We start from the raw sequence: 57671 nt of genomic DNA on the forward strand, positions 1-57671 counted from the left end.
CGGAGCCGCAAATCGATACAGCCCCGCGCCCCTTAGGGGGTGCTGCTGGACCGGAGTTGATTGTTTCTGGTCGGCTGCGAACCCTGTCGCGGGCCTTCGTTCTTGGCGCGACCCGGGCTCGTCCCCCGAACGGGTTAATGCCCCGGTTTCTTACTCGGCGCCCCTTAAATGGGGCGGGTGACCACGACCGATCGCCGTACGGCGTTGCGTGCGGGTGCCGGGCTCGTCGCCGGGGGCGCTCTTGCCGCCGGATGTGCCACGACCGGCTCCACCGCAGCCCCCGTCGCTACCCACGCCTCCGCCGGCGGACCCGCGCCCGCCGCCAGGGCGACGCCGCCCACCGCCCCCGCTCCCCGCGCCTTCCCCCACCAGCCCGCGCAGATCACCCACGGACCCCGCGACCGCCCCCGGATCGCGCTCACCTTCCACGGCCAGGGCGACCCCGAGATCGCCACCGCCCTCCTCACCGAGGCCGAGAAACACGGCGCCCATGTCACCGTCCTCGCGGTCGGGACCTGGCTCGACACCCACCCCGGGATGGCCCGCCGCATCCTCGACGGCGGCCACGACCTCGGCAACCACACCCAGCGGCACATCGCCGTCAACACCCTGTCCGAGGCCGACGCCCGCGCCGAGATCACCGGCTGCGCCGAGCGCCTCAAGCGGCTCACCGGCTCGATCGGCACCTGGTTCAGGCCCTCGCGCGCCCCGGCCGCGTCCCCGCTCGTCCAGCGCCTGACCCACCGCGTGGGCTACCCGCACGTGCTGTCCTACGACGTCGACTCCCTCGACTTCACCGAGCCGGGCGCCCCCGCCGTCACCCGCAAGGTGCTCGCCGAGGTCCGCAACGGGTCGGTCGTGAGCATGCACTTCGGATACGCCGACACGGTCGCCGCGCTCCCCGCCGTACTGCAAGAACTCGACCGCCGCGGACTGCGCGCGGTGACGACCACGGAGCTGCTGAGCTGATGCGACACATCCCCCTTGCCCGCGCCCTCATCGCCGGGATCACCCTCGCCGCCCTCGCCGGCTGCGGCTCGCAGGACCACGCCGACGAGGCCCTCGGCACCCAGGCCGCGCTCCAGCCGCAGCAGGAGAAGAAGCCGCAGGTCGCGCGGGCGCTGCCCGGTATGCCACCGGTGCTCGACCCGGCCGACGTGTACGCGGCCGACCGCCCCAACCAACTCTCCCCGGTCGTACGGGACTTCCCGTCGCGGGTCTATGTCCCCAACACCAACTCCAACACGGTCTCGGTGATCGACCCGAAGACGTACAGGGTCATCGAGACCATCCCGGTCGGCGCCCAGCCCCAACACGTCGTCCCCTCCTGGGACTTGAAGACCCTGTGGGTCAACAACGACCGGGGCAACACCCTCACCCCGATCGACCCGCGAACGGGCAAGGCGGGCAAGCCCGTTGACGTGCACGACCCGTACAACCTGTACTTCACGCCCAACGGCAAGTACGCGATCGTCATGGCCTCGCTGGACCGGCAGTTGGTGTTCCGGGACGCGCACACGATGAAGACGGTGAAGGCGGTCCACGTCGGCTGCTACGGCGTCAACCACGCCGACTTCTCCCCGGACGGGCGGTACTTCATCGTCTCCTGCGAGTTCAGCGGTGAGCTGCTCAAGGTCGACACCGAGAAGATGAAGGTCATCGGGCAGCAGAAACTGCCGTTCCACGGCTCGATGCCGCAGGACGTCAAGATCTCGCCCGACGGCAAGAAGTTCTACATCGCCGACATGATGGCCAACGGCATGTGGGTCCTGGACGGCGACACCTTCGCCAAGCCGGACTTCCTGCCCACCGGCAAGGGCTGCCACGGCCTGTACATCAGCCGGGACTCGCGCGAGATGTACATCTCCAACCGCGGCGAAGGCACCATCTCCCTCTTCGACTTCACGAAGAACAAGCTCACCAAGAAGTGGCATCTCCCGAACGGCGGCAGCCCCGACATGGGCGGCGTCTCGGCCGACGGAAAGGTCCTCTGGCTCTCCGGCCGCTACAACTCCGAGGTCTACGCCATCGACACCCGCACCGGCACCCAGCTCGCCCGCATCAAAGTCGGCGGGGGTCCCCATGGGCTCGCGGTGTACCCGCAGCCGGGCCGGTACTCACTGGGCCACACGGGCATCTTCCGCTGACCGGATCCCAAAGCAGACTGAAATCCGGTCAGTTGGACACGCCCCCATACGGGTGATGATCCGCGATTCGTCGCCGCGGAACCGGGATCGTGCCCCGCATGATCACGATTCACCTGCGGCGACGAGTCGCTGCCGCCGCCCTGTCCCTCGCGGCCGTCTTCGCCACCACCGCCGCCACCGTCCCCACCCACACCCCGGCCAGGGTCGCCGCCGCCCCGGCCTGTCCCGTGGTCGCCGACCCCGCGATGGCCGCCGTCGACCAGCGCGTGGACATCAGCCGCATCACCCCGGACCCGGTCTGGCGCACCACCTGCGGCACCCTCTACCGCAGCGACAGCCGCGGCCCGGCGATCGTCTTCGACCAGGGCTTCGCCCCCAAGGACGTCGTCAACGGCCAGTACGACATCGAGAAGTACGTCCTCGTCAACCAGCCCTCGCCGTACGTCTCGACGACCTACGACCACGACCTGTACAAGACCTGGTACAAGTCGGGCTACAACTACTACATCGACGCCCCGGCAGGCGTGGACGTCAACAAGACCATCGGCGATACCCACAAGTGGGCCGACCAGGTCGAGGTCGCCTTCCCCGGCGGTATCCAGCGGCAGTACATCATCGGTGTCTGCCCGGTCGACAAGAAGACCAAGGTCGAGATCATGAGCGACTGCGAGAGCAACCCGAACTACCGCCCGTGGCACTGACGCCCAGGGCGCGCTGTGACGCCTATGTGGCGCTGAGCAGCACCGCCTCCGCACCCACCGGACGGTAGCCCGCCGCCAGGAACGCCCGCATGGAGCGGGCGTTCCCCGGCGCGACCTGCGCCCACAGCGGCTCGTCGGTGAGGTGACGGGCGGCGGCCACCAGGGCCCGCCCCAGCCCCCGGTGCCGTACGTCCTCGTCGATCTCGACGGAGACCTCGAGCCGGCCCCCGACCCCGCGGCCCAGCACCACCACACCGCCCTCCGTCGTCCACGCGCGCACGTCGTCGCGCCGGCCGCGGGCGTACACGATGCGCGGATGGTCGCCGTCCGTGATCTCCCGCAGGGGGAGCGGGGGTTCGCCCGGCAGCGGGGTACCCACGAGCATCGCGTCGATCGTCTCCGCACGACGGCCCGTCCGCTCCAGCAGGGCCATCAGGAACCACGGGTTCATCGGCGCCGCGAGCGCGTCGCACGGCACGGCGGCCAGGGTGTCGTGGACCCACTGCGGATCCTCGTCGATGAAGACGACCGCGTGCGCGGTGAAGGCGAGGACCCCCGCGTCCCGCTCGGACATCTGCGGTACGACGGTCACGCGGCCGTCCGCCGGGGGGAGGTCGTCCCGGGCCACCGCATCGAGAATGTCCCGAAGAGTCTCCATCACCAAACTCCTTGCGCCGCTTGAGTCTCCACCCACTGGAAGGCCCACACTCACAGACATGATCGACGACGGCACCGGACTCCTCACCATCGGGGAGCTGGCCAGATCCACCGGACTGACCGTGCGCACCATCCGCTACTGGTCGGACGAGGGCGTGCTCACCCCGGTGACCCGCTCCGCGGGCGGCTATCGGCTCTACGACGCCGAGTGCGCGGCCCGTCTCGAACTGATCCGCACCCTGCGCGAGTTGGGCCTCGGCCTGGACGACGTACGCAAGGTGCTGGCCGGTGAGACGACGGTCGCGGAGGTGGCCGCCGCGCATGTGGTGGCGCTGGACGCGCAGATCAGGTCGCTGAGGGTGACCCGTGCGGTGCTGTCGACCGTCGCGAGACGCGGTTCGACCGCGGAGGAGATGACGTTGATGAACAAGCTGGCACGGCTGTCGGCGGCCGAACGCAGGCGAATCATGGAGGAGTTCGTGGAGGAGCTGTTCCACGGGCTCGACACCGTCGATCCGGCCATCGAGGAGCGGATGCGCTCCATCGCGGTGGACCTGCCGGACGATCCGACCCCCGAACAGGTCGACGCCTGGGTGGAGTTGGCGGAGATGGTGCAGGACCCGGAGTTCCGGGCGCAGATGCGCAAGGCCGTCGAGTTCAACGCCTCGGACCAGGAGCGCGCCGCCGTCCGCGGCCGGTCCACCTGGTTCCCCATGCGGCTGGTGCAGCTGGGCGCGGAGGCCAGGGAGCGGGGGATCGCCCCCGAGTCGCCGGAGGCGGACGCGATCCTGGGGGAGGTGCTCGGCGACGGCGGCGACCCGGCCGTCGTACTCGAACGGATGGAGTCGGCGTCCAACGAACGGCTCGCCCGCTACCGGGAGTTGCTGGCCACGGTCAAGGGCGGCGGGCCCGCGGCGGCGCACCGGCCGGAGTTCGCCTGGGTGGTCGCCGCGCTGCGGGCTCGTGCGGCCGGTTAGTCTGGCCTCCGTCAACAGGCAGTAAAGCGTTACGAAGGGGCGGATCCGGTGGCGGACATCGAGGAAGCACGCAAGCATTTCCAGCGGATCGACACGGACGGTGACGGCTTCATCACCGCGGCCGAGTTCAAGACCGCCCTGGCCCAGGGAGGCGACTGGAACGTCACCGAGACGGTCGCCGAGGCCATCATCAAGAGCCGGGACCTCAACGGGGACAAGGTCCTGTCGTTCGACGAGTTCTGGGCCCACCTGAACAAGTGACCCGAGAGTGACCTCCGTCTGAGCGGAAGGGGCGCCCGTCCTACGGTGGACGGGCGCCCCTTCCGTCATGCCCGGGCGACGGGACTTCGCGGACACGGCCTAGGAGCGGCCTAGGAGGCTCGCTTCCGGTATGTCCCCGGTGCCACCCCGTACTCCCGCATGAACGCTTTGGCGAACGCGAACTCCGAGGTGTAGCCGGTTCGTTGGGCCACCAGCCGGAGCGGTATGTCCTCCTCGCGCAGCAGCCGCCCCGCGGTGATCATCCGCCACCACGTCACATACGTCAGCGGTGGTCTGCCCACCAGGGTCGCGAACCGGCGGGCGAAGGCGGCGCGGGACAGGCCGGCCCGGGTGCCGAGTTCCTCGACCGTCCACGGGCGGGCCGGGTCGGCGTGCACCGCGTGGAGGGCCGCCGCGATCGCCGGGTCCGCGAGCGCCGCCGCCCAGCCCGTGGGGTGCCCGCAGCCGTGCCGCCCGTCCAGCCACCAGGCGCGCAGGATGTACAGCAGCAGGGTGTCGAGGAGCGAGCCGACGATGGTGTCCGAGCCCGGCTGAGGTTCCTCCAGTTCCGTGCCGAGCAGCTCCACCGCCGCCCGCAGCGACCGGTGGGCGCCGACCCGGGCGGGCAGGTGGACCACCTCGGGCAGCTCGGTGAGCAGGGGGTGGGCGCGGGCCCGGTCCAGCAGATAGGCGCCGCACAGCAGGACCGCGTCCGGGGGTGCCGACTCCCGTGCGGGGGAGGGCGGTTGGGGCCAGCTGCCGTCCGCGCGCAGCCGCATCTCCGCCACCGGTACATCGAGCCCACTGGCCAGCGTGTGCCCGCGCCCGTGCGCCAGGAACACCACGTCACCGGGCCCGAGCGCCACCGGCTCGCCCTCGGCCGGGATCACCCAGCCCGAGCCCCGCAGCACCACATGGAACCCGGCTCCGTCCGAGGCCTCGAAACGCATCCCCCAGGGCGCGTACCTGTCCCGGCGCGAGGAGTGCGGCCGTCCGGTGCGCATCGCGGCGACGGCGTCACTGAGTACGTCCATCTCCGCACCGTAGCCCGTGTGTTGGAGGCGAAGACGGGCGGACATGAATCGGAGACCGAAGGACATGGATCGTCTCGTGACCGACGCCTAGCGTCGACGTCATGCCAACCACCGCACGCACCGTGCTCTTTCACGAGATCGGCGGCCCCGCGGTCCTGCGCGTCGAGGACACCGCCGTCCCGGACCCCGCTCCCGGCCAAGTCGCCCTGCGCGTGGAGGCGTTGGGGCTGAATCGCGCCGAAGCCCTGTTCCGCGCGGGCACTTACTACTACCAGCCGTCACTGCCCGCCTCCCGGCTCGGCTACGAGGCCGCGGGCCTCGTCACCGCTGTCGGCGAGGGCGTGACCGAACTCGCCGTAGGAGACCCGGTGTTGACGGGCCCGGGCATCGAGATGAGCAGCCAGGGCGTGTACGCGGAGCAGATCGTCCTGCCCGCGACCGCCGTGCTACGGCGCCCCGCCACCGTCGACGCCGTCACCGGGGCCGCGGCCTGGCTGACGTACACCACGGCGTACGGAGCGCTGCTGGAGACGGCCGGCCTCAGGCCGGGTGACCGGGTCCTGATCACCGGTGCGTCCAGTGGCGTCGGTACCGCGGCGATCCAGGTCGCCCGTCGTATCGGCGCGATCCCGCTCGCCACCACCCGCACCGAGGCGAAGCGGCAGCGGCTCCTGGCGCTGGGCGCGGAGGACGTGATCGTCTCCGGCGAGTCCGGAGCGGAGGGCGTGGCGAAGGAGGTCGGACGGCTCACCGGGGGCCGGGGCGTCGAGGTGATCTTCGACGCGATCGGCGGCCCCGGCTTCCGCCCGCTCGCCGGCGCGCTCGCGCCGGGCGGTTCGTTGGTCGTCTACGGCTGGCTGGACCCCGGCCCCGCCGAGCTGCCCTGGAACTGGCCGCTCACGATCCACGCCTACGCCAACATGGCCCTGACCGGGACGGCCGACGGGCGCCGCCGTGCCGCCGCGTTCCTCGACGCGGGCCTGACGGACGGCGGTTTCCGGCCGGTCGTGGGAGAGGTCTTCGAGGGCCTGGACTCTATCCGGGACGCTCACCGGCTGATGGAGTCGAACGCCCATACGGGCAAGATCGTCGTACGGATCTGAGGATCTGCCGAACGGTCGAGGAACCGGAATAGCCGACGACCGACCCGGGTTGAGGCCACCAGAAGCATGCGCATGCATGAATTCTGGATCGGCGAAGGGTCTGTCATGAAGATCGGCATCATCGGTGCGGGCAACATCGGCGGCAACCTCACCCGGCGGCTCACCGCGCTCGGGCACGACGTCTCCGTCGCCAACTCGCGCGGCCCGCAGACGCTCACCGCGCTGGCCGAGGAGACGGGTGCGACCCCAATACCGGTCGAGGAGGCGGCGAACGGGGCCGAGGTCGTCGTGGTCACCATCCCGCTGAAGGCGGTCGCGAACCTGCCCAAGGGCTTCCTCGACGGCGCGGCGGCGAACGTCGCGGTCATCGACACCAACAACTACTACCCCGGGCGGGACGGCCGGATCGCCGCGATCCTCGACGAGGGCCTCACCGAGAGCCGTTGGGTCGCGCAGCGGATCGGCCACACCGTCATCAAGGCCTTCAACGGCACCTACGCCCAGGACATCCTCGACGCTCACCGCCCGGCCGGCGCCCCCGACCGCCTCGCCCTCCCAGTGGCCGGCGACGACGAGGCGGCGAAGCGTGTCGTCAGGGCCCTGATCGACGACCTCGGCTTCGACACCGTCGACTCGGGCACGCTCGACGAGTCCTGGCGGCAGCAGCCGGGGACGCCGGTGTACGGGCTGCGGGAGGGCGTGGACGCGATCGTGAAGGGGCTGGCGGAGGCTTCGCCGGAGCGGACCGGGGACTTCAAGGGCTGAGAAACATGGAGTGGGGCCGCGACCGCCCGTGACTCAGGCGCTCGCGGCCCACGTCTTCAACGCCGCCTTGCTCGCGAAGTCCGCCACGTCCTTGTCGTGCGGGTCCGACGTGTACTGGTGGAACTTCCAGTCCGCCTTGATGCGGGGCTTGCCGGCCGTCGTGTAATCGGCGATCCACAGGCCGTCGCCCGCGTAGGACGTCTTGTCGAGGTTCAGCCAGAAGCTGCGGTTGCAGTAGAGGATCACCCGGTTGTTCGGGCGGAGGGACTTCACCTTGCGGATGAAGCTGTCCTTCTCCGCGTTCGTGGCGTGGGTGCCGTCGCCTGTCGTCTCCCAGTCGACGGCCAGCAAGTCGCCTGCTTTTTCAGGGGCCTTGCTCACGAAGTAATCCGCCTGGGCCGTGATGTCGCCCGGCCAGAGGAAGTGGTAGAAACCGACGACCAGTCCCGCGTCACGGCCCGTTTTCGTCTGGGCGGTGAGTCTGGGGTTGACGTACGAATGGCCCTCCGTCGCCTTGATGAAGACGAAGGAGGAGCCGTCCGTGTCGTACGCGGTGGACTGGAACGCGCTTACGTCGATGCCATGCAACATGGGGGACTTGTGCCCCGTCCCCCGGATCCGGAACCTCAGGTTCTGGTGGCCACCGACGACAGTACTGACGCCGATTTCGCCGACCAGTCAGAAGTGATCACACTTGCGTGATCCGCTGCCAATAGTGCCAATTTGGCGGCGACTTCCGCGTCTGTCGGGGCGGTTGAGGAGATCGCCGGGGCCACCGCGTACGCGTCCGTCATGATCAGGATGTAGTGGTTCGTGGAGTAGAACGAGGTGTCGTATCCGTTGTTGACGTACGTCGCCGCGTCACCGTCGAAGAAGATGAACCACGGGCGGATCGACGTGTCCGAGGTCCAACGGGTCGCCCTGGGATCGCCGTTGGCCGCGCCCAGCACCGCCGGGAAGGCCTGCGCCTGGGCGATCGTGCCGGCCGCGTACAGGTCGCGCAGATGGTCGCCGTACTCCTGGTCCGTCCAGTAGCTGTCGAACGGGTTGGCCTGCTCGACCGTGCCCGGGATCAGTTCGAAGATGAACTTGCCCTTGAGGTCGTCACGGGAGGGCCACGCGTTCGCCTTGGCCGCCGCGTCGAGCGTGGAGTAGGAGGAGCCGAGGAGGTCGGACGGCTTGTAGACGCTGCTGCCGAGCTTCTGCGAGACCAGGGTGTCGAAGGCGGTCGGGCCCAGGCCGATGGTCTGGTTGAAGCCCACCTTCATCTCCACCTTGATGATGACGGGAGCGTGGTCCGGGTGCAGGGTGTTCCAGGCGGCCATGTTGTCCAGGCAGCTGCCGAGGTCCTGGTTGCGGTCCTTGCTGTACAGGTCGGCGGGGGTGCTCGCGTACTCGCAGTTGTTGTCGTTGGCGAACAGGTCGCTGTGGCTGACCCGCCAGCGCTTGCTCAAGCTGTCGACGTAGACGTCCAGTTCGAGCAGTGAGGCCCCGGAGTCCAACGCCTGCGCCCAGTACGTGTACTTGTCCTTCTCGTACGCGTTGTGCGTCCCGATCGTCGTCGTCTCGGAGAACTTCGCCGCCGCCGCGTGGGCGTTGCCCGCGGCCCCCGTCAGCAGCAGGGCCGTCGTGCCCAGCAGTGCCGCCAGCCGTCTTATCGCCTTCATGAGTCTCTCAAGTCCCCTTCGCCGTGGCCTAGTTGGAGCCTTGTTGGCGGCAGCAGCGTAGAGGGGAGCGGTTACTGTCCGGTAGCCCCTGGAGGAACATCAGCTTCCGCACGGCCCGTTTCCGGTGCGGCCGTGATCCGGTCGGCCAGTTCGGAGACCGCGGTGAGCAGTTCGGCGGGTGGCCTGTCGAGGTCCAGGGCGTGGGCCGTGACGGTGATGCCCACGCGCCGGACGACGTGCTCCGTCGGTCCGTCCCGGGTCGTCGCCGCGTAGACGAGGTGGCCGTCCGTGAGGCCCAACGCCGTGCAGTAGCCGAGGAGTTGGTAGAGGTGCTCGGTGGGTGGCGCGGGGAAGTGCCGGGCGGCGTACTTGGCGTCCACGACCGACACCGTGCGGCCCGCGCGGTACAGGACGAGGTCCGGGCGCAGCCGGACGTGCCCTGCCTGGTCGAGGCGATGGTGCTGTTCCTGGGCGGCGCAGCGGACCCCTCGGCGGGCCAGGGTGTCGGTGAGCGCCAGGGTGAGGAAGCGTTCGAAGACGGCCGGCATGTCGAGCACGAACCCGTCGGCCGAGGTGGGGAGTTGGCCCGTGGGGCGCACCGAGCGGCCGGACAGCAGCAGTTCCGCGAGCCGAAGCGCGGGCGCGTAGCGGGAGTTGAGGCGGTTCGGGGTCCAGCGGGGGAGCGGTGTGCCGGGCGGCAGCAGGTGGACGCCGGTGAGGTGCTGGGCGAGGTGGCGCAGGGCGAGGCCGGTGTGCGGGGGGAGTTGGGGCAGGTGGGCGGCGCGGTGCAGGGCCGCGAGCAGGATGCGGTTCTCGGCGATGTCCGGGGTGTGGTCGTCGTAGCGGACGGCGATGGGGAGCGGGAGGCCGACGCGGCGCAGTTGGTCCGCCGTGCGGATCCGGCCCCGGATCAGGGGGAGTTCCTCCTCGACCGTGCGGTAGCCGTGCAGCACACCCGCGTCCAGGGTGCGGCGGGTGACGCGGGCGAGGAGGTCGGCGAGGGCGGGCAGCAGGTCGTCGGCCTCGGCCGCCTCGACCGTGTCGCGGAGCCAGGGGTCGGCGGGCGCGTAGCAGAGCAGGAACAGCAGGTTGCGGACCGGGAGTTTGGGGCGCAGATGGAGCTGGATCGCGCCGCCGGAGGGGGTGCGGAGACGGACCAGGCCGGCCTTCTGGTTTCCGGTCAGCCGCCATCGGCCGCCGGTGGCGGGGCTCAGCCGCACCAGTCCGGGCACGCCGAGCAGCGCGGCGAGCTGATCGCCGGTCAGCTCGCGCACCACACCGGGGCCGGTCTCGTCGACGGTGAGGTGCAGTGGGTCGGTGGCGCTGTTCACTGTTCTTCCGGGGGCGGCGCTCAACGCTCCTCCGCCGTGGCGGCGTTCAGCGCGGCGAGCCCGTACTCCTCCTCGACGTCGATGCCGGTGCCGTAGAGCTGGTCCTCCAGGAGGGGCAGGATCTGGGTGCGCCAGATGAGGTCGCGGCCCTCAGGGCGGGCCGCCGCCGGTTTCATCAGGTACGACGGCCCGATGGCGCGATCGGCGTCGCCCAGCCGGGAGTTGAGCGCGTCCAGCAGCCGGGCCGCCGTGTCGGGCAGCTCGCGGGCGCGCAGCCAGCGCGCCAACAGGCCCTGCACAGGCGGCAGCTCGGGCGACAGGCGGCGGAACGCGAAGCGGCGGCGCATCGCCGCGTCCACCAGCGCGATCGAACGGTCCGCCGTGTTCATCGTCCCGATGACGAAGAGATTCCCCGGCAGATGGAACGGGTTGTCCGGGCTGTACTGCGTGGTCACCGGCTCCTCGCGGTACTCCAGCAGGAAGTACAGCTCGCCGAAGACCTTCGCCAGGTTGGCCCGGTTGATCTCGTCGATGATCAGGATGTACGGGTTCGACGGGTCCGTGCGGGCCCGCTCCGCCAGCAGCTTCAGCGGGCCCGGCACCACGTCGAACACCACCGAGCTGTTCTCGCCCCGGACCGGCCGGAACCCCTCGAAGAAGTCCTCGTAGGTGTACGAGGGGTGGAACTGCACGAGTTCCACCCGGTCGGGACCGGCCAGATGGCGGGCCAGCGCGCGGGCGAGATACGTCTTCCCGGTGCCGGGCGGCCCGTGGAAGACCAACTGCCGCTGTTCCTGGAGCTGTTCGGCGGTCTCCCGCAGCCAGTCCTGCGGCATCAGCAGCTGTGCCGCCAACTCCTCGGTGACGGAGGGCAGTTCGAGCTGCTTGGTGACATCGACCTTGATCAGCTCCTCGGCCACCACGTTCTCAAGACCGGCCTGCTCGGCCAGTTCGGCGGCCACGCTGCTGATGTCGTAGACCGTCGGTGGCCGGGTCAGTTGGGCCTGCACCGCCTCGGGCAGCTGGGTGCGCCGCAGCGGCCGGTCGGCCGTGGCCCAACGCACCGTACGGCGGCGGGAGTTGTCGGGTCCGTCGGAGAGGTCGTACGTCGGCGGACCCTGGAGGGTGCCGACGTGGACGTCGTTCGGAGTGACGGTGACGATCACGTCGCCGGGCTTCATCACCGAGAGGAACGCGTGCAGTTGGTAGGTCGCCTGGCCGCGGAGCTGGGCGCTGGCGTCGGGCATCGCCTCCGCGACCGCGCGCTGGACCTGCGGCTTGGAGGAGTCGGCGGGGATGTCCGGCATCTCCCGCCAGGACAGGGAGCAGTAGCCGTGCGCGAGCCAGGACGGTATGAAGTTGGTGCCGTCGACGTTGTATCCGCGCACCAGCCAGCCGCGTTGCGCGTGCTCGGCCGCGCGCCGCCGCCAACGGCCCTGCCAGGGCTCGGCGTAGAAGTCGACCGGTTCTCCGGACCGCGCCTCCAGGGCTTGGTGGAGCGCGAGCAGATCGCGGTCCTGGTCGCCGGTCGGTTCGGGCAGGTCGTCGGTGAAGGCGCCGAGAATCTCCTGCTTGTGATAAATGCTGGCGATGGGCTCGAACACGTCTGGGAAGAGCAGATGCAGCAGGACGTGGATCTGCGCGCGCCCCTTCTTGTGCCCCTCCGACTCCTGGACCGCGAAGCACTCGGCGCGGAACGTCCACGGGTTGTCCAGGACCAACTCCCGTTCCGCCGGGCGCAGTCCGGCGAGCCGCTCCACCAGCAGGACCAGGATCTGGAACTGCGCCCAGCGGTAGTTCAGGAAGCCCTGGCCGCCGTGGATGAACCCGCCCAGACCACTCTCCAGATCGGCAGGGATCGTCACCGGCCGGTCGGCCCAGGACAGCACCTCGCCGATGATCTCGCGCTTCTTGGCCAGCCCTATCTGCTCCGGCACCAGCGGCGCCATGTTCACGAACAGCAGCTCGGCCGCCAGCGCGATCGTCTCGTCCGGCGCGCCGTCGAGCTGGCGGCGCAGCTTGACCAGGAACGTGTCCGAGGACTCGTCCGGGTGGTCCACGAAGCGGACGCGCAGATCGGCCGCCGTCCGCTCGGTCCACGCCTCCCACTCCGGCATGAACGCGGACCGCCCGCTCAGCAGCCCGTCCCGGAACACGCGCTGCACCGCCGCCACGACCTCGGCGCCCTCGGACCGTTCTGCCACGACGTCCACCCCCTGGTGCTTGAAGTGCCCACAGTAGAAGGGGTCCTGGTGGCGCGGTCGCACGGTCGACGATAAGTCTGTTCTTGTTTCCAGTACATTGTGTTCTGTTAAGTGAGAACAATATTCTCCTTCAATGAATCGTCCTGGTATGGGGTTGGCTCTTCGCTTCGACTTCCGCAACCCGGAGTCGGCCGGTACGGCCATGGCCGACCGGTACGCGGCCGCCCTCGACATGGCCGAGTGGGCCGACGGGCTCGGGTGTGCGCGGATCACCGTGTCCGAGCACCACGGCTCCGCGGACGGCTATCTGCCCAGCCCGGTCCAGATGCTCGCGGCGATGGCCGCCCGCACCAAGCAAGTCCGCTTCCTGATCGCCGCGTTGATCGCGCCCTTCCACGATCCGCTGCGCCTGGCCGAGGAGTTGACGGTTCTCGACTCAGCTATCGGGGCCGCACGGTGCGCGTCACGCCCGCGCCGTACCGGCCCGGCGGCCCTGCCGTCCTGCTCGGCGGCAGCAGCGAACCGGCCGCGCGCCGGGCCGCCCGGATCGCCGACGGGTTCGTCCCCTCCGTGCCCGAGGTGTGGGAGTACTACCGCGACGAGGTCGGCAAGTTGGGCCGCCCCGACCCCGGTCCCAGCCCGATCGGGCCGAACCAAGTGGTGGCCCTCGCCGAGGACCCCGACGAGGGCTGGGAGCGGATGGCGCCGTTCTTCCTGCACGAGACCAACGCCTACGGCGAATGGCAGGCCCAGGACGACGTGGCCGCGCCCTTCCGTACGGCCGAGGGGCTGGCCGAGCTGCGGTGCGGCGACCAGTACCGGGTCCTCGCACCCGAGCGGTTCCTGACCGAACTCAAGGCCGTGCCAACGCCGTTCAGGCAATTCCATCCGCTGTGCGGGGGCATGCCGATGGATCTCGCGTGGTCGAGCCTGCGGCTGTTCGAGCGGGAGGTGCTGCCCGCGTTCGGATAGCGGGCCGCGCGCGGCACGTCTGGGAACTTCCTGGGAACCCGCGCCGGATGCGGGCCGCCCCGCGCCCGTGACCTGCGCCCGGTCCGCGCCGACTCTCAGAAACCTCCCAGAACCTCTCCGGAACCCGGCAAACGCGTACGCCACCTTGTGCGGACGACGTCCCCGAACCGCTCCGGAGGGTCCCCGCGATGCCTGCCTCTAGTACCTCTCCTACCTCTACGACCGCAAGGTCCCGTCCCGTTTCCCGTCCGGTGTCCGTCCCCAGGCCGGACGGTCCGGGAGCGAGCGCCCTCGAAGGAGCGGCGGCCGCGCTGTGCGGACTCGTCGCGATGGCCGCCGTGGCGTGGCTCGCGCTGTGGCTGCTGGGGGCGGGCTCGGTCGGATCGCCGGTCGCGATGGCAATGGCCTTGGCCGCCATGGCAGTTGGTGGGTCGATGAGCGCCGGTTCGGTCAACACGGCGAACAGCACGGGCAGTTCGGGGTCGATGGGTTCGATACTGTCCGGCCTCTTCGGCGGTGGCGGGGGCGGCATGAGCCCGTCGATGGGCGGGGCGGCCTCGGTCATGCCGCTCGGGGTGACGCTGGTCGGGTCCCTGGTGCTGTGGCTGGCGTTCTCCCGGCGGCTGCGCCAACGGCAGGTCACCGCACGTGAGTTGGGCGCCCGGGCGGCCGGTGCCGGGGCGGCCGCGCTGCTCGCGTTCCTGCTGGTCGCCACCCTCGCGCACGGGACGATCACCATGCCCGCCTCCGCGATGAGCAAGGGGCTCGGCGGTGGACAGAGCGCCGGGGCGGGCGCCGGTGGCGGTGCGCTGGGCGGGATGTTCGGCGGCGGCAGCGCTTCCTCGCAGGACACGACGATGTCGTACGACGTCCATGTCGGCTCGACCGTGTTCGGCGCGCTGGTGTGGGTGACCGTGGTGCTCGCGCTCGGGTGCCTGGTCAGCCGGCGGGTGCGGGTGCGGGTGCCGCTGGGCGGTGCCGTGGACCGGGTGCGGCCCGGGTGGGCGCCGAGTCTCTCCGCCGTCGTACGCACCCTCCTGGTCCTGGCCGTCGTACCGATGGTGTTGGTCACGTTCGTCGGAGTGGTGGTCGGTGGGCGGGTCGGGACCGCGGCCGGTGGGGCGCTGCTGCTGGCGCCGAACGCGCTCGCGGTGCTGCTCACGCTGGGCGTGGGCACGCCGTGGACGGCCGCGACGCACCCCGTGCAGAGCCAGGGCGGCAACCCGCTCGCCTCGATCATGGGCGCCCTGGGCGGCGGACAGCAGACCACCGCGCAGCAGCAGCCCCGCACCGAGCACCTCAGGAGCCTGTCGGCGGGCGGCTGGCCGCTGTGGCTCGCGGCCCTCGCGGTGACCGCTGTCATTCTTCTGACCTGCGCCTTCGTGGCCGTCCGGAACACGGCCCCGGCGCACACCCGCCCGCTGCACCGCTACGACGGCCCGCTCGCCCGGCACCTCGGGGCGGCCGAGCGGTTCGGGCTCGTCACGGCGGTCGTTCTGGGCTCGGCGGTCTGGCTGGCCGGGGCGTCCGGGAACCTCGGGGTGAGCATGTTCGGCAGTGAGATGGGCGGTACGCGGGCCGAGCTGACCGGCAGCGTGCTGTGGACGGTGCTGTTCGGGCTGCTGGCCGGCGGTGTGGCGGGCTTCCTGGGGAGCCTGGCGCACACAGCGGACCTTTACGGAGGAATGACATCCCCCCGCCGTATCCTCGCGCGCAAGTCCCCGTCGGCCGCGTCCCCGCACTCCCCGGCGCCGGGAACCGATCCCGGCACCCTGGAGGCACCCCTCGGCAACCGTTGAACGGGCCGGACCGCAGGTGTCCCGGCCCACCACCACCGACGTGAACCTGCTGGTCGTGGACGACGAGCCGACCGTACGGGAGCTGCTGTGCGCGGCGCTGCGGCACGCGGGTTTCACGGTTGCGTCGGCCGCCACGGGGCAGGAGGCCCTCGACGGGGCCCGTGCCGTGTCGCCGGACCTGGTGCTGCTGGACATCATGCTGCCCGACATGGACGGCTTCGAGGTGATCCGGCGGCTGCGCGAGCAGCGCGGAGCGGCCTCCCGCTCGGGGCACATCCCGGTCGTGTTCCTCACCGCCCGTGACGCCACCCAGGACAAGATCGAGGGGCTCGTCCTCGGCGGCGACGACTACGTCACCAAGCCCTTCGACCTCCAGGAGCTGATCGCCCGGATCGGCGCGGTGCTGCGCCGCACCAGCGGCGCCCCCTCCGCGCTGCTGCGGGTGGCCGACCTCGAACTCGACCCGGAGGGCGTCCAGACGACCCGCGCGGGCGAGCCGATACGCCTCTCGCCCACCGAATTCCGGCTGCTGCACTACCTGATGACCAACGCCGGGCGCACGGTCGGCAAGGCGCAGATCCTCGGGCGGGTGTGGGAGTACGACTTCGGCGGCGACACCGGGATCGTCGACACGTACATCAGCTATCTGCGCCGGAAGCTGGACAACGGCGGGCCGAAGCTGATCCACACTGTGCACGGTGTCGGGTACGTGCTGCGCGGGCCGCGGGCATGAGCGCCCGCAACTGGCTCCGGCCGCGCGTCATTTGGGCGCGGGCCTCGCTGCGGAGCCGGGTGCTGCTGATCGCCGTGGTGCTGCTGACGGCCGGGTTCACCGCGTTCAGCCTGGTCACCGGCAACGCGCTGCGCTCGTACATGGCGGACCGTGTCGACGCCCAACTCCGGGCCTCCGCCCAGGTGTTCGCCCTGCTCCCGTCGACCGTGGCCAAGACCGGGACCGGGACCGGCACCGGCGGGAAACCGCCGCCCGGCCTCACCGACTTCAGCACCGAGGTGCTGGGCAACCCCGTCATCACGTACGTCACCAAGAACGGCACCGTCGAGAGCAGCATCGACTCGCTCGCCGGTGCCAAACGCACCGAGGACGCGTCGGGACCCGACCTGCCCCGGCTGGACGCGTCCGCCGTCGCCGCCCGCGCGGGCAAGCCGTTCACCGTGGCCGGCACCTCGGGCGACACCCGGTGGCGATCGATCGCCGTACCCCGGGTCGTCGGCCGCACACTGCTGGGCGGCCGCGCGGCGGGCAGCGTGATCGTGTCGGCGCCGATGAGCCAGGTGGACGGCACGGTGGACCGGATGTGGCACATCTACGAGACCACCGGGCTCGGCCTGCTCGTGGTGCTGGGCCTGGCCGGCTGGTTCGCGGTGCGTTCCGGGCTGCGCCCGCTGACCCGGATCGAGCAGACGGCCGCCGAGATCGCGGCCGGTGACCTGTCCCGCCGGGTGCCCGAACTCGCGGGCCCGCACACGGAGATGGGCCGGCTCGCCACCGCCCTGAACGGCATGCTCGCCCAGCTGGAGACCGCGTTCGCCGCCCGCGCGGAGTCCGAGGCGCGGATGACCCGCTTCGTCGCCGACGCCAGCCACGAGCTGCGCACCCCGCTGGCCGGCATCAAGGGCCTCACGGACCTGCATCGCATGGGCGCCCTCGCGGACCGGGAGGACATCGACGCCACGATGGCCCGTATCGCCCGGGAGTCGGACCGCCTCGCCCGGCTGGTGGCGGACATGCTGCTGCTCGCCCGCTTCGACGAGCACAGCCTGGGAACCACCGGCGAGCCGGGCCCCGCCCTCGAACTGGCCCCCACCGACCTGCGCACCCTCGCCGCCGACGCCCTGCACGACGTACGGGCCCTGGACGCGACCCGCCCGGTCGCGCTCACCGGCCCGGACGGCGTCGGCGCCCCCGTCTCGGCGCCCGCTCTGGCCGACGAGGCCCGGCTGCGCCAGGTCGTGACCAACCTCGTCGGCAACGCGGTCGCCCACACCCCGCCCGGCACCGCGATCCGCATCGGGGTGGGCACGGTCGGCGAGGACGCGGTCCTGGAGGTGGCGGACGAGGGGCCGGGGCTCACCCCGGCCCAGACCGCCCACGTCTTCGAACGCTTCTACCGCGCCGACACGTCCCGTACGCGCGCCACCGGTGGCGCCGGACTGGGGCTGGCCATCGTCGACTCCCTGGTCACCGCGCACGCGGGGCGGGTGGAGATCGACTCGGCGCCCGGGCGGGGGGCGACCTTCAGAGTCCGGCTCCCGCTTCATGCCGATCGTTCCGAACTGCGGGCGCCGGCCGGTGTGTTGGGGTGAGCTCCGAGTGCTGAGCGCTGCGTGGTGCGTGCCGCGTGCTCGGTGAGGACCTCGGTGAGCTGGCGGGTGGTCTGCCGGGCGACGCGGGGTTCGGTGGCCGCTTGACTCGTGTACGCGTTCAGCCCGGTGGTCAGGCCCCAGCCCATGCCGCGCGTCCAGGTGGCGTCGTCCACGTCGAGCGCGGCGCGGAAGAGCGGGCGGGTGGTGGCCGACAGCAAGGTGTACGCGACGACCAGATCGCAGGCGGGATCACCCATGCCCAGGCCGCCGAAGTCGATGACGGCGGAGATACGGCCGTCGGCCGTGAGCAGATTGCCGGTGTGGAAGTCCCCGTGGCACCAGACCGGTTCGCGGTCCCAGGCGGGGGCGTCGAGCGCGTTGTCCCAGACCTCGGTCAGGGCGGCCGTGTCGAAGACTCCGGCCACGGCCTCGATCGCCGCCCGGGTCGACTGGTCGCGATCGGCCAACGGGGCGCGGTCCAGCTCGGGATGGGGTCCGGGGAGCAGGGTCCCGGCGGCGGGGATCGCCTGCAACGCCCGTAGAAAGTCGGCCAGTTGACCGGCGGCCAGGTCGGGATCGGCGAGGCTGTCCACGCTCGCCGTCGTGCCGTCGAGCCAGCGGGTGACGGACCAGTGCCACGCGTAGCCGCGGCCGGGTGCGCCGAGTGCGAGCGGTTCCGGTACGGCGAGCGGCAGTTGGGGTGCGAGGAGGGGGAGCCAGGTGTGTTCCTTGGCGGCCTCGCCGTCCGCCCAGTCGCTCCGGGGCAGCCGTACGGACATGGTCTCGCCGAGCCGGTAGATGGCGTGGTCCGAGCCGGCGGGTTCCAGGCGGCTCAGGGGGAGTTGGGTCCAGTCGGGAAACTGCTCGGCGAGCAGGCTGCGGACGAGGGTGGGGTCGACGGTCATTATTCCCTTTCCCGAGAGGCAGGTACCCGGTCAAGGTTGGCAGCAAGTGGTGCGCCGGTCCTGCCAATTACCGGCTGACCGGCTGACCGGCTGACCGGTTGGACCAGGTGTCCACCCCTCCCCGTGATCCACCGACCCGGCCCGCGAGACACCTCGCGGCGAGGAGCCGTACATGACGCACACGATCAGCGACGGTGTTCACCCGCGGCTCGTCGCCAGCGACCTCGACGGCACCGTCGTGCGGGAGGACGGGACCGTCTCCGCCCGCACCGTGGAGGCCTTCGCCCGAGTCCGGGACGCCGGCGCCGAGTTCGTGTTCGCCACCGGCCGCCCGCCCCGCCTGATGGGCCCGATCGCCGACGCCTTCGGCGGGTCCGGGACGGCCATCTGCTCCAACGGGGCGTACCTCTACGGCATGGCCACCCGCAGTGTCGTGGCGGAGCACGCCATCGACCCGCACACCCTCGCCGAGACCGTCCGGCGGCTCCGCGCGGCGATCCCGGGCATCGGCCTCGCCGTGGAGTACGCCACCGAACTCCACGGCGACGACCGCTACGAGGCCGGGGCGTGGGACGACGACATCACCGTCCGGCGCCCCGGCGAGGCCGGCCTGTGGCACCGTCCGGCGCCCAAACTGGTCGGCCGGCACCCGCACTTGACCGCCGACGAGCTGCTCGCCCTCGCCGCCCCGGCCCTGGGCGACCTGGTCACCGTCTACCACTCCAACGGCGAGCGCCTGGTCGAGGCGATCGCCGTGGGCGTGAGCAAGGCGCATGCGCTACGGCAGTTCGCGGCCGACCGTGGCATCACCGCCGCGGAGACGATGGCGTTCGGCGACATGCCCAACGACCTCCCGATGCTGGCCTGGGCGGGCCTGTCGTACGCCGTCGCGGGCGCCCACCCGAGTGTTCTCGACGCGGTCGCCCACGTCACGCTCTCCCTCGACGAGGACGGGGTGGCACGGGTGATCGAGCGTCACTTTCCGGGCGGGCGTCGGGTGAGTGCGGGGGGAACGGAGCGTCGGTACTGAGGAGTTGGGGGAGCGGAGTTTCGACAGGGGCCGGTGTCGGCAGCAGGTGGTCCTCCCACCAGGACAGGCCCAGGACGGTGGCGAGCAGGACGAAGGGGGTCGAAGCCGGAACGATCAGCGCGTACATGTGTCCGCCTGTCGTGAAACGCGTACGGGGCGGCGGGCGGCAGAAGGGCGCCCGCACGGAGCGCGTCGCTGCCGCGTCACGAACCGGCACCGGTGCGCGAGAGAAAGTCGACGCTGCCGGGGACTGTGGCCGTGCGGCACACGCCAGCCCCCGCAACTCCCCCCGGACAGACGCCCGATGGCCATCCACTTCCGGCCGCTTACGGAAGGTGGCGTTGCGCTCAGGTCGTCTCCGTCGGATGCCCTTCCGCGAGGGTCGTCTCCGCGGGATGGCCTTGGGCGTGGGTCGCCTCCGCCGGATGCTCTCCCGCTCGGGTCGCCCCCGCTGGACGGTCCTGCGCTCCGGTATCCCTCGCCGGACGGCCTTGCGCTCCGGTTGCCCCCGCCGGATGGCCCTGTGCTTGGGCTGCCCTCGCCGGATGCTCGTCCGCTCGGGTCGACCCTGCCGGACGGCCTTCCGTTTGGGCCGTCTTCAACGGATGCCGTTCCGGTTGGGTCGCCCTCGCCGGGATGCTCTTCCGCTCCGGTCGCCCCGTCGGACGGCCTTGCGCTCCGGTTGCCGCCGCCGGATGGCCCTGCGTTCCGGTCGTCCCCGGCCTGTGCCAACCGGCGACGGCACCGGACGCCGAGAGGTTTCAACTCGGCGTTCCGGGCCACCCGTTGAACATGTCCAGACGCTACGGCGGAAGCCCCGCGGGGACGGTCATCTCCGTCATCGCGGACATCGCGGCACTGATCCTGATCCTGTGGATCGCTCTCTATCTGTTCGACGCCAACACCGCGAACAACTCGGTCGACTGGGTCCACAACGCGGCCGACTGGCTATCTGGCTGGTCGCACAACCTGTTCACCATCCACTCGGCGGACTGGCGCACTGTCGTCAACTACGGCCTGCCCGCCCTCGTCTATCTCTTCATCGGCCACGCGGTGGCCACCGGTGTCAACCGGAGCTAGACCGCTACTGGGCCTTCAACCGCCTTGCCGTCAGGCCGCCTTACCTCATGACCTTCGGGCCGCTGGGCCTCAAGGTTGTGCGGGTAGGCGGCCGACCGGTGCTGGAAGGAGAGGATCTTCGGGTTCTGGACGACACCGTCCCGGATCTCGATGGCCTTCCGCACCGTGACGTCGCCGTCCCAGCCGGCGGGCCCGCTCATGACCGTACGCAGATACGGCAGGAGCGCCTCGCTGATCTCCCACGTCGCGGAGTTCCACAGGTGGGACGGGCTGTGGTCCACGGCGTAGTAGTGGCAGCCCGGTCCGACCGTGGCCATCGGGTCGCCGAAGCCGCTCGGCCGGGCCCAGGCGAAGCCCATGCCCTCGTCGCAGGCCACGTCGATGAAGAAGGTCCCCGGCTGGAACAGCGCGAGTTCCTCGTTGTTGACGAACATCAGTGGCGCGTCGGTGTCCTGGAGCACGCAGTTGACGACAATGTCGAACCCGGCCAGGTACTGCGCGAGCGGCACGGGCCCGAGGCCGGTGACCGCCTGGAGGCGCGTCGGGTCGTCCTCCTGCTCCTCGAAGTGACCCATCACGACCGACGGCATCGGCGATGCCACGGCCGCCGCCGCGCGCTGCGTGAGCACGGTGACGTCGGAGACGCCCATCGCGCCCAGGCCCGTGACCGCGCCGCGTGCGGTGGCGCCGAAGCTTATGACCACGGCCCGCAGCCGACGGCCGTAGCTCCCGGTCAGCCCGCCGAGCTGCAGGGCGTGCAGCACCGAGCAGTAACCGGCCAGCTCGTTGTTCTTGTGGAAGACGTGGACGCTGAAGGCGCCCGTGGAGGTCCAGTGGTTCATGGCCTCCCAGGCGATCAGGGTCAGCCGTCGGTCGATGCCGAGCTGCGTCGTCTTCTCGTCCTGCACACAGTGCGGCCAGCCCCACAGCACCTGGCCCTCGCGCAGCTCGGCGAGGTCCTCGTGCATGGGCTTGGGCAGCAGCATGATGTCGCACTCCGCGACCAGGTGTTCACGGGAACGGAGGCCGCCGACGAGGGGGCGCAGCGCGTCGTCGGCGATGCCGAACCGTTCGCCGTAGCCCTGTTCGAGGAAGATCCGCTTTCGGATGTCCGGGGCGATCCGGTCGAGGTGGCGGGGGTGCAGCGGCAGACGGAACTCGTTCTCCTTGCGGGAGGAGTGCAGTACTCCGAGACTCATGAGGCTCATGTGGGGCGGCTCATTTCCGGCCGGACGCGATGCGCTCCGGCGTTGCCGTTCCCCGAGGGCGACGCCGAAACGGCTGACGGCGTGCGAGGTGCGCTCGGTAATCTCACGTTACTCCAGTCCGGAAAGGGCCGGATTCCGCCGTCGTCGCAGCGTGGGGGTTCCGTAACACGGAGTGATGCCCCTCGGTGCGGTCCTCGGCTTCGTCGCCACCAGCATCGGCTTCACGATGTTCCGCACGAAGGACCTCCACTCCAGCGCGCCGCCGACGATCTTCCCGGACATCGACGAGGACGGCGACGTGCGCCCCGGCGACGCCTCGGCCCTCCCGGTCGACGCCCCGGCCTGATCACACCGCGCGGCGCGGGACCAAATGCCGCCCCCCGAACGGGAGTTCGTGCTCGCCCCCGGCGGCGCCCCGCCCGCCGTCTTGATAGGAAGAACCCCGTGACCGACGCATGGGACGCGCACTACGCCGACGGCAACACCTTCAGCCCGCTCCGCGACGCCGAACGCGCGCTGCTCGCCGAGCACGCCCCGGCGCCCGACGGTGGCGGACACGCCCTGGACGTCGGCTGCGGACTGGGTGAACTCGCCCGCCACCTCGCCGAGTCGGGCTACGAGGTCGACGCCGTCGACTTCGCCCCCGCCGCCCTGACCCACGCCCGAGCCCAGAACGCGGCCACCGCGGCCACCGCAGCGGTGAATTACCACCTGCTCGACATCGAACGCGACAGCCTCGACGCCCTGCCCCACCCCGCCTACGACCTGATCACCTTCCGCCTCAGCTGGGCCTTCGTCCACGACCGCACCCGGGTGATGAACCGGCTGCGCGAGCGGCTGCGGCCGGGCGGTGTCGTCTGCGTGATCACGCCCGTCGCGGCGGACGTACCGGACGGCAAGCGGTCCATCGCCCTGGACGACGAGGAGTTCGGCGCGCTGTGCGCGGGTTGGGCGAGGGCCGAACGGTACGACGCGGACGGGCTCGCGTTCGTCGTCCTGCGTGAACCCGCCCCCGCCGCCTCCACCTTCACGGGCAAGAAGCGCCCCTCACCGCACGCCCTCACCGGCGCCGGTGTCGTCGTCACCGACGAGGCGGGGCGCATCCTGCTGGGCTGGTCGGTGCGCGGGGTCTGGGAGTTGCCCGGCGGCAAGAACGACGCCGATGAGGGCTTTCTGGCGGCGGGCGTACGGGAGTTGGCGGAGGAGACCGGTCTGAAGGCCGACCCGGGTGGGGCGCGGCTGCTCGCCCTGTTGATGGACTCCACGCACGGCATCCCCCGGTTGACGGGCGCCGTCCGCGTCACCGCCTGGACCGGCCAACCCACCGTCACGGAACCGCAGTTGATCCACCGCTGGGAGTGGCACGAGGTCGCCGACCTGCCCGCCCTGTCGCAGCCGCTGTTCACGCCGAGCGCGCACGTCATCGACACGGTCTGGCCCGGCCTGCTGCCCGACCTGCCGCCCGTCCACCGTTACCCGATCACCCCGGCCGCGACTCCCGAACCCGCCCAACAGGCCGCCGAGGCCGCCGAGTTGAGGGAGGCGATGACGGACCGGCTCGTCGCGGACGGCTGGGTGGACGCGGGCGGCGCGATCGACGCCGCGTTCCGCCGCGTCCCGCGCCACCGCTTCCTGCCCGGCACCGCCCTGCCGGACGCCTACGACACCCATCAGGCCCCGGTCACCAAACGCACCCCCGGCGCGACGGCCACGAGCAGCGTCTCCGCGCCCTGGGTGCAGGCCGCCATGCTCCGCGACGCCGCGCTCCGCCCCGGCGACACCGTGCTCGAGATCGGCTCCGGCGGCTACAACGCGGCCCTCGTCCAGGAGGTCGTAGGCCCGCACGGCAGCGTGACGAGCATCGACATCGACCCCTACGTCACCGACCGCGCCCGCCGCTTCCTCGACGACACCGGCCACCACCGGGTCCGCGTCCACCTCGGCGACGGCGAACACGCCCCGGCTCAACTCGCCGCCCCCGACAGCGTGGACGCCGTCCTCGTCACCGTCGAGGCCCGCGACCTCCCACCCTCCTGGACCGCTCAACTGGCCGACGGCGGACGGCTGGTGGCGCCGCTGCGCGTGCACGGCTACACCTGGTCCATCCCCTTCACCAAGCGCGCCGGACTGCTCACCGCGGACACCTACACGGTGTGCGGGTTCGTCCCCCTCCAAGGCCCCGGCCACCGCGAGGACGCCATCACCCGACTCCGCGGCGGCGAGGTGACCGTACGGTTCGCCGACAGCACCCCCGCCGACACCAGTCGGCTCGACGACGCCCTCGCCATGCCCCGCGTCGAACACTGGACCGGCATCACCATCCCCGGCGAGACGCCCTTCGACATGCTCCTGCTGTGGCTGGCGACCCACCTCGACGGCTTCGCCCGGCTCGCCGTCCCCGCCGACCACGACCCCAACATCCGTACGACGCCTGGCGGTTGGGACGCCGCAGCCGTCGTACGGAACGACTCCCTGGCCCGCCTCCTGACCCGGAAGCTTTCTGAAGACGGCACGCCACTCTGGGAGTTCGGCATCCACGCCTACGGCCCGCACGCCGACGACCTCGCCCAGACCATGGCCCACCAGGTCATCGCCTGGGACCGCGAGGCACGCGGCACCATCACCCCACGCCTGACGGTGAGTTCGGCCCAGGAGGCAGCACCGACAGCACCGACAGCACCGGACGAGGACCCGTCCGTCATCACGAAACAGCACGCACGGCTGACCTTCGACTGGTCCGCGGCCTCTCCTCCTCGCGACCACGGCGGACGAGCGGGCCAGGACTCCTGAGCCGTCGGTCAGGACCCCAGACCGGGCAGCGGCTCGGAGCCGTCCACGAAAGCGCGCGCCACGTCGGACAGCCGCCGGTTGTGCGCGCGGGCGTAGCCGCGCAGGGTGGTGAAGGCGCGTTCCATGTCGATGCCGAGGCGTTCGGCGAGTTTGCCCTTGACCTGCTCGATCAGGACGCGGCTGTTCAGAGCGGTCTGGAGCTGCTCGTTGAGGATCGTGCTGCGGTGGCTGGAGCGCTGCTGGAGGAGACTGATGGTCGCCACGTCGGCCAGCGCCTGGGCGACCAGGGTGCCCGCCGGGTCGAACGGACCGGGGGCGGCCCGGAACAGGTTGAGGGCGCCGACCACCTCGTCCCGCAGCCGCATCGGCAGCGCCTGTACGGCGGTGAAGCCGCTGCGGTGGGCCGTCGTGACGAACCGCGGCCAGCGCTCGGCCTCCCGGCTCAGGTCCGGGACGATCACGGGTGAGCCGGAGCGGAAGCACTCCAGGCAAGGGCCCTCGTCGTTCTGGAGCTGGAAGAGCTCCAGGAGCCGTACCTGTTCGTCGGAGGCCGCCATCACCCGCAGTTCGCCGTCGCGGTCCGCGAGCAGCACGCCCGCCGCGTCGGCTCCGAGCACGCCCACACAGCGGTCGGTGAGCAGACGCAGGAAGTCGATCAGATCGAAGTCGGCGACCAGGTTGTCCGCCAGTTCGACGAAGGTCTTGGCCAGGAGCTGCTGATTCATCGGGTCACCTTCGTTGGGACTGGTTCCGCCGGGAGGGGGGCGGGAAGTGCGGTGGGTGCGCTGACCGGTGACGGGGCGTCAGGTGTCGTCGCCGGCCCGGTCCGGCTCCGCGTGCGGGGAGAAACGGAGCCGGTGGGCGACGACGTCGGCGGCCACGTCGGCGAGCCGCCGCCCCCGCATATAGGCGTGCGCCCGCAGTCGTACGAAGGCCTCGTCGATGCCGATGCCGAGCTGGACGGTGAGGATGCCGGTGGCCTGGTCGATCTCCGCGCGGTGGCCGTCCAGGTCCTCGAAGCCCCGGTCCGCCGGGGCCGGCCCGCCCGTCCCGTCGATCCGCGCGTCGAGCAGGAGCAGCGTCGCGAGATCGGCGAACGCGAGAGCGTCGGCCAGTTGTTCCGGGTCCAGTACGGTCGGCACCTCGGCGTACAGGTCCAGGACGCCCGGGCTGATCGCCCCCACCTGGAGGGGGAGCGCGAAGACCGCGCGGGCCCCGGCTTCCAGCGCCGCGTCCGCGAACACGGCCCAGCGGTCCTGGAGTCGACCGGTGAGCAGGTCCGGCGTCAGGACGGCCGAACCGTCCAGGAACGCGTCCACGCACGGGCCCTCGCCCAACGTCAGTTGCAGTTCCTCCAGTTGCTCGCTGATGTCGTCGGTGCTGCACAGCGGATGGCTCGCCGCGGTGCGGGACATGGCGGACAGCCCGGCCCCGCCGACCGGGAGCGCGGCCACGGCCGCGGTGCACACGTCCAGCACACCGGCCCGCCCACCGCGCCGCGCCGCCTGCTCGGCGACCAGCACCTGGATCCGGGCCGACCGGCCGCCGGGCCTCATTCGAGGCACCGCGTCCAGAGGCTGTCCCGAAGTCCCGTGAGCAGTACGGCAGTTGGTCCGAGGGCGGGAGGCTGGGGGACCCGCCCCGTTCGGTCACGGCGGTGGACGGTGAGGTGAGTGAGGGGCATGACGCCTCGGTTCGGAGGAGCATCCGGCAACGGGCGTGGTGGCACCGGGAGTTACGGTGCCCAGGGCGCGCTGCCGACAAGGGGGCGTACAGGAATGCGCCGGGTGACGGACGAAGAAGCCGCTCCCCGCGACCATCTGTGTCGAGCATCTGTGCCGAGCTACGACGAGCCGCCGGGGTCTGGGACGTCCTGACCGCAGCATAGTCCTCGTGACGGTGCGCGGGCGGTCTCGCAGGGAAGTGGAGAAGTTCCGGACGCCGCCGAGTCGATGCTCAGCGGGCGGTGGTCGGCAGTAGGCGATCGGTGCCGCTCACGGTGTTCCGTCGAACGCCTCGCGGAGGTCGGGCAGGAACGAGACGAGGTGGTTCATCTCGGCCGCGCAGTGGTGCGGCAGCGCGACGCCGAGCGCCTGGAGGTCGGGCGGACCGGCGTCGGCCAAGGGCGCGAACCAGCGCAGGCCGAGACGCTGGGAGCCGGCGAACTCCTCCGCCGCTCGGTGCAGGGTGTGCGCGCCGCCGGTCTCGGGGGCGACGCGGTGGAGATTCCACCAGCCCGTACGTTCGCAGGCGGCCAACAGCGTTCCGTCCGGGGCCCATTCAGCCTGCGCCACGGGGTCACCGGGCCCGCCGACGAGTGTGCGGGCCCGCTGGAAACGTCCGTCGCCGCCGACGTCGGCGATCCTCAACTCGGCCGCGTCCCACGGCATATGGGGGTGATCCCAGGCGAGCCACACGGCCCGTGAACCGTCGGGGGAGACCCGGGCACCGGATGGGAAAGCGGATCTGTTGCGTCCGTGGCAGGTCAGACCAGCCCCGCGTAGTGCACGGTCAGGGCGATCTGGACCCGGTTGGTGTGTTCCAGCTTGGTGAGGATGTGGGAGACGTGAGCCTTGACGGTGGCCACGCTCATGTACAGCTCGGCCGCGATCTCCGCGTTGGTCCTGCCCCGGCCGACGGCCACGGCGACCTCGCGTTCCCGGTCGCCCAGCCGGTCGAGGCGGATACGGGCCTCGGCGGTCTCCGGCCGGCGCGGGACTGTCGTATCGCCGCCCTGGGTGACCCGGGCGATGAGCTGCTCGGTCACCGCGGGGGAGAGCACCGGCTCACCCGCCTTCACCCGGCGTACCGCCGCGACGATCTCGGCGGGCGGGGTGTGCTTGAGCAGGAAACCGGCCGCGCCCGCGCGCAGTGCGCCGAGGACCTGCTCGTCGTCCTTGAAGGTCGTCAGCATCACGACGGCCGGTGCGCCGGGCCGGGCCCGCAGCAGCCCGGTCGCCTCCAGGCCGTCCACGCCGGGCATCCGGATGTCCATCAGCACCAGGTCGGGGGCGTGCTCGTCGACCAGGGCGAGCACCTCGCCGCCGTCCGCCGCCTCGGCCACGACCTCGATGTCGTCGGCGCCGCCGAGCATCAGCCGGAGTCCTGAGCGGACCAGCGGGTCGTCGTCGACGAGCAGCACACGGATCATGCGGGCCAGGGTAGCCAGGCCCGCAGCGCGTACTCCGCTCCGTCCTCGCCGTGACTGAACCGGCCGCCCGCCAGCGCGACGCGCTCCGCGAGGCCGATCAACCCCTGCCCGGAACCCGGGACGTCGTCGCGCGGGCCACCCGGTCCGGTCGGATGGACGGGATCGGCCGGGTTGGTCAGCTCCAGGGTGAGCCCGTCGCCGGGGCCGCCCGCCACCGTGATCCTGACCGGCGTACCGGGGGCGTGCTTCCTGGCGTTCGTCAGCCCTTCCTGCACGAACCGGTAGGCGGCGAGCCCGGCGATCCCCGTAGGACCGCCACCGTTGCCCGACCCGGTGCCGCCCATGTCGAGGTCGACCTTCATACCGGCGTCCCGCGACTCCCTGACCAGGTCGGGCACCTCGGCGAGCCCGGTCCGCGCGGGCCGGGTCGCGGTGCTGCAGTCCGCGACGGGAGCCCCGGCCGGTGACCGCAGCACCCGCAGCACCACCTGGAGATCCTCCAGCGCCTGGTGCGAACTCTCCCGGATCACGGCGGCGGCCCGGGCGGTCTCCCGCACGGACGCGCCGGCGTTGAACTCCAGCGCCCCCGCGTGGACGCTCAGCAGCGACAGCCGGTGGGCCAGCACATCGTGCATCTCCCGCGCGATGTCCTCCCGCGCCTCCCGCTGAGCGCGCTGGGCACGCAACACCGCCTCCGCCTCGGCCCGTTCGGTGCGCTCGCTCAGCGAACGGACGAACAGGCCCCAGCCGACCGCCGCGGCGATCAGGACACCCAGGATCACCGCGTTGGCGAGCGGCACCCCGGAGACGTAGGGACTGCTCAGAAAGTGGACGGGGATCGGCAGCAGTGCCAGCAGGGCGACGGTCAGGATCGTGCGCGGCGGCCGGAGGACGGCGACGGTGAAGAGCGCGACGATCAGGGGCACCACGGCCGGGGTGACGGTCGCGGCGGCGATCGCCACGACGGCGACCGCGGTCGGCCACCGCCTGCGCCACCACAGCGCCCCGACGGCGAGCAGGGAGACCGGATTCACCGCCCAGTTGAAGCCGAGCAGCAACGGCGACGAGAACACCAGCCGGTCGAACGGCCAGGTAGCGGAACCCAGTCCCGGGCTCAGCGCCAGATCGCCCCTGACCTGGATCAGCGAGAGGGCGGCCGAGAGCACCAGGGCCAGCACCACAATGCCCAGGTCGATGGTCTTCTCACGCCGGTAACCGCTCACAAGCGACAAATGTAGAGGGGCCGTCGACGGGGGCCGTACAGACTTTGGTCTAGAGACTTTGGTCGTACGACGAGGTCAGAGCACCGACTTTGCGCCGAAGCCGCCCATGGACCGCCGCTCCTAGCGTTCCGGGAGTCACATCGGATCCCTCATGGAAGGCCCGGCCTTGAAGAAGAACCTCCTCCTGCTGTCCGGAGCGCTGCTGGCGCTCTGCGGCGGGGTACCGCTCGCCCAGCGGCTCTACGACCGCCTCACGCTCTGGGGTTTCGGCGTACCCGGCTACGGCCCGTCGCTGATCAAGCTTGCGCTGCTGCTCGCCGGGGTCGCGATACTCGTCCTCGCCGTACGTGTGCGGCAGCACAATGACTGATCCGGCAGAGCGCCCGGCGCTGGAGGCCGTCGGGCTCGGCAGGCGCTACCGGCGTGGGTGGGCGCTGCGGGACTGCTCGTTCCGGCTGCCGGCCGGCCGGATCTGCGCGCTGGTCGGCCCGAACGGAGCCGGCAAGACGACCCTGCTGTCGCTGGCCGCCGGTCTGCTGGAACCGAGCACCGGCACCGTCCGGCTGGGCGGACACCCGGCCCGGTCCGCCGAGGCCCGGCAGCACACCGCGTTCCTCAGCCAGGAGAAGGCGCTCTATCCGCGCTTCCGGGTCTCCGACACGCTGCGCATCGGCCGCGAACTGAACCCGACCTGGCACCAGGAGACCGCTGAACGCATCGTCGCCGCCGGCAACATCCCGATGGACGCGCGGGTCGGCACCCTGTCCGGCGGCCAGCGCACCCGGGTCGCCTTCGCGCTGGCGCTGGGCAAGCGGCCCCGGCTGCTCCTGCTCGACGAACCGATGGCCGACCTGGACCCGCTGGTCCGGCGCCAGATGATGGACCTGCTCATGTCCGAGGCCGCCCAGCACGGTTCGACCGTGGTGATGTCCTCCCACCTGGTCTCCGAACTGGAGGGCGCCTGCGACTTCCTGGTCCTGATCGACAACGGCACGGTCAGGCTCGCCGGCGACGTGGCCGAACTCATCGGCGCCCACCGGACGGTCTCCGCCCCCGACGCACAGGCGGCCCGCCTGGCGAAGCTCCCCGGCCAGGTGACCGTCGAGACCCGCAGCACGGGCGGTCGTACGACGGCACTGATCCGCCCGAGGGGCCCACTCCCGGCGGACCACACCCCGGCCCTGCCGAGCCTGGAGGAACTGCTCCTGGCCCACCTGCGCACAGCCGACGCACCCCCGCTGATCACGTCCACGGCACGCGCCGGCACGCATCGCGAGGTGACGGTGTGAGCGGCTCCGTGACCATCAACTCCCCTTCGCCCCAGCCAAGTTCGGCACTCCGAATGCGACGCCTACGACGACTGCCACGGCTCCGCGGACTGACCTGGCTGGTCTGGCGGCAGAACCGGCTGGCGTTCTGGATCGGCATCGGCGCCGCGCTCGCCGTAGCGGCGTACGCGATCGTGCGCCACCAGGAGATGACGACCGCCATCGCCGAGGGCCACCTCGACGCCTGCCGGGGCACCACCGTCCCGGCCGGCGACTGCTCCCACAAGCTCAACTCCTTCGGGCAGACGTACCAGTTCCCGATGCGCCGCCCCCTCCAGGCCATGCTCGCGCTGCCGTTGGTCTTCGGCGTCTTCCTCGGCGGCCCGCAACTGGCCCAGGAGTTGGAGTCCGGCACCTACCGGACCGTGTGCACGCAGTCGGTCACGCAACTGCGCTGGTTCGCGGCCAAGTTGCTCGTCCCCGTCGTCCTCACGACGCTGATCAGCGGGACCATCGCCGCCGCGATGACCTGGTGGTGGCGGCCGGCGGGTTCGCTGCTGGGCGGCTGGTTCCCCTGGTGGCAGTGGTATCCGTACGACGGCATCGGCCCCGTCGTGGTCGGCCTGTCCGTCCTCTCCCTGCTCATCGGCGTGACCGCGGGCCTGATCCTGCGCCGCACGGTCCTGGCGATGGGCGCGACGGTGGTCGTGAGCGCGGCGGCGATGTACGTGCTCGAGTCCGTCCGCGGCCACCTCCTGCCCACCGCCCTGGCCACGGTCCAGCACCCGACCGGCACGGCGGCCCCGTCGAACGCGTGGGTCCTCTCCGAGGGCGCGGCCGACGCGACCGGTCGCCGCGTACCGGATCTGCCGAGCTGCTACACGGCCGACGACTACACCAAGTGCCTTGTCCAGCACGGCAGTACGGGCCGCTGGGCGGAGTTCCATCCGTCGTCCCAGCTGTGGCCGTTGCAGTGGGCGGAGACGGGCCTGTGCGCGTTGCTGGCGGCGGCGCTCGCGGGGTTGTGCGTGTGGTGGATCCGCCACCGCCCGGCCTGACCCGCCCCGAAAAGGCCGAACCATGCAGACGTCAATTCCCCAATTCCCCGCCGATGAACAGGCGGAGACTCGTGAGTGGGCGGCAGCGTAAGGCGGACACCGGCGAGCACGCCGATCAGGATTACGCCTACTCCGTGCGAAGCGCCGTCGCCGTCCGGGCCTTGGCCGCCCAGCCGGCCGGGAGCAGCGCCCCCAGCACGGCTATCGCGACGCCGGCCAGCCCCAGCAGCACCAGTTGGGGAGCGTCGTACACATCGAGGATCGACGGCGGCAGATTCGTGCCCGCCGCATGCCCCATCACCGGCAGCACGAAGCCGTGCAGCGCGAACCCGAGAGGTACCCCGATCAGTCCGCCGAGCACGCCGATCCCGGCCACCGAGGCGAGTACGAGGCTCACGGTCTGCCGCGGCGACATACCGAGTGCCTTGCAGACGCCCAGGTCGTGGACTCGTTCGCGGGTGTCGAGGACGACGGAGTTGAGCACGCCGAGGCCCGCCACGGAGACCAGCATGAGGGTGAGCAGCACCGCGATCGCATCCAGGACGATGATCATGCCCTCCTGCTGCGAGGGGGAGTTGGCGATGACGTCGCCGCCCATCGGCTCCACCACCGCGTGCAGCTTCTCGGCGTACGCGGCGGGGGAGACACCCGGCTTCACCTCGATCTGGAAGACCTGGGGCTTGGCCCCGGCGAAGTCGGCGAGGTCCGCGTGGATCGACAGGCCGTCGTTCGAGGTGTCGAAGGCCTCGCCGACGATCTTCAGGGTCTGCGTGTCCTTCCCGAGGGTCACCCGGACCTTGTCGCCGATCTTGGTGGCGGTCCGGTCCAGGAAACCGGTGGGGACGACGACCTGCCCCGCGCCGGTGATCCAGTGCCCGGAGATCATCTCGTAGCTGCCGGGACGGGAATCGCCCTGGTAGAGGGTGGCCTGGACCGAGCCGGAGATCCCCGCCACGGTGACATCGTCCTTGGCCATGCCGTAGTACGAGGCGGTGCCGGCCTGCGCTTCGATGGCGGCGCGGACCTTCGCCGGGTCGGCGGACGGAGGACTGTCGCTTCCCGCCGCGGGGTTCATGTGGCGAACTCCGCCTCCGGCGCCACCCGGGACGGTCGGCCCGCCGACGACGGCGGTGACCGCCGCGCGGTCCTCGGGATCCGACGCGCTGCCGACCGCGTTCAGGGACGAGGTCAGTCCCACCGCGAAGGTCGCCGCGACCGTGCCGAAGGCCACCGCGAGCAACATCGCGGCCGTACGGACCGGATGGGCGAAGGGGCTGGCGAGGCCGTAGGTCACCGCCCGCGGCAGCGGCAGCCGCCCGGCCGCCCGGTGCGCCCACTGGCCGCGCCCCGTGCGGGGGGCCCGGCCGATCGCGATGGCCTCGACCGTGCGCAGCCGCCCGGCCCGCAGCGCGGGGACCAGCGCCGCGAGCCCGACGACCAGCAGCGCGACGGCAGGCACGACGACGTCCACCCACCAGGCCACCGTCAGCGAGGCGGTGCCGTACACCTGCTCGGTGTCCTCCAGCAGTGGAACGGCCAGCACATTGCCCAGTACGACCCCGAGCGCGATACCGGCGCCGGCCGGGATCAGCGCCTGGGCCACATAGGCCCGCACGACCTCGCGCGGGGTGAAGCCGATGGCCTTGAGGATGCCGATCCTGCGCAGACTGGTGCCGACCGCGCCGCTGATCAGGCTGCTGATGATGATCACGGACATCACGATGCCGAGCACGCCGAAGGCCACCATGAACGGGATGGTCGCCGCCGCGCCCGTGTCGGCGGCACGCTTGGTGTCCAGGTAGGACTGGGTGCCCAGCAGGGCCCCGGACGATACGGCGGCGATGAGCTTCTCGCGGTCGGCGGAGATCTGCGCCTTGGTTCCCGCGGAGTCGAAGCGGTAGAGCATCTGACGTGTGACCGGTGTGTCCTTGGAGGCCAGCGCGCCGACCTGCCCCGGGGTCGCCCAGGCATCGGCGGTCTGGCCGGCCGACACCGCGAAGCCGACGACTTTCAGGGTCGGGCTGTCGGTGGCATCCGAGGTCTTCAGGGTGGAACCGACCTCGAGGAGGGGGCTTTTGAACGACGCGGAGAGAACGACCTCGCCAGGCTTCGTGGCCCACCGGCCGGACTGCAGGTCCAGATCGTCCACGTCGCCGTGCGGACCGGACCGCCCGACCAGACTCAAGGCCGGCGGGTGCCCGCCCTCCGAATCGACCGGGCTGATGGTCGTCGACGGATACGGCCCCGCGCTCGCGGTGACGCCGGCCAGCCGCTTCGTCGCCTCCAGTTGCGCCGCACTCACCTTGGCCGGATCGAACTGCGCGGTGACATGGGGACCGTGCTGCTTCGCGAAGGCGTGGTCGAAGGGGGCGTTCGAGACGACGATGAGCGACCCGGCGATCACGGCCGCGGCGACCGCCATCATGGTGGCCACGGCGATCACCACCGTCTGCACCCGGCGCCGTCCCACCCCGGAGCGCACGACCCGGCCGAGCGCGCCGGTACCGAAGGGGCTCATCGGACGGCCTCCACATGCGTGTTGAAGGGGTTCATCGGACGGCCTCCGCACGCGTGTCGAGGGAGAGATGGCCGTCGACCAGCTGAATGGCGCGGCTCGCGCACGCCTCCGCCAGCGCCATGTCATGGGTGACCAGCACGAGGGTCTGCCCGCCGCGGTGCAGCTCCATCAGCAGCTCCCGTACGTCGTGGCCCGAGGCGGTGTCGAGCGCGCCGGTCGGTTCGTCGGCGAGCAGCAGCGCCGGCCGGTTGACCAGCGCCCGGGCGACCGCGACCCGCTGGCGCTCGCCGCCGGACAGCCGGCCCGGGTAGGCGCGGGCGTGCTTGGTCATGCCCAGCAGTTCCATCAGCTCGTCGGCGCGGGCCGCCGCCTTGCGCCGCGGGGTCCCGGCCAGCTGGGCGGGAAGCTGGATGTTGTCGACGACGGTGAGGTCGTCGAGCAGATTGAAGAACTGGAAGACCATGCCGATCCGGTCGCGGCGGAACCGGGCCAGCGCGTGCTCGCTCAGCTGGTCGATCCGCTGCCCGGCTACGGTCACGGCGCCTTCGGTCGGCTTGTCGAGGCCGGCGACCAGGTTCAGCAGCGTGGACTTGCCGCTGCCGGAGGGACCGGTCACGGCGAGCGCCTCGCCCTGGGCGACGCTGAGGTCCAGCGGTCCGAGCGCGGACGCACCGGCGCTGTCGTAGCGCTTCGCCACGCCCGCCAGTTCGATCACGTGAGTCATGGGTGTGGTCCGTCCTTGTGGTCGGGAGTCGGGAGTCGGGAGTCGGGAGTCGGGAGGTCGGGAGGTCGGGAGGTCGGGAGGGAGCTGTCTGTGTCGGCTCAGCGAAGGTAGGGCCGTGGTCCCCTGGGGCGCGTCGGCCGCGGCACCGACATCCGGGCCTCCCTGCGAAGGAGGTGCCTGCGGCCTCATCCCTGCGAAGTACGCCTGAGGGACGGCGATTTGGCCGCGCAGGAGGACGCGGAAGGGGGCGCGGGGACCGCACAATGAGCCGGTGGAGACGGAGGGACGGCAAGGCTGGCGTCGGCAACTGCGCGACGCGCTGCGGTCGGAGGCGGAGGACGCCCCGCGGTCGCGGCGGGCCGTGCGCGCCGATGTGGTGCTGGCGGTCCTGCTGACCGTTCTCGCGCTGGTCGTGGCGTCGCGCTATCCCGGCGACGGGCCGGTTCGGGTCAGCTCGAAGGCCGAGTCCGGGTATGCCCGCGACGGGTCGTCGGTCCCGCGCCCGCCCACGCCCCCTGTACCGGGTGCGCGGGTCGCGGAGCGCGAACCCTCCGCCCCGGCCTGGCCGCTGGTCGTCCTTTCCGCGCTGCCGCTGGCGGCCCGGCGCAGGTATCCGCTGGCCACGTTCGGGGTGGTGCTGGGCGCGGCGGTGGTCATCGGCGACGCCGCCTCCTGGATCAACGTGCTGACCTGCGTCATCGGCGCCTACAGCGCCATCATGTACAGCCGCTACCGGGCGCGGGCGACGGCCGGTCTTGTCGTCGCCGCCGTGCTGGCCGGCCTCGCGTTCCAGGACACGGATCCGGTGTTCCCGGGCTGGTCGAGCCCGGCGGTCGTACTGCTGGTCGCCGGGGTGCTGGCCAGCACCGTCCGCTTCTGGCAGCGGCGGCTGGCGGCCAGCCGGGACCGGTACACACGGCTGCAGCAGGTCCAGGAGGAGAGCATGCGCCGGGCCGTCGAGGAGGAGCGGGCCCGGATCGCCGCCGAACTGCACGACGTCGTGACCCACAATGTGAGCGTGATGGTCATCCAGGCGGGCGCGGCACGCAAGGTGATGGACGCGGCGCCGGAGCGGTCGAAGGAGGCCCTGCTGGCGGTCGAGGCCGGAGGCCGGGCCGCGATGGCCGAACTGCGGCATGTGATGGGCCTGTTGGCCGCCCCGGACACCGGCCGCCCCGACAGCCCCGCCGACGGCCTCGAACCGCAGCCCGGCCTCGGGCAGCTCGACGCCCTGATCGAGCGGGTACGTGGAGCCGGGACACCGGTCGGCGTCGCGATGTCGCTGCCGCCCGACCCGCTGCCGCCCGGGGTGGACCTCGCGGTCTACCGCGTCGTACAGGAGGCACTGACCAACACCATCAAGCACGCGCCCGGCGCCGACGCCTCCGTCACCGTCGGATACACCGGAGACTCACTGGAGATCGAGATCACCGACACCGGAGCCGTCCGCGACGTCCCTCAGGCGGACGGCAACGGCAACGGCCGCGGGCTGATCGGGCTGCGGGAACGGCTGGCGGTCTACGGCGGCGAACTCACGGCCGGTCCCACCCTCGCCGGCGGCTACCGCATCAAGGCCCGAGTCCCGTGGCGGACGGCGTGAACCGGCCGGCGCTGCGCGCCGTCATCGCCGACGACCAAGCCCTCGTACGCACCGGCTTCGGAATGATCCTCGCCGCGGACGGCATCGAGGTGACGGCCGAGGCGGCCGACGGAGCCGAGGCGCTCGCCGCGGTCCGGCGCACCCGGCCCGACGTCGTGCTCATGGACATCCGGATGCCGCGGATGGACGGCATCGAAGCGACCAGACGGATCCTCGCCGACGGGCCGGACGGCACCAAGGTCATCATCCTGACCACCTACGACCTCGACCACTACGTCTACGCCGCGCTCACCGCCGGCGCCAGCGGCTTCCTGCTCAAGGACGTCAGCCCCGAGCATCTCGTCGCCGCCGTACGCCTCGTGCAGTCCGGCGACGCCCTGCTCGCCCCCGCGATCACCCGCCGCCTGATCGAACGCTTCGCCCAGCGCGAGGAGGACCGGCCGGCCGGTCTCCACCGCGACCTGTCCGGCCTGACCCCACGCGAACTGGAGGTGCTCCGCCTGCTCGCGACGGGCCTGAGCAACGCCGAACTCGCGGACCGCCTGCTCCTCAGCCCGACCACGATCAAGACCCACATCGGCCGCATCCTGTCCAAGCTGGATCTGCGCGACCGCGTCCAGGCCGTCGTCCTCGCGTACGAGACGGGACTCGTCTCCCCGGGAGGCGGGGGTTCCTAGCTGCTCCGCCCGGGCGGTGGCGAGTGGGTAGCCGAGGATCTGGAAGCTGTCCGTCGTGAGCTGCTGTGGGTAGTTGATGGTTCGGGGGCCAGGGCCAGGGCCAGGGCCGGGGGTGACGGGGTCGCCGTAGCTGACGTCGAGTTGGAGCTTGAGTCGTGCTCGGGGTGTGGCGGCGTTGACGGGAGGCTGATCGGGGCCTTGTTCTTGTGGTTGCCCGACAACATCCAGGTCGCGGCGGGAGAGGACGAACCGGCTCAGAACTCGGTATCCGGTCCCGACGGGCAAGGACCAGTACTGGAGCGGATGGAGATCAGCGGTCTCAGCATGACGTGCCGGGGAGAGGCGCCGGGCGAGTCCAGCCGCTCCAGCATCAGCTCGACGGCGACCTGGCTGATCTCATCGACCGGCTCGCCGGCTGCGGTGAGCGGCGGGCTCACCGTCTCCGCCCAGGGCCCGGCCGTCATGCCGACGACCGAGAAGTCACGCGGTACGACGCGGCCCGCACGGTTCAGCCCTCTGTACACGCCTCCCAGTGACGCCTCGTTCAGGGTTACCACCGCGGTGGTGGCCGGGTCCTCAAGGAGGATCCGCTCAAGGCACGCCTCGCCCTCGGCGTCGTCGTCCCCGCAGAAGTGCCCGCGTCCGGTGAGCCCCAGTTCCGCCACGCCCTGGTCGAACCCTTCGAGCCCACGGTGTGCGGACTCGTACCCGGCCCGGAAGAGCTCTTCCGACCGGTTGACGAAGGCGATCCTGCGGTGGCCCAGGTCGGCCAGGTGCCGCACACAGCCACGGCCGAGGGCCACCCAGTCCAGGTCCACCCACCAGGTCTTCTCCAGGCCGGACTGTCCGATGGTGACGAAGGGGAAGCCCAGCTCGATGAGGTGGGCGGCCCGGGTGTCCGCCAGCCGGATCTCCATCAGGATCAGGCCGTCCACGCGGTGTCCGGTCAGGATCCGCTGGAACGGCCGGTCGCCGATCTCGCTGCCGGTGATCAGCAGCACGTCGTAGTCGTACGCCTGGGCCGCCTCGGCCACTCGGCCGACGAAGTCCAGTTGCATGCCCGTGTAGCGACCGCCGGCCGGCGGGAAGACGAGTCCGAGGGCACGGGTCCGGCCGTTCGGCGGAGTCTCCCTGGTGGCGTCGGTGTTCACCGGAATCCTCCTGCGCTGCCCGTCGGCAGGAGCTGCTCGGCCCAGATGGTCTTGCCGCTGGTGGTCTGTCGGGTGCCCCAGCCCTGGGTCAGCTGGGAGACCAGGAGGAGGCCGCGGCCGCCCTCGTCGAAGGTGCGGGCGCGGCGCAGGTGGGGGGCGGCGCTGTTGCCGTCGGAGACCTCGCAGATCAGGGTGCGATCGCGGATCAGCCTCAGCTGGATGGGGGCCGCGCCGTATCGGATGGCGTTGGTGACCAGTTCGCTGACCACCAGCTCGGTGATGAAACCCGCTTCCTCCAGCCCCCAGGCCTTGAGCTGGCGGGAGGCCTGGAGCCGGGCGTCGGCGACGATCTCGGGGTCGGCGGGCAGACCCCAGGTGGCGACCTGGTCGGTGTGGAGGGCCCGGATGCGCGCGACGAGCAGGGCGACATCGTCGGTGGGGCGGGGGAAGCGAGAAGGGGATCCCCTCGGCCGAAGGTCGGAGGGGGAACGGGACGGGGGCTCACCGGGTCGGACGGTGGGGAAGGTCAGCAGTGCATCGATCAGGGTGTCGCAGGTGACCTCCAGCGAGGGGGACGGGGAGGCCAGGGCCTGGCACAGCCGGTCGAGGCCCGCGTCGATGTCGTGGTCGCGGGCCTCGATGAGGCCGTCGGTGTAGAGGGCGATCAGGCTGCCTTCGGGCAGTTCCAGCTCGGTGGCTTCGAAGGGCAGGCCGCCCACGCCCAGCGGAGGCCCCGGGGAGAGGTCGACGAGGGTGACCGTGCCGTCGGGGTAGAGGACGCCGGGCGGGGGGTGGCCGGCGCTGGCGAGGGTGCAGCGGCGCGACACGGGGTCGTAGACGGCGTACAGGCAGGTGGCGCTGATCCCGTCGGCGTCCTGCGCGTCGGAGGCGGTCGTGCCGTCGTCGTCGGAGGTGAGGTGGGTGACCAGGTCGTCGAGGTGGGTGAGGAGTTCGTCGGGCGGCAGGTCGACATCGGCGAGGGTCCGGACGGCCGTTCGGAGGCTCCCCATGGTGGCGGAGGCACGGACGCCGTGGCCGGCCACATCGCCGACGACCAGGGCGACCCGGGTTCCGGACAGCGGGATCACGTCGAACCAGTCGCCTCCCGCGCCGGCCTGGGTGTCGGCCGGCAGATAGCGGAAGGCGGCCTCGACAGCCGCCTGCCCGGGGAGCCGCCTCGGCAGCAGACTGCGCTGCAACGTGAGCGCGGCCGTGTACTCGCGGGTGTAGCGCCGTGCGTTGTCCACGCAGACCGCCGCCCTGCCGGCGAGTTCCTCGGCGAGGACCAGGTCGTCCGGCTGGAAGGGTTCCGGACGCAGTCGGCGCCAGAAGACAGCCACCCCGAGGGTGATCCCGCGGGCTCGCAGCGGCACCGCCATGCCCGAGTGGACGCCGGCGTGATGGACGTTGGCGTTCCTGACGTCGTCGCCCTCGATCCACCGGACGAAATCGGGATCCTCCAGTCCGCTCAGGAAGGAGCGGCCGACGGCGAGACAGCGGGCCGGCGGTGAGTACGGCGGGTAGGTGTCGACCGCGCCCAGGGCGACGGCGGCCTCGGGGACGCCTTCGACGGCGGACCGGTGCGCGACCCGGCGCAGTACGACGCCGGCGTCAATGGGCTCCGCGGTCGGTTCCTCGCCTTGGAGGACCGAGTCGAGCAGGTCCACGCTGACGAAGTCGGCGAGCCGTGGCACCACCAGCTCGGTCAGTTCCTGGGCGGTGCGCAGCACGTCCAGCGTGGTGCCGATGCGCGTGCCGGCCTCGTTCAGCAGAGCCAGCCGCTGCTGGGCCCAGTGCTGTGCGCTGTTGTCGAACGACGCGGTGCCGACGCCGTGCACCCGGCCCGAGGGGTCCTTGACCGGCCACATCTCGATGTTCCAGGCACGACCGCCGAACTGGCTGTCGTAACTCGTGGGTGTCCCGGTCTCGATCACCTGGCGCAGGTGCCGCACGAATCCCCGGGTGGCGACATTGTCGGAGACGGTGTCCCGGTACCGGCGTCCGCGCAGCTGGGCGGCTGTGGTTCCCGCCATCTCGCACGCGATGTCGTTGAGCCCCTGGTATCGCAGCTCGGTGTCGAACGTGGCCAGGGCGACCGAGGCCTGGGTGAACGACCGCTCCGGCATCTCTCGGTCGTCCCCGTCTCCGTTCCCGGCCGGGTTCGGTGCGAAGGCCAGGACGAACCCGGTGGCGTTACCCTCGCTGTCCAGCGACGGGCAGGCGCGCAGGCCGAGATCGAGTCGGCTGCCGTCCCGATGGCGGACGGCGACCGTCCCGCTCCAGGCCTCCGCCCCGGCCAGGGCTGCCCAGGCCGCGTCGGAGGGGTCCGCGGCGAGCAACTCGGTGATGACTCGCCCCACGACGTCCGTGGCGGGATGGCCCAGCAGTCGCTGTGCGCCGTCGCTCCAACTCGTCACGATGCCCTGTCGGCTCACCGTCGCCGTGTTCAGACCGGTCACGGGCTCGTGATCATGGGGCGACTCCAGAACAGCTTTGCCGCGATATGTCATCGTTGCTCACCTCGCAGCCGTCGAGTCGCGCTCCGTAAGCACCACCCACAATATCCGGCCAAAGCGCACCCGGCACCGATAAGCGGCGACCTGGACGATTACATCGTCCGACGCGGCGGCGGACTCGGCGAATTCTGGTGCGTACCGCGTCGCTCGACGGGCGCCGAGCAGGACCGGGGTGCTGAAGCGGCCCATGGCTGGAAATGAACTGCTCGGCAGTCTCCGGTACGCGAAGTCACCGCCCGCGAGGGCGGTGACTTCGCTCCGGGTGACCCGTTCGGCGGGGCGGTACACCCACCCCGCCCGGCGGCTTACGCGCACCTCGCGAGCGGGACAGGATCCGCCTCCCCGGGACGGGGCGAGTGCCCCATGCCCGCCCTGTCACCGGCCCACGGACCCCCGTACCTCGCACGGCGCGACGATGCGGACCAGTCTGTACGTGAATGGAGATAAATAAACCGGACATTCTCGTTGCGCAGGGAGCACCTCCATGTCTCTTCCTCCGTCCCCGGGGCCGGCCCCGGCCCCTACCCCCGCGCCGGGCCCCGTCCGGCCCGGTGACCGGGCACAGGTCGCGCTACGACCGGCCGAATCCGCCCGCGTCACCGGCGGTTTCTGGCACGAGCGCAGACGCGTCAACGCCGAAGTGAGCATCCCCGAGGGCCCGGCCCTGCTGGACTCCGCGGGCAATCTGCACAACCTCCGGCTGGCCGCCAGGACGGCGACCGGTGAGTACCGGGGCGAGCTGCCCTTCCTCGACACCGATGTGACCAAGTGGCTGGAGGCCGCCTGCTGGCAGCTGGCGGAGACGGACTGGAAGGAGGACTTCGCGCAGGCCGAGGACGTGGACCGGATCATCCGCCTGCTGGCCGACGCCCAGCAGGACGACGGCTACCTGCAGAGCTACTACCAGGTGGTCAGGCCCGGACTTCGCTTCGTCGAGCTGCGCTGGGGCCACGAGCTGTACTGCGCGGGCCACCTGATCCAGGCCGCCGTCGCCCACCACCGGGCCACCGGACGCGAGGATCTGCTCACGGTCGCCCGCCGCTTCGCCGACCACATCGACGACACCTTCGGCCCGGGCAGGCCCGTCGACGGCATCTGCGGGCACGCCGAGATCGAGACCGCCCTCGTGGAGCTGTACCGGGAGACCGGCGAACGCCGCTATCTCGACCTGGCCGGCTACTTCATCGACCGGCACGGCCACGGCCTGCTCAACGAGGGCGATGCGCACGGTGTCGCCCCGGGCCCCGCCTACTGCCAGGACCATGTCCCGGTGCGCGAGGCCGAGACCGTGACCGGTCACGCCGTACGCCAGCTCTATCTGCTGGCCGGTGCCACCGACGTGGCCGCCGAGACCGGCGAGCCGGAACTGCGTGCCGCGATGGAGCGGCTGTGGGAGGCGATGACCACCACCAAGACCCATCTCACCGGCGGCCTCGGAGCCCACCACGCGTGGGAGGACTTCGGCGACCCGTACGAGCTCCCCAACGAGCGCGCGTACTGCGAGACCTGCTCGGCCATCGCCTCGGTCCAGTGGAGCTGGCGCATGGCCCTGCTCACCGGCGAGGCCCGCTACTCGGACCTGATCGAGCGGACGCTCTTCAACGGATTCCTGGCCGGGGTCTCCCTGGACGGGCTGCGCTGGCTGTACGTCAACCCGCTCCAGGTGCGCGACGGTTACGAGTACCACGGCGGGGACAACGGATCGCGCCGCGCCCTGTGGTTCACGTGCGCCTGCTGCCCGCCCAATGTCATGCGGCTGCTCGCGAGCCTGCCCCACTACCTGGCCAGCACCGACACGGACGGCCTGCAACTGCACCAGTACGCCACCGGCTCGTACGGCGGGCTCACCGACGGCGGCCGGGTCGCGGTCGGGGTGGACACCGACTACCCGTGGCAGGGCCGGATCGCGGTGACCGTGGACGAGGCGGGCCCCGGGGAGTGGACCCTGTCGCTGCGGGTACCGCAGTGGTGCGAGCAGTACACGCTGGAGATCGGCGCCACGCCCGCCGAGCAGGTGCCGGAGGACGGCTGGCTGCGGATCCGCCGCACCTGGCGGCCCGGCGACACGGTCGTCCTGAACCTCGGGATGGAGCCGCGGCTCACCCGAGCCGACCCCAGGGTCGACGCGGTCCGGGACTGCGTGGCCGTCGAACGCGGCCCGCTCGTCCACTGCCTGGAGCAGGTGGACCAGCCCGGCGCCCCCGGCCTGGACGACATCGTGCTCGACCCCACCACGGGACTGACCGTCAAGCACCGCCCCGACCTGCTGGGCGGGGTCACCACCGTGGTCGGCTCCGGCCGGCTGCGGGCCCGGCCCGCCGGACAGGGCTGGTGGCCGTACCGCACAACCCGCGACACCGGGCGGGACGGGGCGGACACCCCCGCCGACACCCCTGTCGAGCTGACCGCCATCCCCTACTACGCCTGGGCCAACCGCGAGAACGGCGGCATGCGCGTTTGGCTGCCCACGAGCTGAATCCGCCCCCATCCCCTGAGGACAGGTAGTCATGAGAACCAGAACAACGGCAGCGAGTGCGCTGCTGATGTCCGTGGCACTGCTCGCCACCGCATGCGGTGGCTCGGGCTCGAACACGTCGGGTTCAGGCTCGGGAACCATCACCCTGTGGGCCCGCGACAGCCAGAAGGGCTTCATCAACATCCTCGCGGACGCCTGGAACAAGGACCATGACACGAAGGTGAAGGCGACCGTCGTCCCCGTCGCCAACTTCGTCCAGAAATTCGGCACCGCGGCCGCGGGCGGCTCCGGACCCGACGTCGCCTCCATCGACCTGGTGTATCTGCCGTACTTCGCGTCCACCGGAGTGCTGGACGACATCACGGATCTGGCGAACAAGCTGCCGTACAAGGACGGCCTGAGCGCGGCCCACCGCAAGCTCGCCACGTACAACGGCCGTACCTACGCGCTGCCGTTCACCGCCGAGGCGTCCGTCCTCTTCTACAACAAGGACCTGTTCAGGAAGGCCGGTCTGGACCCGGACAAGCCCCCGGCGAACTACGCGGAGATCATCTCGGCCGCGAAGAAGATCCGCGCGCTGGGCAAGGACATCCACGGGTACGCCATCGCCGGGCAGTGCGGAGGCTGCGAGATCTTCGAGTTCACGCCGCACATCTGGGCCAGCGGCGGCGATGTGCTCTCCGCCGACGGCAAGAAGGCCCTGTTCGACACGCCTGAGGTCACCGATGCCCTCACCTTCTACCGGAAGCTGTACACCGACGGCTCGATGCCGACGCAGTCCAAGACCGACACCGGAACCAACCAGCCCGCCGCGTTCCAGAGCGGCAAGCTGGGCATGACCCCGCTCGGCGCCTTCTTCGTGCAGGTCCTCAAGAAGGACAAGAAGGTCGACTTCGGCGTCGCGCCGCTGCCCGGCAGGAACGGCGGCTCGGCCTCCTTCGCGGGCGGTGACGAGATCGCCGTCACCAAGAACGCGAAGAACAAGGCGCAGGCACACGAGTTCGTCAGGTGGGCGACCGGCGAGCAGGCCCAGACGATCCTCGCGGAGAACAGCATCGTCCCGGTACGCACCGATCTGATCGACAAGATCTACACCCCGCTCGATCCCCGGTACAAGGTGCTGGCCGCGGCGATGGAGAAGGGCCGCACGCCGTACAGCACGGTCGAGAACGCGCTGTTCAACGACAACAACGGGCCCTGGGTCAACATGATCAACCGGGCCGTCTTCGACGGCGACATCGCCAAGGCGCAGCAGGAAGGGCAGAAGGCCGCCCAGTCCATCATCGACGACGCGTCATGAGCGCCCCTCACCGGCGGACCCTGTCCCGGGCCGGACGGCGCCGACTGGCCGGAATCGCGATGACCTCGCCGGCCCTGGCGATGATCACGCTCTTCTTCTTCGTCCCGCTCGTCATGATGCTGTGGATGTCGCTCCACGACTGGCCGCTGCTGGGCGAGCACCACTTCACAGGTCTGAAGAACTATCGCGAGGCCCTGCACGACACCGAGTTCCGCACCGCCGTGATCTTCACGGTCAAGTACACCCTCATCACCACGCCGGTGCTGTTCGTCCTCGGCCTCGCCATGGCCCTGCTGGTCCGTCACAAGCGCCGTGGCGCCCGCTTCTTCCAAGCCGTGTACTTCCTGCCGGTCGTGGTCGGTCTCGCCTCGGCAGCCTTCCTGTGGCTGTTCATGTTCCAGTCCGACATCGGCCCGGCCGGGGACCTCGCCGACCACCTCGGCCTCGGCAGCCGCACTACCAACTGGTTCGCCGGATCGACGTCCGCGATGCTCGTGGTCATCGGCATGGTGACCTGGAAGATCGTCGGCCTGCAGATGCTTCTGCTGTTGACCGGACTCCGGTCGATCCCCACCGACGCGGAGGAGGCCGCCAGAATCGACGGCGCGAGCCGCCTGCAGACCTTCCGCTACGTCATCCTCCCGCTGCTGCGCCCCACGCTGGCCCTGGTCCTGGTCTTCTCCGTCGCCGGTTCGCTGCTCGCCTTCGACCAGTTCTACGTCATGACCGGTGGCGGCCCGTCGAACTCGACGATCACCGCGGTGTACGAGATCTACCGCGCGTCCTTCATCAAGTTCCAGCTCGGATACGGCTCAGCCCTTTCCGCCCTGCTCATGATCGTGCTCGCCGCGGTCAGCGCGATACAGATGCTGCTGCTGCGTTCGTCCGACCACTGAGGACCCGACCACTGAGGACCCGACCACTGAGGACCCCAACCGTGAGCACTCGCACCGCGAGGACCCGAGACCCGGGGACACGTCCGGTGGAGACGGACTCCAGGAACCTGGTGACCGCCATCCGCCAGTCGCTGCCGCGCGCCGCCTGGTGGGCCGTCTGCGTCTGCCTGGCCGTGCTGTTCCTCTACCCGTTGTACGTGATGCTCTCGCAGAGCCTCAAGGCACCGGGCGAGGCCGCCGCCGCGCCGCCCACCCTCTATCCGCACGAGCTGTCCCTGAACAACTTCCGGGCCCTGGACGGTGACACGGGGATCGACATCGTGGCCGGCGCGGGCAACAGTCTGCTGGTCTCCCTGGGGGCCACACTGGCGACGGTGGTCCTCAGCACCGTCGCGGGCTACGGGTTCGCGCGACTGCGCTTCCCCGGCAGCGACATCCTCTTCTTCGCCACCCTCGCCACCTTCATGATCCCCTTCCAGGCGGTCATCACCCCGCTCTACCTGCTCCTCAACAACCTCGGCCTGCAGAACTCGCTGCTCGGACTGGCCGCCGTCTACACCACCTTCCAGCTCCCCTTCGGGCTGTTCCTGATGCGCAACTCCTTCGCGGCCGTCCCCCGCAGTCTCGAAGAAGCCGCGCTCATCGACGGGTGCGGCATCCTGAAGGCGATGGTCCGGGTCGTCCTGCCGGTCGCCGTACCGGGCTTGATCACCACCGCCCTGCTCACCTTCTTCGCCTGTTGGAACGAGTTCTTCGCAGCGCTGATCCTCATCTCCGACCAGGAGAAGTTCACCCTCCCGGTCAGCCTCAGCGTCCTCGCCAGCGGCAACCTCGGAAGCGTCGACTGGGGGGTACTCCAGGCCGGCGTCGCGGTGACCATCGTGCCCTGCGTCGTCATCTACCTGCTGCTGCAGAAGTACTACGTCGGCGGACTCCTCAGTGGCGCGGTGAAGTAGGACGCCGTGCTTCTGGCAGGCGGGCAGCAGGGACGTGACGGCGGCCCGGTGGTCGTAGACGGAGACGCCGAACAGGCGGATCTTCCCCTCCTGCTTCAGCTCGGGGACCGTCTCCAGCCAGTCGTCCCGGTCGACCCGGTCGTCGCTCCGGACAGGGAACTTCGGCACGTCGAAGTGGTCCGGGCCGCTGACGCGCAGGCTGGTTTGCAGGCTGTCGCGGATGTGCGCGCCGGGGAAGGCCTCGGCGGGGTCCAGGCCGTCGGAGACGGGCCGGATGTCGTTCTTGGGCGGCACTTTGGTGGCCACGTACACCTCGTCGCCCGCCTGCGCCCGCCTGCGCCCGCCTGCGCCCGCCTGCGCCCGCCTGCGCCCGCCTGGGCCCGGTCGCGGACGGCGCTGCCGACGACGCGCTCGCTCTCGCCTTAGCCACGGGCGGTGTCGATGACGTTCACGCCCAGGTCGACGGCGCAGTTGAGGGCCCGCACGGACTCGTCCTCCGTGCCGCCGAGCCGGCCGGACTCACCGATGTCTCAGGCTCCGTGGCCTGTCTCGGACACGGACAGGCCGCTTCGGCCCGGTTCGCGGTGGCGCATGATCTTCCTCCGGATCCCGCAGGCGATGAGGCAAGGCGGGCCGGAGGCCCCGGTGAACTCGGCGTTACGTATTCGTTGCGACCGACCGTTGACCGTGCCCTACTTTATCGTTAACTTTAGCCGCGATGTGAGCCAGTTCACCGCGAACACCCAACCCCTGAGGGAGGCGTTGTGCCCGACCGCGTGACGATCGCGCAGGTGGCCGAAGAGGCGGGCGTCTCCGCGATGACCGTGTCGAACGTGCTCAACGGCAAGCCGGGAGCGTCCGACGACACCCGCCGGCGCGTCATGGAGGTCGTCGACCGCCTCGGCTACGTGCCGAACGTGTCCGCCCGGGGTCTCAAGGGCGGCCGGACCGGGCTGGTCGGGGTGCTGACCCTCGACCTCACGATCCAGTACGGCCTGGAGATCGTGCGGGGGATCGCCGACGAACTGGCCAGCGTCGAGTTCGAGGCACTGATCAACGCCAGCTACCACGACAGCTCACGCGAACGGGAGCGGATCGAGTTCCTGAGCCGGGGTCTCGTCGACGGACTGCTGATGATCGCGCCGGTGCTGGAGGACCAGACGATCGCGCTGCTGCGCAAGCGCAAGATCCCGACCGTCATCATCGACCCGCGCCGCATCGACGTAGACCTGCCGAGGGTCACCGTCGACAACTACCAGGGCACACGCGGCGCGGCCCAGCACCTCATCGAGCTGGGGCACCGGCGGATCGCCTACATCGGGGGCAACCTCGACCTGGAGAGCTCCACCGTCCGGTACGAGGGCTTCCGCGACGGGATGCGGCTCGCGGGCCTCCCCGTGGACGAGGACATGGTCGCGTACTGCGACTTCAGCTATGTCTCCGGCTTCCGTACCGCGTCCCGCATTCTTGAGGACCACCGGCCGACCGCGATCATGACGGGCGCCGACCTCATCGCCTTCGGGGCGGTCGACGCCGCCCGCAAGCAGGGTCTGAGAGTCCCCGACCAGCTGTCGGTCGTCGGCTTCGACGACCTTCCCCAGGCGGCACAGTCGTATCCCGGAGTCACCACCGTCCGCCAGCCGCTGCACGACATGGGGCAGACCGCGGTCCGCGCGCTCATGTCGATCATCGACGGCAACACCCCCGTGATGGAGCACATGCACATGCCGACCTCACTCATCGTCCGTGGCACCACCGCACCACCCGAGCGTGGCTGATGTACGTGGTCTCGTACTTCACGGATGCCGACGAGGCGCTCCATCTGGCGGTCAGTCACGGCGGCCAGGAGTTCAGCCCCGTCAACGAAGGGCGCCCCCTGCTGCGGGGAACGGTCGGCACGGGCAGGCTCCGTGACCCCTTCATAGGCATCGGACCCGACGGGCTGTTCCATCTGCTGGCGACCGACGGCTGGACCAGTCCCAGCATCGTCCACGCGACCTCCGCCGACCTGCTGACCTGGTCGGAGCAGGAGCTGCTGCCGGTCATGGCCGGGATCGACGGCGCGCACAACGCCTGGGCCCCGGAGTTCTTCCTGGACCCGGCGACCGGGGTGTATCACCTCATCTGGTCGTCGGTGGTCGAGGGCGCCGGCAGTACGGCCGAGGGACGTGACTTCGCCAACGTCGGTCAGGACCACCGGATCTGGCACTGCACGACCAGCGACTTCGTCGACTACTCGCCGGCCGAGCTGTTCTTCGACCCGGGATACTCGGTGATCGACGCGACCGTCACCCACCACGACGGCCGGTTCGTGATGGCCTTCAAGGACGAGCGGGGGACCAACGACCCGTCCACGGACCACAAGTACATCCTGGTCACCACGTTCTCGCGGCCGGGCGCGGACTTCACCCGGCCGACCGGACCGGTCAGCCCGGCGCCCGTGGAAGGGCCCGCGTTCTTCCGCCGGGGCGAGGAGTGGGTGCTGCTCTTCGACCACTACCTGGAGGGCCGGTACGGCGCCGCGTCCAGCCCGGACGGGGTGCGGTGGACGCGTTCGGAGATCTCCCTGCCGAAGGGCATGCGGCACGCCTCCGTGCTGACCGTGCCGGGTAAGCACGCGGCGGCGCTCGACGGAGCGGGCGTATGAACCGCCCCCGCACAGCCGCTCCGCACGGCCCCGGGAACCGATTAGCCACGACGAGCCACCGCAGTTCCACCCGCGTCGCCTGACCGTGTAGCAGCCGGTCCGGCACCGCGCGCCGCGTCACCCCGCCGCCGCCCGAGGACATCGGAGCCGGCCGGCCCCGCCGCCAACTCCGCCTCATCAGGCGGCTCCCGGCACCCGAGTCACCTCTGCCTGAGCGCCCCCACAGCCTGTGCGCCCATCGACATCCCCACACAGGGCGATCGGCCATGCCGTCATGCGTGACGCCGACCGCAGTCTCTGCCCGTGGTTCCACCAACAGGTCCTATCAAAGGAGTTAGGCACCATGCAGCACTCACAGGCTTTCAGCAGGCGCTCGGTGCTCAAGAGCGTGGGTCTCGTGGCCGGAGCGGCCGCCCTCAGCGCCTGTTCGGGCACCGGGTCCTCGTCCACCTCCGCCGCCGTCAAGTCGCCCAAGAAGGGCACCCTGACGATCATGAGCGCCCAGGGCGAGATCACCTCCGCCGAGATCGCCGCCTTCGAGAAGGCGTACCCGGGGCTGAAGATCAAGCTGATCCTCACCGACCCGACCCGCCTGAACGCCATGCTGGCCGCCGGCGACCCGCCGGACCTGGTGCGCGACGCCGGAACGGACGTCACGCCGTACATCGCGAGCCGGGGCATCGCCCTGGACCTGGACGAGTACTTCGCCAAGAGCAGCGTCCTGAAGACCGCCGACATCCTGCCCATCAACAACTGCTGGCGGTGGGACGGCAAGACCCAGGGCAAGGGCGCCCGCTACGGCATCGCCAAGGACTGGTCGCAGGACGCGATGTGGTGGTACAACTCGGACCTTTGGTCGGCCGCCGGGCTGACCGCGCCGGACCCGACGAAGCCGATCACCTACGACGAGCTGTTCGAGGCATCCAAGAAGCTCACCAAGTCGGCACACGGCAAGACCAGCGTGTACGGGCTGTACACCACGACACCCGGCATGGACCAGATCGCCGCGATGGTGGCGACGGCCGGCGGCCGGATCATGTCCGAGGACCTGGGCACCGCGGACTTCACCTCCCCCGAGGCCATCAGAGCCCTGACCTGGCTGGTCGACGTCGCGAAGGCGAAGGTCGGCTACTCGGCGGTCAACCCCAGCCCGGACTGGGACGGCCCCGAGTACCTCGCGGGCAAGCAGGCGACCGCGGGCCAGGGCTACTGGTTCAACGGCTTCGTCGCGAGCACCGCCCCCGCCTACCAGTCCAAGACCGTCTTCGCGGCGGCCCCGATGCTGGGCAGCAAGCGGGTCAGCCCCTCCTTCGGCGCCGTGGGCTACTGGATCCCGGCCAAGTCGAAGAACCCGGGTGCCGCCTTCGAGTTCATGGAGTGGTACTGCGGCGGTGCCGGCGCCGCCAAGCGGATCGCCGCCGGAAACGGCCTGCCCTCGATGAAGCCGATGCTGTCCCTGGTGCCGCAGAAGACCGAGTTCCAGAAGGCCTCCTTCAAGGTCCAGACCGCCGAACTGCCCTATGTGTCCGTCATCCCGGTCGCCACCCCCTACGCCCTGACCACCGCGCTGAACACCACCCTGGCCAAGGACTTCACGGCCGCCGTGGGCGGCGGCAAGTCGGTGGCGGCCCTGGCCGACCTGCTGACCAAGGACGTCAACGCCGTGCTGGCGAACGGCAAGAAACTCGCAGGAAAGTAGGCACGGTCATGCGACTGCAACGCGTCGGGACCGCCGGGCCGGCCAAGAGGCGCCGGTACGGCAGCAGCAAAGGCGAGGCGCTGGCGTTCTACGGCTTCCTCTCACCGTGGATCATCGGCACCGCGGCGCTGACCCTGTTCCCGGTGGGCTACGCCCTGTACCTCAGCTTCACCGCATGGGACGGCGTCTCCGTCTTCAAACCATGGGTGGGCCTGGCCAACTACCGCGAGGTGCTCACCTCGTCGGACACCTTGTCGTCGCTGTCCAAGACCCTGCTCCTGGTCGCGATCATCGTCCCGACGACGATCGTCGGAAGCCTGGTCCTGGCCGTACTGCTCAACGAACGCGTCCGCGGGCGCACGTTCTTCCGGACGCTGATCTACATTCCGGCGATCGTGCCCCCGGTCGCGAGCGCGCTCATCTGGAAGGTGGTCTTCGACCAGAACTCCGGAGCCGCGAACCGGGTGGGGGCGATGTTCGGGGTCGACGCGGTGAACTGGCTCACCGGCAACCGGGCCTTCGTCGTCCTGGTCGTCGTCCTGCTGTGGGGTGTCGGCGCCGGCATCATCATCAACCTGGCGGCCCTGCAGACCGTGCCGATGGAGCAGCTGGAGGCCGTGAAACTGGACGGCGGCAACGCCCTCACCGCCTTCCGGCACGTCACGCTCCCGGTGATCTCCCCGGTCCTGCTGTTCCAGACCGTCCTGGTCACCATCACCACCTTGCAGACCTTCGTCCCGGCCCTGCTGCTCTCCCCGATCAGCACCGGCGGCGGCGACGTCTACACCAACATCCCGAACGCCAACCGGGTCTACATGGTCGACGTCTACTCGCAGTTCTTCGCGTACTCGAGGTACGGCTACGGCTCGGCGATGCTCACCGTGTTCTTCCTGGTCATCGTCGTCCTGACGGTACTGATCTTCAAACTCGTCGGACGCAGCGTGTTCTACGCCGTCGATCCCACCGCGTCCGGGAAGGGCTGATCCGCCATGGCACTCGACGAGAAAACCCGGGTCCCGGTGGCCCGGCGGACGCCCGCGCACGGTACGGCGCGCCCGGCCTGGCACCAGCGCCGGCCCAAGCACCCGGTGATCTTCACCGTCCTGCTGGTCGTCTCCGTCCTGATGGTCCTGCCCTTCGCGGAACTGGTCATCAGCTCGCTGCGTTCCACCAACGCGGTCAACGAGGACACCTGGCTGCCCTCGGCGTTCGAGTGGAGCAACTACAAGAAGGTCGTCACCCTCATCCCGTTCTGGCGGTTCGCCCGCAACTCGGTGGTCCTGTCGGCGCTGTTCGCGCTGCTCACCACCCTCAGTTCCGCGGTCGTCGGCTACGGCTTCGCCCGGCTGCGCGCCCCCGGCAAGAACCTGCTGTTCGGCCTGCTCATCTCGACGATGATGGTGCCGCAGATCGTCACCCTGATCCCCACCTACCTGCTGTTCGCCAACTTCGGCCTGGTGGGCACCTATTGGCCCTGGGTGCTGTGGGGCACGGCCGGAGCGCCGTACGCGATCTTCCTGTACCGGCAGTTCTTCTCCAGCTTCCCCAAGGAACTGGAGGAGGCGGCGGTCATCGACGGCGCGGGCCGGATCCGGATCTTCGTGCAGATCTTCCTGCCGTTGTCGCGCCCGCTGCTGGTGACGGCGTTCGTGCTGGCCTTCAACACGGTCTGGGGCGACTTCATCGCACCGAACCTGCTGCTCGACCAGGACAACACCACGCTGGCCGTCGGCGTCGGCAACGGCTACGTCATCAACCAGGGCTTCCCGCTGCCGAACCTGATCGCGGGCGGGGCGCTGCTCTACGTGGTGCCCGTCGTCATCCTCTTCCTGGCCGCCCAGCGCAGCTACGTGCGCGGCTTCGCCAACTCCGGACTGAAGGGCTGAGCGCGTGTACCGCGACCCGATCCTCGACGGGGCCGCCGACCCCACCGTCATCTGGAACCGGCAGGCCGGCGAATGGTGGCTGATCTACACCAACCGCCGGGCCACCGCGCCCGGTCCGGGCGTGGCCTGGGTGCACGGCACCGACCTCGGGGTGGCCGCGTCCTCGGACGGCGGCCGGACCTGGACGTACCGGGGGACGCTCACGGGGCTGGACTTCGAGTGGGGCCGCAACACCTTCTGGGCGCCCGAGGTCATCTGGCACGACGGGCTCTACCACATGTACGTCAGCTACATCCGGGGCGTGCCGGACGCCTGGACGGGGGCCGCCCGGATCATCCACTACACCAGCGCGGACCTGCTCGACTGGACCTTCGTCGGGCCGCTCGACCTGGGTTCCGACCGGGTGATCGACGTGTGTGTGTACCCGCTGCCGGACGGCCGTGGGTTCCGTATGTGGTTCAAGGACGAGCGCCACGGTTCGTATACGTACACGGCCGACAGCACCAACCTCTTCGACTGGGAACCGGCCGGCCCCGCCGTCACCCACCGTCCGCACGAGGGCCCCAACGTCTTCGAACTGGGCGGCCACTACTGGATGATCGTCGACGAGTGGCGCGGCCAGGGCGTCCTGCGCTCGGCCGACCTGCGGAACTGGGAGCGCCAAGGGCTGATCCTCGACACCCCAGGCACCCGCCCCGACGACGGCACGATCGGCCTGCACGCCGATGTGGTCGTCCAGGGGGACACCGGCTACGTCTTCTACTTCACCCACCCCGACCGCGGACCCGCCGGAGACGACGGCACGTACCCGAGCCGTCGGTCGTCGGTCCAGGTCGCCGCGGTACGGGTCGTCGACGGAGAGCTGCGCTGCGACCGCGACGAGCCGGTGGAGCCGGACCTCACCGCTCCCTGAACCGCCCTCTGAGCGACCGCCCTCCGAAGTGACCGCTCTCCGAGTGCCCCATCCATTCACGTTCACGTTCAAAGAGGAACGCAATGCGAAGATGGCCACGCCGCCTTGTCGCGGTCGCGGGAACCGTGACAGCCGTTCTGGGCGCCATGATCCTGCCCGCCGCGCAGGCCCACGCGGCGACGACCTGCACCACGTACTACGTCTCGTCCGCCAGCGGCAGCGACAGCAACGACGGCTGCACCACCAGCACCCCGTGGAAGACGCTCACCAACGTCAACGCCACCACCTTCACCGCAGGCAACCAGATCCTCTTCCAGGACGGCGGCTCCTGGACCGGCGAACTCCAGCCGCAGGGGTCCGGCACCAGCGGCACCCCGATCGTGATCTCCACCTACGGCTCCGGCGCCGCGCCCATCATCAACGGCGCGGGCGCCGCCGCGACGGTCTATCTGCACAACCAGCACGACTGGACCGTCCAGAACCTGGAGATCACCGACACCGCGGCGACCGCGGACCTGCGCAGCGGCATCCAGCTCCAGAACGACACCACCGGCATCCTGCACGGGATCCACCTCCTCAACAACAACATCCACAACGTGAAGGGCTACTGGGCCGACGGCACCCAGCCCAGCACGTCGTCCGGTATCGCGTTCAACCTGACCGACGACAACACCACGAGCGGCTGGGACGACGTCCTGATCCAGGGCAACACGCTCACCTCGGACGACGCCGGAGGCATCTACCTCGGCTCACTCGTCGGTCTGAACCACGACGTCTCGTCGACCAACGTCGTCATCCAGAACAACACGCTCACCGACATGGGCGGCAACGACATCGTCTGTGTGTTCTGCGCCTCGCCGGTCGTCCAGTACAACGTCGCGACGAACAACGGCTACCGCTACTCCGGCGCCGGCCTGTGGACCGCGTGGTCGACCAACGGCCAGTGGCAGTACAACGAGGTGGCCCGCCAGTGGCGTTCCCTCGTCGACGGCCAGGCGTTCGACATCGACAACCACTCCAGCGGCACCGTCATCCAGTACAACTACAGCCACGACAACCCGTTCGGCTTCCAGGAGTACTGCTGCTCCAGCGGCTTCGCGGCCAAGGCCTCGGTCGTGCGCTACAACATCAGCCAGAACGACGGCGCTTCGAACGCGGTCTTCCCCCTGCTCAGCGGCGTCGACACCGGAAGCACGGCCCAGGTCTACAACAACACGGTCTACCTCGGCCCCGGTGACAACGGGAAGATCACCGACGGCACTCCCAACGGGACCCTGACCTTCTCGAACAACATCATCTACAACCTGGGCACCGGCGGTTACTCGACCACCGGCACCACCTGGACCCACAACCTCTTCTACGGCAACCATCCCAGCACCGAGCCGTCGGACTCGGCCAAGGTGACGACCGACCCGCTGTTCGTGACCCCGGGCGGCGCGGGCTCCGGCCTCACCTCGGCGGCCGCCTACAAGCTGCAGACCGGCTCCCCGGCCCTCGGCGCGGGCGTACTGGTCTCCGGCAACGGCGGCCTGGACTACTTCGGCAACACGGTTTCTTCTACGGCCGCACCGAACATCGGCGCCTACAACGGAGCCGGTGCGGCAGCACCCACCGCCACCTCCGGCGCGTACTGGCCCCTCGACGAGGTCACCGGGACCAGCTCCCGGGACGCCACCGGCGACGCCAACACCGCCACCCTGCAGTCCGGGGCCTCCTGGACCACCGGCAAGGTCGGCACAGGCGCGGTCAGTCTGACCGGTGCGAGCAACAGCTACGTCGACGTACCCACCACCGCGATCGACACCGGCGCGAGCTATTCGGTCTCGGCCTGGGTCAAGCTCAACAGCCTCTCCGGCAATCAGACGATCGCCAGTATCGACGGCAGCTCGATCAGCCCCTTCTACCTCCAACTCACCGGCGGCACCTTCGCGTTCACCACGCGGAGCAGCGACTCCACCGGCTCGACCGCGACCCAGGTGACGGGCATGACCCCGGTCACCGGCACCTGGTACCACCTGACCGGCGTCTACGACAACAGCGCCCACACCATCGCGCTGTACGTCAACGGAACCCTCCAGGGCACGACCGCCTTCTCCTCACCCTGGAAGGCCACCGGCCACACGGTGATCGGCCGCGCCAAGTGGAACGGCAACGCCGTCGACTTCACCAACGGCACCATCGACGACGTACGCATGATTCCCAGAGCCCTCAGCTCGCGAGAGGCCTACGCCCTGGGAACCGGCGCGGTCGGCTACTACCAACTGGACGAGGGGACGGGCAAGACCGTCACCAATCTCCTCGGCAACACGGCCGACGGCTGGCTCGCGGGCGACACCGCGTGGGCCGGCAGCGGCAGGATCGGCGGCAACTCCCTGAGCCTGGACGGCACGACCGGAACGTCGGCGTACGTTCCCGCCTCGGTGATCAACACCGGCCAGAGCTACGCGGTCGGGGCCTGGGTCAAGCTCAACAGCCTCACCGGCACGCAGACCTTCGCCGGCCTCTTCGGCAACAAGGTCAGCCCCTTCTATCTGCAACTGGCCGGCGGGAAGCTCACCTTCACCGTCCGCAGCGCCGACTCGACGAGCTCGACGGGCACGTCCGTCGCGGGCCTCGCCCCCTCCACCGGCACCTGGTACCACGTGCTCGGCATGTACGACAGCGCCGCCCAGACGATCTCCCTGTACGTCAACGGCACGCTCCAGGGCAGCACTTCGTTCACCACGCCCTGGACGGCGGCGGGCGCGACGCTGATCGGCAGCGCCGAATGGAACGGCGGCCCGGTCGACTTCACCAACGGCCAGATCGACGACGTGCACTTCTACAACCGGGTCCTGACGTCGACCGAGATCACGACGCTCGCCACCGGCTGACAGCCCCTCCTGTGCGGCCGGTGCGGGTCAGCCCGCTCTCCAACAGCTCCCGCACCGGCTTTTCCCATCCCTGCACGATCGGAAAAGGAGCACCATGCGAAGTTGGTCCCGAAGAATCGTTGTGGCAGCAGCCGCCGCGATAGGCGTCCTGGGTGTCCTGGTGGCACCCGCCACGACCGCGTCCGCGGCGACGACCTGCACCACGTACTACGTCTCGTCCGCCAGCGGCAGCGACAGCAACGACGGCTGCACCACCAGCACCCCGTGGAAGACGCTCACCAACGTCAACGCCACCACCTTCACCGCAGGCAACCAGATCCTCTTCCAGGACGGCGGCTCCTGGACCGGTGAACTCCACCCCCTGGGATCAGGCGCCAGCGGCAACCAGATCGTGGTGTCGAACTACGGCTCCGGTGCCGCACCGATCATCGGCGGCGGGGGCGCCGACGCGGCGGTCTACCTCGACAGCCAGCAGTACTGGACGATCCAGAACCTGGAAATCACCAACACGACCACGACCGCGGCGGTCCGCAGCGGCATCCAGCTCCAGAACGACACCAGCGGGATCCTGCACGGGATCCACATCCTCAACAACAACATCCATGACGTGAAAGGCACTTGGGGAGCCGGGCCGCAGCCCAGCACGTCATCGGGTATCGCGTTCAACCTGAACGACAACAACAGCACCAACGGCTGGGACGACGTGCTGCTCCAGGGCAACACCCTCACCAAGGTCGACGCCGGTGGCATCTACCTCGGTTCTCTCAACGGCACCGGGCACTCCATCCTGACGTCCAACGTCGTGATCCAGAACAACACGCTGACCGACATGGGCGGCAACGACGTCGTCTGCGTGTACTGCGACAACCCGCTCGTCCAGAACAACGTGGCGACCAACAGCGGCTACCGCTTCTCCGGCGCCGGATTCTGGATGGCGCTGAACAACAACGGCATCTGGCAGAACAACGAGATCTCCCGCCAGTGGCGCGCCCTCTGGGACGGTGAGGCGTTCGACATCGATCACGACAACACCGGCACGATCATCCAGTACAACTACACCCACGACAATCCGTTCGGGTTCCAGGAGTACTGCTGCAGCTCCACCTTCGGCGCCAAGAACTCGATCGTCCGCTACAACATCAGCCAGAACGACGGCTCGATCAGCTCGGTGCTGCCGACGCTG

48 protein-coding genes and 1 pseudogene (1 of these 49 running past the window's edge) are annotated in these 57671 nt (G+C 70.5%); 32 read left to right on the top strand and 17 right to left on the bottom strand.

Annotated elements, in window-relative coordinates; all coding sequences use genetic code 11:
* Positions 1–168 precede the first annotated feature (168 nt).
* From SPR02S_RS30785 to SPR02S_RS30795, 3 genes are all read left to right on the top strand, one after another.
* On the top strand, positions 169–969 hold the full coding sequence (locus tag SPR02S_RS30785) for a polysaccharide deacetylase family protein (RefSeq protein WP_043258594.1): 801 nt from the start codon (positions 169–171) through the stop codon (positions 967–969).
* The gene (locus SPR02S_RS30790; RefSeq protein ID WP_019060879.1) at positions 969–2147 is read left to right on the top strand and encodes a YVTN family beta-propeller repeat protein; all 1179 of its coding nucleotides are present in this window, start codon (positions 969–971) and stop codon (positions 2145–2147) included. The genes SPR02S_RS30785 and SPR02S_RS30790 overlap by 1 nt, the downstream gene beginning before the upstream one ends.
* Before the next feature lie 98 nt (positions 2148–2245).
* On the top strand, positions 2246–2848 hold the full coding sequence (locus SPR02S_RS30795; RefSeq protein ID WP_019060880.1) for an ADP-ribosyltransferase: 603 nt from the start codon (positions 2246–2248) through the stop codon (positions 2846–2848).
* A gap of 22 nt (positions 2849–2870) precedes the next feature.
* On the opposite strand, the gene SPR02S_RS30800 is transcribed toward SPR02S_RS30795, so the two are convergent.
* On the bottom strand, positions 2871–3506 hold the full coding sequence (locus tag SPR02S_RS30800; protein WP_019060881.1) for a GNAT family N-acetyltransferase: 636 nt from the start codon (positions 3504–3506) through the stop codon (positions 2871–2873).
* 58 nt (positions 3507–3564) lie between these two features.
* Between SPR02S_RS30800 and SPR02S_RS30805 the strand changes: the two genes are divergently transcribed.
* Together SPR02S_RS30805 and SPR02S_RS30810 are read left to right on the top strand one after the other, a co-directional pair.
* A complete protein-coding gene (locus tag SPR02S_RS30805) occupies positions 3565–4482 on the top strand; it encodes a MerR family transcriptional regulator (RefSeq protein ID WP_019060882.1) in 918 nt (305 codons plus the stop codon).
* A 48-nt stretch (positions 4483–4530) separates the two neighbouring features.
* The gene (locus SPR02S_RS30810) at positions 4531–4743 is read left to right on the top strand and encodes an EF-hand domain-containing protein (protein WP_019060883.1); all 213 of its coding nucleotides are present in this window, start codon (positions 4531–4533) and stop codon (positions 4741–4743) included.
* A 110-nt stretch (positions 4744–4853) separates the two neighbouring features.
* Here the strand turns inward: SPR02S_RS30810 and SPR02S_RS30815 are convergent, their stop codons facing one another.
* Positions 4854–5777, bottom strand: coding sequence for an AraC family transcriptional regulator (locus SPR02S_RS30815; RefSeq protein WP_026151003.1), 924 nt, complete (start codon positions 5775–5777; stop codon positions 4854–4856).
* A 101-nt stretch (positions 5778–5878) separates the two neighbouring features.
* On the opposite strand from SPR02S_RS30815, the gene SPR02S_RS30820 reads away from it, so the two are divergent.
* Positions 5879–6880 carry a zinc-dependent alcohol dehydrogenase family protein gene (locus SPR02S_RS30820; RefSeq protein WP_019060885.1) on the top strand — a complete coding sequence of 334 codons (1002 nt, stop codon included), beginning with the start codon at positions 5879–5881 and terminating at the stop codon, positions 6878–6880.
* A 72-nt stretch (positions 6881–6952) separates the two neighbouring features.
* The gene (locus SPR02S_RS30825) at positions 6953–7645 is read left to right on the top strand and encodes an NADPH-dependent F420 reductase (protein WP_078623054.1); all 693 of its coding nucleotides are present in this window, start codon (positions 6953–6955) and stop codon (positions 7643–7645) included.
* Positions 7646–7678: 33 nt separating this feature from the next.
* On the opposite strand, the gene SPR02S_RS30830 is transcribed toward SPR02S_RS30825, so the two are convergent.
* The 4 genes from SPR02S_RS30830 to SPR02S_RS30845 form a co-directional block, all read right to left on the bottom strand.
* Complete coding sequence (locus tag SPR02S_RS30830) at positions 7679–8236, bottom strand: glycoside hydrolase family 25 protein (protein WP_019060887.1); 558 nt, start codon at positions 8234–8236, stop codon at positions 7679–7681.
* A gap of 35 nt (positions 8237–8271) precedes the next feature.
* On the bottom strand, positions 8272–9312 hold the full coding sequence (locus tag SPR02S_RS30835; protein ID WP_019060888.1) for a phosphatidylinositol-specific phospholipase C domain-containing protein: 1041 nt from the start codon (positions 9310–9312) through the stop codon (positions 8272–8274).
* Positions 9313–9383: 71 nt separating this feature from the next.
* Positions 9384–10643 carry an McrC family protein gene (locus tag SPR02S_RS30840; protein ID WP_019060889.1) on the bottom strand — a complete coding sequence of 420 codons (1260 nt, stop codon included), beginning with the start codon at positions 10641–10643 and terminating at the stop codon, positions 9384–9386.
* Between the two features lie 20 nt (positions 10644–10663).
* Complete coding sequence (locus tag SPR02S_RS30845; protein WP_043258596.1) at positions 10664–12847, bottom strand: McrB family protein; 2184 nt, start codon at positions 12845–12847, stop codon at positions 10664–10666.
* Positions 12848–13079: 232 nt separating this feature from the next.
* Here SPR02S_RS30845 and SPR02S_RS56640 point away from each other — a divergent pair.
* From SPR02S_RS56640 to SPR02S_RS56645, 4 genes and pseudogenes are all read left to right on the top strand, one after another.
* Positions 13080–13819 (top strand): annotated as a pseudogene (locus SPR02S_RS56640) (LLM class flavin-dependent oxidoreductase).
* 251 nt (positions 13820–14070) lie between these two features.
* The gene (locus tag SPR02S_RS30855) at positions 14071–15618 is read left to right on the top strand and encodes a streptophobe family protein (protein WP_174447575.1); all 1548 of its coding nucleotides are present in this window, start codon (positions 14071–14073) and stop codon (positions 15616–15618) included.
* 16 nt (positions 15619–15634) lie between these two features.
* On the top strand, positions 15635–16351 hold the full coding sequence (locus tag SPR02S_RS30860) for a response regulator transcription factor (protein ID WP_019060893.1): 717 nt from the start codon (positions 15635–15637) through the stop codon (positions 16349–16351).
* On the top strand, positions 16348–17943 hold the full coding sequence (locus SPR02S_RS56645) for a sensor histidine kinase (protein ID WP_052347078.1): 1596 nt from the start codon (positions 16348–16350) through the stop codon (positions 17941–17943). The genes SPR02S_RS30860 and SPR02S_RS56645 overlap by 4 nt, the downstream gene beginning before the upstream one ends.
* Here the strand turns inward: SPR02S_RS56645 and SPR02S_RS30870 are convergent.
* Positions 17895–18848: an aminoglycoside phosphotransferase family protein gene (locus SPR02S_RS30870; protein ID WP_019060895.1), complete on the bottom strand. Its 954-nt coding sequence runs from the start codon at positions 18846–18848 to the stop codon at positions 17895–17897. The genes SPR02S_RS56645 and SPR02S_RS30870 overlap by 49 nt on opposite strands.
* Positions 18849–19020: 172 nt before the next feature.
* On the opposite strand from SPR02S_RS30870, the gene SPR02S_RS30875 reads away from it, so the two are divergent.
* Together SPR02S_RS30875 and SPR02S_RS30880 are read left to right on the top strand one after the other, a co-directional pair.
* Complete coding sequence (locus SPR02S_RS30875; RefSeq protein ID WP_019060896.1) at positions 19021–19878, top strand: HAD family hydrolase; 858 nt, start codon at positions 19021–19023, stop codon at positions 19876–19878.
* A 792-nt stretch (positions 19879–20670) separates the two neighbouring features.
* Positions 20671–20958: a hypothetical protein gene (locus SPR02S_RS30880; RefSeq protein WP_019060897.1), complete on the top strand. Its 288-nt coding sequence runs from the start codon at positions 20671–20673 to the stop codon at positions 20956–20958.
* Here SPR02S_RS30880 and SPR02S_RS30885 read toward each other — a convergent pair.
* A complete protein-coding gene (locus SPR02S_RS30885; RefSeq protein WP_019060898.1) occupies positions 20955–22166 on the bottom strand; it encodes a N(5)-(carboxyethyl)ornithine synthase in 1212 nt (403 codons plus the stop codon). The genes SPR02S_RS30880 and SPR02S_RS30885 overlap by 4 nt on opposite strands.
* A 175-nt stretch (positions 22167–22341) precedes the next feature.
* Between SPR02S_RS30885 and SPR02S_RS63845 the strand changes: the two genes are divergently transcribed.
* Together SPR02S_RS63845 and fxlM are read left to right on the top strand one after the other, a co-directional pair.
* The gene (locus tag SPR02S_RS63845) at positions 22342–22512 is read left to right on the top strand and encodes a hypothetical protein (RefSeq protein ID WP_019060899.1); all 171 of its coding nucleotides are present in this window, start codon (positions 22342–22344) and stop codon (positions 22510–22512) included.
* A 98-nt stretch (positions 22513–22610) separates the two neighbouring features.
* Complete coding sequence (gene fxlM, locus SPR02S_RS59585; RefSeq protein ID WP_019060900.1) at positions 22611–24956, top strand: methyltransferase, FxLD system; 2346 nt, start codon at positions 22611–22613, stop codon at positions 24954–24956.
* 8 nt (positions 24957–24964) lie between these two features.
* Here the strand turns inward: fxlM and SPR02S_RS30900 are convergent, their stop codons facing one another.
* From SPR02S_RS30900 to SPR02S_RS30920, 5 genes are all read right to left on the bottom strand, one after another.
* The gene (locus tag SPR02S_RS30900; protein ID WP_019060901.1) at positions 24965–25681 is read right to left on the bottom strand and encodes a GAF and ANTAR domain-containing protein; all 717 of its coding nucleotides are present in this window, start codon (positions 25679–25681) and stop codon (positions 24965–24967) included.
* Between the two features lie 78 nt (positions 25682–25759).
* Positions 25760–26512, bottom strand: coding sequence for an ANTAR domain-containing protein (locus tag SPR02S_RS30905; RefSeq protein WP_019060902.1), 753 nt, complete (start codon positions 26510–26512; stop codon positions 25760–25762).
* 438 nt (positions 26513–26950) lie between these two features.
* A complete protein-coding gene (locus SPR02S_RS30910; protein WP_019060903.1) occupies positions 26951–27346 on the bottom strand; it encodes a hypothetical protein in 396 nt (131 codons plus the stop codon).
* Between the two features lie 95 nt (positions 27347–27441).
* On the bottom strand, positions 27442–28107 hold the full coding sequence (locus tag SPR02S_RS30915) for a response regulator (protein ID WP_019060904.1): 666 nt from the start codon (positions 28105–28107) through the stop codon (positions 27442–27444).
* On the bottom strand, positions 28104–29330 hold the full coding sequence (locus SPR02S_RS30920; RefSeq protein ID WP_019060905.1) for a sensor histidine kinase: 1227 nt from the start codon (positions 29328–29330) through the stop codon (positions 28104–28106). Before SPR02S_RS30920 ends, SPR02S_RS30915 begins: the two co-directional genes overlap by 4 nt.
* Before the next feature lie 166 nt (positions 29331–29496).
* Between SPR02S_RS30920 and SPR02S_RS30925 the strand changes: the two genes are divergently transcribed.
* The 3 genes from SPR02S_RS30925 to SPR02S_RS30935 are packed head-to-tail and all read left to right on the top strand — an operon-like array spanning position 29497 to position 31656.
* A complete protein-coding gene (locus SPR02S_RS30925; RefSeq protein WP_158697892.1) occupies positions 29497–29700 on the top strand; it encodes a hypothetical protein in 204 nt (67 codons plus the stop codon).
* On the top strand, positions 29693–30619 hold the full coding sequence (locus SPR02S_RS30930; RefSeq protein WP_019060907.1) for an ABC transporter ATP-binding protein: 927 nt from the start codon (positions 29693–29695) through the stop codon (positions 30617–30619). Before SPR02S_RS30925 ends, SPR02S_RS30930 begins: the two co-directional genes overlap by 8 nt.
* Entirely contained in the window at positions 30616–31656 is a 1041-nt protein-coding gene (locus tag SPR02S_RS30935; RefSeq protein WP_245607641.1) for an ABC-2 membrane transporter-related protein, read from the top strand. Before SPR02S_RS30930 ends, SPR02S_RS30935 begins: the two co-directional genes overlap by 4 nt.
* Positions 31657–31783: 127 nt before the next feature.
* On the opposite strand, the gene SPR02S_RS30940 is transcribed toward SPR02S_RS30935, so the two are convergent.
* Both SPR02S_RS30940 and SPR02S_RS30945 read right to left on the bottom strand, forming a co-directional pair.
* Entirely contained in the window at positions 31784–34174 is a 2391-nt protein-coding gene (locus SPR02S_RS30940; protein ID WP_019060909.1) for an ABC transporter permease, read from the bottom strand.
* A gap of 31 nt (positions 34175–34205) precedes the next feature.
* On the bottom strand, positions 34206–34898 hold the full coding sequence (locus SPR02S_RS30945; protein ID WP_019060910.1) for an ABC transporter ATP-binding protein: 693 nt from the start codon (positions 34896–34898) through the stop codon (positions 34206–34208).
* 271 nt (positions 34899–35169) lie between these two features.
* Between SPR02S_RS30945 and SPR02S_RS30950 the strand changes: the two genes are divergently transcribed.
* Complete coding sequence (locus SPR02S_RS30950) at positions 35170–36498, top strand: sensor histidine kinase (RefSeq protein WP_019060911.1); 1329 nt, start codon at positions 35170–35172, stop codon at positions 36496–36498.
* The gene (locus SPR02S_RS30955; protein ID WP_019060912.1) at positions 36483–37175 is read left to right on the top strand and encodes a response regulator; all 693 of its coding nucleotides are present in this window, start codon (positions 36483–36485) and stop codon (positions 37173–37175) included. The genes SPR02S_RS30950 and SPR02S_RS30955 overlap by 16 nt, the downstream gene beginning before the upstream one ends.
* A 254-nt stretch (positions 37176–37429) precedes the next feature.
* Here the strand turns inward: SPR02S_RS30955 and SPR02S_RS56655 are convergent, their stop codons facing one another.
* Positions 37430–38326 carry a LacI family DNA-binding transcriptional regulator gene (locus SPR02S_RS56655; protein ID WP_019060913.1) on the bottom strand — a complete coding sequence of 299 codons (897 nt, stop codon included), beginning with the start codon at positions 38324–38326 and terminating at the stop codon, positions 37430–37432.
* Complete coding sequence (locus tag SPR02S_RS30965; RefSeq protein WP_019060914.1) at positions 38323–40785, bottom strand: ATP-binding SpoIIE family protein phosphatase; 2463 nt, start codon at positions 40783–40785, stop codon at positions 38323–38325. Before SPR02S_RS30965 ends, SPR02S_RS56655 begins: the two co-directional genes overlap by 4 nt.
* 541 nt (positions 40786–41326) lie before the next feature.
* On the opposite strand from SPR02S_RS30965, the gene SPR02S_RS30975 reads away from it, so the two are divergent.
* The 12 genes from SPR02S_RS30975 to SPR02S_RS59085 all read left to right on the top strand — a co-directional run.
* The gene (locus tag SPR02S_RS30975) at positions 41327–43318 is read left to right on the top strand and encodes a glycoside hydrolase family 127 protein (RefSeq protein WP_026151007.1); all 1992 of its coding nucleotides are present in this window, start codon (positions 41327–41329) and stop codon (positions 43316–43318) included.
* A 31-nt stretch (positions 43319–43349) separates the two neighbouring features.
* The gene (locus SPR02S_RS30980; RefSeq protein ID WP_043258595.1) at positions 43350–44618 is read left to right on the top strand and encodes an ABC transporter substrate-binding protein; all 1269 of its coding nucleotides are present in this window, start codon (positions 43350–43352) and stop codon (positions 44616–44618) included.
* On the top strand, positions 44615–45514 hold the full coding sequence (locus SPR02S_RS30985; protein ID WP_026151009.1) for a carbohydrate ABC transporter permease: 900 nt from the start codon (positions 44615–44617) through the stop codon (positions 45512–45514). Before SPR02S_RS30980 ends, SPR02S_RS30985 begins: the two co-directional genes overlap by 4 nt.
* Positions 45515–45555: 41 nt before the next feature.
* Positions 45556–46470, top strand: a complete 915-nt coding sequence (locus SPR02S_RS64040; RefSeq protein ID WP_169389437.1) for a carbohydrate ABC transporter permease — start codon at positions 45556–45558, stop codon at positions 46468–46470.
* Positions 46471–47234: 764 nt separating this feature from the next.
* Positions 47235–48248, top strand: a complete 1014-nt coding sequence (locus tag SPR02S_RS31005; RefSeq protein WP_019060922.1) for a LacI family DNA-binding transcriptional regulator — start codon at positions 47235–47237, stop codon at positions 48246–48248.
* Positions 48248–49117 (top strand): glycoside hydrolase family 43 protein, encoded by an 870-nt coding sequence (locus SPR02S_RS31010; protein ID WP_019060923.1) that lies wholly within the window; start codon positions 48248–48250, stop codon positions 49115–49117. The genes SPR02S_RS31005 and SPR02S_RS31010 overlap by 1 nt, the downstream gene beginning before the upstream one ends.
* 343 nt (positions 49118–49460) lie before the next feature.
* Positions 49461–50816: an extracellular solute-binding protein gene (locus SPR02S_RS31015; RefSeq protein WP_019060924.1), complete on the top strand. Its 1356-nt coding sequence runs from the start codon at positions 49461–49463 to the stop codon at positions 50814–50816.
* Between the two features lie 8 nt (positions 50817–50824).
* Positions 50825–51799, top strand: coding sequence for a carbohydrate ABC transporter permease (locus tag SPR02S_RS31020; protein WP_019060925.1), 975 nt, complete (start codon positions 50825–50827; stop codon positions 51797–51799).
* A gap of 6 nt (positions 51800–51805) precedes the next feature.
* Positions 51806–52702: a carbohydrate ABC transporter permease gene (locus SPR02S_RS31025; protein ID WP_019060926.1), complete on the top strand. Its 897-nt coding sequence runs from the start codon at positions 51806–51808 to the stop codon at positions 52700–52702.
* A 4-nt stretch (positions 52703–52706) separates the two neighbouring features.
* Positions 52707–53615, top strand: a complete 909-nt coding sequence (locus tag SPR02S_RS31030; RefSeq protein ID WP_019060927.1) for a glycoside hydrolase family protein — start codon at positions 52707–52709, stop codon at positions 53613–53615.
* A 125-nt stretch (positions 53616–53740) separates the two neighbouring features.
* Positions 53741–56488, top strand: a complete 2748-nt coding sequence (locus SPR02S_RS59080) for a LamG-like jellyroll fold domain-containing protein (protein WP_245607642.1) — start codon at positions 53741–53743, stop codon at positions 56486–56488.
* Positions 56489–56582: 94 nt separating this feature from the next.
* Positions 56583–57671, top strand: the beginning of a protein-coding gene (locus tag SPR02S_RS59085) for a LamG domain-containing protein (protein WP_245607643.1). The gene runs 1701 nt beyond the window's last position; 1089 of the gene's 2790 nt are visible here — the first part of the coding sequence; its start codon is at positions 56583–56585; the stop codon falls past the right edge of the window.

Source organism: Streptomyces prunicolor NBRC 13075, assembly GCF_000367365.1.
GTDB classification, from domain to species: Bacteria; Actinomycetota; Actinomycetes; order Streptomycetales; family Streptomycetaceae; genus Streptomyces; species Streptomyces prunicolor.

Coding starts and splice junctions, on each gene's coding strand:
- SPR02S_RS30785 (WP_043258594.1), top strand. CDS start 169: ATGGGGCGGGTGACCACGACCGATCGCCGTACGGCGTTGCGTGCGGGT.
- SPR02S_RS30790 (WP_019060879.1), top strand. CDS start 969: ATGCGACACATCCCCCTTGCCCGCGCCCTCATCGCCGGGATCACCCTC.
- SPR02S_RS30795 (WP_019060880.1), top strand. CDS start 2,246: ATGATCACGATTCACCTGCGGCGACGAGTCGCTGCCGCCGCCCTGTCC.
- SPR02S_RS30800 (WP_019060881.1), bottom strand. CDS start 3,506: ATGGAGACTCTTCGGGACATTCTCGATGCGGTGGCCCGGGACGACCTC.
- SPR02S_RS30805 (WP_019060882.1), top strand. CDS start 3,565: ATGATCGACGACGGCACCGGACTCCTCACCATCGGGGAGCTGGCCAGA.
- SPR02S_RS30815 (WP_026151003.1), bottom strand. CDS start 5,777: ATGGACGTACTCAGTGACGCCGTCGCCGCGATGCGCACCGGACGGCCG.
- SPR02S_RS30820 (WP_019060885.1), top strand. CDS start 5,879: ATGCCAACCACCGCACGCACCGTGCTCTTTCACGAGATCGGCGGCCCC.
- SPR02S_RS30825 (WP_078623054.1), top strand. CDS start 6,953: ATGCATGAATTCTGGATCGGCGAAGGGTCTGTCATGAAGATCGGCATC.
- SPR02S_RS30830 (WP_019060887.1), bottom strand. CDS start 8,236: ATGTTGCATGGCATCGACGTAAGCGCGTTCCAGTCCACCGCGTACGAC.
- SPR02S_RS30835 (WP_019060888.1), bottom strand. CDS start 9,312: ATGAAGGCGATAAGACGGCTGGCGGCACTGCTGGGCACGACGGCCCTG.
- SPR02S_RS56645 (WP_052347078.1), top strand. CDS start 16,348: ATGAGCGCCCGCAACTGGCTCCGGCCGCGCGTCATTTGGGCGCGGGCC.
- SPR02S_RS30870 (WP_019060895.1), bottom strand. CDS start 18,848: ATGACCGTCGACCCCACCCTCGTCCGCAGCCTGCTCGCCGAGCAGTTT.
- SPR02S_RS30875 (WP_019060896.1), top strand. CDS start 19,021: ATGACGCACACGATCAGCGACGGTGTTCACCCGCGGCTCGTCGCCAGC.
- SPR02S_RS30880 (WP_019060897.1), top strand. CDS start 20,671: ATGTCCAGACGCTACGGCGGAAGCCCCGCGGGGACGGTCATCTCCGTC.
- SPR02S_RS30885 (WP_019060898.1), bottom strand. CDS start 22,166: ATGAGCCTCATGAGTCTCGGAGTACTGCACTCCTCCCGCAAGGAGAAC.
- SPR02S_RS63845 (WP_019060899.1), top strand. CDS start 22,342: ATGCCCCTCGGTGCGGTCCTCGGCTTCGTCGCCACCAGCATCGGCTTC.
- SPR02S_RS30900 (WP_019060901.1), bottom strand. CDS start 25,681: ATGAATCAGCAGCTCCTGGCCAAGACCTTCGTCGAACTGGCGGACAAC.
- SPR02S_RS30905 (WP_019060902.1), bottom strand. CDS start 26,512: ATGAGGCCCGGCGGCCGGTCGGCCCGGATCCAGGTGCTGGTCGCCGAG.
- SPR02S_RS30910 (WP_019060903.1), bottom strand. CDS start 27,346: ATGCCGTGGGACGCGGCCGAGTTGAGGATCGCCGACGTCGGCGGCGAC.
- SPR02S_RS30915 (WP_019060904.1), bottom strand. CDS start 28,107: ATGATCCGTGTGCTGCTCGTCGACGACGACCCGCTGGTCCGCTCAGGA.
- SPR02S_RS30930 (WP_019060907.1), top strand. CDS start 29,693: ATGACTGATCCGGCAGAGCGCCCGGCGCTGGAGGCCGTCGGGCTCGGC.
- SPR02S_RS30940 (WP_019060909.1), bottom strand. CDS start 34,174: ATGAGCCCCTTCGGTACCGGCGCGCTCGGCCGGGTCGTGCGCTCCGGG.
- SPR02S_RS30945 (WP_019060910.1), bottom strand. CDS start 34,898: ATGACTCACGTGATCGAACTGGCGGGCGTGGCGAAGCGCTACGACAGC.
- SPR02S_RS30975 (WP_026151007.1), top strand. CDS start 41,327: ATGTCTCTTCCTCCGTCCCCGGGGCCGGCCCCGGCCCCTACCCCCGCG.
- SPR02S_RS30980 (WP_043258595.1), top strand. CDS start 43,350: ATGAGAACCAGAACAACGGCAGCGAGTGCGCTGCTGATGTCCGTGGCA.
- SPR02S_RS30985 (WP_026151009.1), top strand. CDS start 44,615: ATGAGCGCCCCTCACCGGCGGACCCTGTCCCGGGCCGGACGGCGCCGA.
- SPR02S_RS31010 (WP_019060923.1), top strand. CDS start 48,248: ATGTACGTGGTCTCGTACTTCACGGATGCCGACGAGGCGCTCCATCTG.
- SPR02S_RS31015 (WP_019060924.1), top strand. CDS start 49,461: ATGCAGCACTCACAGGCTTTCAGCAGGCGCTCGGTGCTCAAGAGCGTG.
- SPR02S_RS31020 (WP_019060925.1), top strand. CDS start 50,825: ATGCGACTGCAACGCGTCGGGACCGCCGGGCCGGCCAAGAGGCGCCGG.
- SPR02S_RS31025 (WP_019060926.1), top strand. CDS start 51,806: ATGGCACTCGACGAGAAAACCCGGGTCCCGGTGGCCCGGCGGACGCCC.